Annotated in this window: 52 protein-coding genes and 2 pseudogenes; 34 read left to right on the forward strand and 20 right to left on the reverse strand. The window is 73.4% G+C overall.

The genetic code is table 11. The features are described 5' to 3' along the window. The 4 genes from ABZ354_RS11405 to ABZ354_RS11420 all read left to right on the forward strand — a co-directional run. Nucleotides 1-543: alpha-glucosidase C-terminal domain-containing protein (locus ABZ354_RS11405; RefSeq protein ID WP_358655410.1), on the forward strand; the 543-nt coding region annotated here is incomplete at its 5' end. Between the two features lie 38 nt (nt 544-581). Beyond that, a complete protein-coding gene (locus ABZ354_RS11410) occupies nt 582-2,012 on the forward strand; it encodes a maltokinase (protein WP_358655809.1) in 1,431 nt (476 codons plus the stop codon). A 3-nt stretch (nt 2,013-2,015) separates the two neighbouring features. After that, complete coding sequence (glgB, locus tag ABZ354_RS11415; RefSeq protein ID WP_358655412.1) at nt 2,016-4,223, forward strand: 1,4-alpha-glucan branching enzyme; 2,208 nt, start codon at nt 2,016-2,018, stop codon at nt 4,221-4,223. A 107-nt stretch (nt 4,224-4,330) separates the two neighbouring features. After that, nucleotides 4,331-5,419, forward strand: coding sequence for a glutamate--cysteine ligase (locus tag ABZ354_RS11420; RefSeq protein ID WP_358655414.1), 1,089 nt, complete (start codon nt 4,331-4,333; stop codon nt 5,417-5,419). Between the two features lie 197 nt (nt 5,420-5,616). On the opposite strand, the gene ABZ354_RS11425 is transcribed toward ABZ354_RS11420, so the two are convergent. After that, nucleotides 5,617-5,850 (reverse strand): DUF6480 family protein, encoded by a 234-nt coding sequence (locus ABZ354_RS11425; protein WP_358655416.1) that lies wholly within the window; start codon nt 5,848-5,850, stop codon nt 5,617-5,619. A gap of 152 nt (nt 5,851-6,002) precedes the next feature. On the opposite strand from ABZ354_RS11425, the gene ABZ354_RS11430 reads away from it, so the two are divergent. After that, a complete protein-coding gene (locus ABZ354_RS11430) occupies nt 6,003-7,916 on the forward strand; it encodes an AMP-dependent synthetase/ligase (RefSeq protein ID WP_358655811.1) in 1,914 nt (637 codons plus the stop codon). 117 nt (nt 7,917-8,033) lie between these two features. Continuing rightward, on the forward strand, nt 8,034-8,468 hold the full coding sequence (locus ABZ354_RS11435; RefSeq protein ID WP_358655418.1) for an ATP-binding protein: 435 nt from the start codon (nt 8,034-8,036) through the stop codon (nt 8,466-8,468). Between the two features lie 42 nt (nt 8,469-8,510). Here ABZ354_RS11435 and ABZ354_RS11440 read toward each other — a convergent pair whose 3' ends face one another. Beyond that, a complete protein-coding gene (locus tag ABZ354_RS11440) occupies nt 8,511-8,975 on the reverse strand; it encodes an ATP-binding protein (protein ID WP_358655420.1) in 465 nt (154 codons plus the stop codon). A 392-nt stretch (nt 8,976-9,367) separates the two neighbouring features. Here ABZ354_RS11440 and ABZ354_RS11445 point away from each other — a divergent pair, with 392 nt between their 5' ends. The 8 genes from ABZ354_RS11445 (at nt 9,368) to ABZ354_RS11480 (ending at nt 18,632) form a co-directional block, all read left to right on the forward strand. Further along, nucleotides 9,368-9,838, forward strand: coding sequence for an STAS domain-containing protein (locus tag ABZ354_RS11445; RefSeq protein ID WP_358655422.1), 471 nt, complete (start codon nt 9,368-9,370; stop codon nt 9,836-9,838). A 140-nt stretch (nt 9,839-9,978) separates the two neighbouring features. After that, on the forward strand, nt 9,979-10,887 hold the full coding sequence (locus ABZ354_RS11450; RefSeq protein WP_358655424.1) for an STAS domain-containing protein: 909 nt from the start codon (nt 9,979-9,981) through the stop codon (nt 10,885-10,887). Continuing rightward, nucleotides 10,884-11,294, forward strand: coding sequence for an STAS domain-containing protein (locus ABZ354_RS11455; RefSeq protein WP_358655426.1), 411 nt, complete (start codon nt 10,884-10,886; stop codon nt 11,292-11,294). The genes ABZ354_RS11450 and ABZ354_RS11455 overlap by 4 nt, the downstream gene beginning before the upstream one ends. Continuing rightward, nucleotides 11,294-11,734, forward strand: a complete 441-nt coding sequence (locus ABZ354_RS11460) for an anti-sigma regulatory factor (RefSeq protein ID WP_358655428.1) — start codon at nt 11,294-11,296, stop codon at nt 11,732-11,734. The genes ABZ354_RS11455 and ABZ354_RS11460 overlap by 1 nt, the downstream gene beginning before the upstream one ends. Then, complete coding sequence (locus ABZ354_RS11465) at nt 11,734-12,858, forward strand: ATP-binding SpoIIE family protein phosphatase (protein WP_358655430.1); 1,125 nt, start codon at nt 11,734-11,736, stop codon at nt 12,856-12,858. Before ABZ354_RS11460 ends, ABZ354_RS11465 begins: the two co-directional genes overlap by 1 nt. A gap of 17 nt (nt 12,859-12,875) precedes the next feature. Further along, nucleotides 12,876-14,636, forward strand: coding sequence for a SpoIIE family protein phosphatase (locus ABZ354_RS11470; protein ID WP_358655813.1), 1,761 nt, complete (start codon nt 12,876-12,878; stop codon nt 14,634-14,636). A 205-nt stretch (nt 14,637-14,841) separates the two neighbouring features. Next, nucleotides 14,842-16,218 (forward strand): NAD(P)/FAD-dependent oxidoreductase, encoded by a 1,377-nt coding sequence (locus ABZ354_RS11475; protein WP_358655432.1) that lies wholly within the window; start codon nt 14,842-14,844, stop codon nt 16,216-16,218. Nucleotides 16,219-16,361: 143 nt separating this feature from the next. Then, nucleotides 16,362-18,632 (forward strand): FUSC family protein, encoded by a 2,271-nt coding sequence (locus ABZ354_RS11480; RefSeq protein ID WP_358655434.1) that lies wholly within the window; start codon nt 16,362-16,364, stop codon nt 18,630-18,632. A 58-nt stretch (nt 18,633-18,690) separates the two neighbouring features. Here the strand turns inward: ABZ354_RS11480 and ABZ354_RS11485 are convergent, their stop codons facing one another. The 4 genes from ABZ354_RS11485 to ABZ354_RS11500 form a co-directional block, all read right to left on the reverse strand. After that, nucleotides 18,691-19,125: a hypothetical protein gene (locus tag ABZ354_RS11485; protein WP_358655436.1), complete on the reverse strand. Its 435-nt coding sequence runs from the start codon at nt 19,123-19,125 to the stop codon at nt 18,691-18,693. A 133-nt stretch (nt 19,126-19,258) separates the two neighbouring features. Next, a complete protein-coding gene (locus ABZ354_RS11490) occupies nt 19,259-20,104 on the reverse strand; it encodes a DUF1206 domain-containing protein (RefSeq protein WP_358655438.1) in 846 nt (281 codons plus the stop codon). 81 nt (nt 20,105-20,185) lie between these two features. Then, nucleotides 20,186-21,073, reverse strand: coding sequence for a SigB/SigF/SigG family RNA polymerase sigma factor (locus tag ABZ354_RS11495; RefSeq protein ID WP_358655440.1), 888 nt, complete (start codon nt 21,071-21,073; stop codon nt 20,186-20,188). Between the two features lie 171 nt (nt 21,074-21,244). Beyond that, nucleotides 21,245-21,688, reverse strand: coding sequence for an ATP-binding protein (locus ABZ354_RS11500; RefSeq protein ID WP_358655442.1), 444 nt, complete (start codon nt 21,686-21,688; stop codon nt 21,245-21,247). 243 nt (nt 21,689-21,931) lie between these two features. Between ABZ354_RS11500 and ABZ354_RS11505 the strand changes: the two genes are divergently transcribed. From ABZ354_RS11505 to ABZ354_RS11515, 3 genes and pseudogenes are all read left to right on the forward strand, one after another. Then, on the forward strand, nt 21,932-22,153 hold the full coding sequence (locus tag ABZ354_RS11505) for a hypothetical protein (protein ID WP_358655444.1): 222 nt from the start codon (nt 21,932-21,934) through the stop codon (nt 22,151-22,153). Between the two features lie 135 nt (nt 22,154-22,288). Next, nucleotides 22,289-22,497: pseudogene (locus tag ABZ354_RS11510) on the forward strand (ornithine decarboxylase); the annotation flags it as partial. Between the two features lie 302 nt (nt 22,498-22,799). Continuing rightward, on the forward strand, nt 22,800-23,255 hold the full coding sequence (locus ABZ354_RS11515) for a cyclic nucleotide-binding domain-containing protein (RefSeq protein ID WP_358655446.1): 456 nt from the start codon (nt 22,800-22,802) through the stop codon (nt 23,253-23,255). 57 nt (nt 23,256-23,312) lie between these two features. On the opposite strand, the gene ABZ354_RS11520 is transcribed toward ABZ354_RS11515, so the two are convergent. Further along, on the reverse strand, nt 23,313-24,611 hold the full coding sequence (locus ABZ354_RS11520; RefSeq protein ID WP_358655448.1) for an MFS transporter: 1,299 nt from the start codon (nt 24,609-24,611) through the stop codon (nt 23,313-23,315). Nucleotides 24,612-24,691: 80 nt separating this feature from the next. After that, the gene (locus tag ABZ354_RS11525; RefSeq protein WP_358655450.1) at nt 24,692-25,306 is read right to left on the reverse strand and encodes a LysE/ArgO family amino acid transporter; all 615 of its coding nucleotides are present in this window, start codon (nt 25,304-25,306) and stop codon (nt 24,692-24,694) included. A 69-nt stretch (nt 25,307-25,375) separates the two neighbouring features. Here ABZ354_RS11525 and ABZ354_RS11530 point away from each other — a divergent pair, with 69 nt between their 5' ends. Then, nucleotides 25,376-26,284: a LysR family transcriptional regulator ArgP gene (locus ABZ354_RS11530; RefSeq protein WP_358655815.1), complete on the forward strand. Its 909-nt coding sequence runs from the start codon at nt 25,376-25,378 to the stop codon at nt 26,282-26,284. Between the two features lie 64 nt (nt 26,285-26,348). On the opposite strand, the gene ABZ354_RS11535 is transcribed toward ABZ354_RS11530, so the two are convergent. Then, on the reverse strand, nt 26,349-27,068 hold the full coding sequence (locus ABZ354_RS11535; RefSeq protein ID WP_358655452.1) for a TetR/AcrR family transcriptional regulator C-terminal domain-containing protein: 720 nt from the start codon (nt 27,066-27,068) through the stop codon (nt 26,349-26,351). 140 nt (nt 27,069-27,208) lie between these two features. Here ABZ354_RS11535 and ABZ354_RS11540 point away from each other — a divergent pair, with 140 nt between their 5' ends. Both ABZ354_RS11540 and ABZ354_RS11545 read left to right on the forward strand, forming a co-directional pair. Continuing rightward, nucleotides 27,209-28,429, forward strand: coding sequence for a saccharopine dehydrogenase C-terminal domain-containing protein (locus ABZ354_RS11540; RefSeq protein ID WP_358655454.1), 1,221 nt, complete (start codon nt 27,209-27,211; stop codon nt 28,427-28,429). Nucleotides 28,430-28,694: 265 nt separating this feature from the next. Next, nucleotides 28,695-31,100, forward strand: coding sequence for an excinuclease ABC subunit UvrA (locus ABZ354_RS11545; RefSeq protein ID WP_358655456.1), 2,406 nt, complete (start codon nt 28,695-28,697; stop codon nt 31,098-31,100). A 41-nt stretch (nt 31,101-31,141) separates the two neighbouring features. On the opposite strand, the gene ABZ354_RS11550 is transcribed toward ABZ354_RS11545, so the two are convergent. Next, nucleotides 31,142-31,591, reverse strand: coding sequence for a DUF6098 family protein (locus ABZ354_RS11550; protein ID WP_358655458.1), 450 nt, complete (start codon nt 31,589-31,591; stop codon nt 31,142-31,144). 191 nt (nt 31,592-31,782) lie between these two features. On the opposite strand from ABZ354_RS11550, the gene ABZ354_RS11555 reads away from it, so the two are divergent. After that, on the forward strand, nt 31,783-32,133 hold the full coding sequence (locus ABZ354_RS11555; RefSeq protein ID WP_358655460.1) for a DUF488 family protein: 351 nt from the start codon (nt 31,783-31,785) through the stop codon (nt 32,131-32,133). 137 nt (nt 32,134-32,270) lie between these two features. Here the strand turns inward: ABZ354_RS11555 and ABZ354_RS11560 are convergent, their stop codons facing one another. Together ABZ354_RS11560 and ABZ354_RS11565 are read right to left on the reverse strand one after the other, a co-directional pair. Then, nucleotides 32,271-33,944: an FAD-binding dehydrogenase gene (locus ABZ354_RS11560; RefSeq protein ID WP_358655462.1), complete on the reverse strand. Its 1,674-nt coding sequence runs from the start codon at nt 33,942-33,944 to the stop codon at nt 32,271-32,273. A 48-nt stretch (nt 33,945-33,992) separates the two neighbouring features. Then, on the reverse strand, nt 33,993-34,652 hold the full coding sequence (locus ABZ354_RS11565; protein WP_358655464.1) for a TetR/AcrR family transcriptional regulator: 660 nt from the start codon (nt 34,650-34,652) through the stop codon (nt 33,993-33,995). A 138-nt stretch (nt 34,653-34,790) separates the two neighbouring features. Between ABZ354_RS11565 and ABZ354_RS11570 the strand changes: the two genes are divergently transcribed. The 3 genes from ABZ354_RS11570 to ABZ354_RS11580 all read left to right on the forward strand — a co-directional run bounded on the left by ABZ354_RS11570 (nt 34,791) and on the right by ABZ354_RS11580 (nt 37,573). Continuing rightward, on the forward strand, nt 34,791-35,417 hold the full coding sequence (locus tag ABZ354_RS11570) for an alpha-ketoglutarate-dependent dioxygenase AlkB (RefSeq protein WP_358655466.1): 627 nt from the start codon (nt 34,791-34,793) through the stop codon (nt 35,415-35,417). Between the two features lie 121 nt (nt 35,418-35,538). After that, complete coding sequence (locus tag ABZ354_RS11575; protein ID WP_358655468.1) at nt 35,539-36,300, forward strand: MBL fold metallo-hydrolase; 762 nt, start codon at nt 35,539-35,541, stop codon at nt 36,298-36,300. Nucleotides 36,301-36,337: 37 nt separating this feature from the next. Further along, complete coding sequence (locus tag ABZ354_RS11580) at nt 36,338-37,573, forward strand: DUF4032 domain-containing protein (protein WP_358655470.1); 1,236 nt, start codon at nt 36,338-36,340, stop codon at nt 37,571-37,573. A gap of 103 nt (nt 37,574-37,676) precedes the next feature. Here ABZ354_RS11580 and ABZ354_RS11585 read toward each other — a convergent pair whose 3' ends face one another. Together ABZ354_RS11585 and ABZ354_RS11590 are read right to left on the reverse strand one after the other, a co-directional pair. Beyond that, nucleotides 37,677-38,552 carry a universal stress protein gene (locus ABZ354_RS11585; RefSeq protein WP_358655472.1) on the reverse strand — a complete coding sequence of 292 codons (876 nt, stop codon included), beginning with the start codon at nt 38,550-38,552 and terminating at the stop codon, nt 37,677-37,679. Between the two features lie 182 nt (nt 38,553-38,734). Continuing rightward, entirely contained in the window at nt 38,735-40,012 is a 1,278-nt protein-coding gene (locus tag ABZ354_RS11590; protein WP_358655474.1) for an SGNH/GDSL hydrolase family protein, read from the reverse strand. Between the two features lie 270 nt (nt 40,013-40,282). On the opposite strand from ABZ354_RS11590, the gene ABZ354_RS11595 reads away from it, so the two are divergent. The 6 genes and pseudogenes from ABZ354_RS11595 to ABZ354_RS11620 all read left to right on the forward strand — a co-directional run bounded on the left by ABZ354_RS11595 (nt 40,283) and on the right by ABZ354_RS11620 (nt 46,725). After that, the gene (locus ABZ354_RS11595) at nt 40,283-40,960 is read left to right on the forward strand and encodes an AIM24 family protein (RefSeq protein WP_358655476.1); all 678 of its coding nucleotides are present in this window, start codon (nt 40,283-40,285) and stop codon (nt 40,958-40,960) included. 222 nt (nt 40,961-41,182) lie between these two features. Continuing rightward, a pseudogene (locus ABZ354_RS11600) lies at nt 41,183-42,202 on the forward strand (tetratricopeptide repeat protein); the annotation flags it as partial. A 458-nt stretch (nt 42,203-42,660) separates the two neighbouring features. Beyond that, on the forward strand, nt 42,661-43,728 hold the full coding sequence (locus ABZ354_RS11605; RefSeq protein ID WP_358655478.1) for a polyprenyl synthetase family protein: 1,068 nt from the start codon (nt 42,661-42,663) through the stop codon (nt 43,726-43,728). 96 nt (nt 43,729-43,824) lie between these two features. Further along, nucleotides 43,825-44,784 carry a threonine/serine dehydratase gene (locus ABZ354_RS11610; RefSeq protein WP_358655480.1) on the forward strand — a complete coding sequence of 320 codons (960 nt, stop codon included), beginning with the start codon at nt 43,825-43,827 and terminating at the stop codon, nt 44,782-44,784. 349 nt (nt 44,785-45,133) lie between these two features. Next, nucleotides 45,134-46,105 (forward strand): LLM class F420-dependent oxidoreductase, encoded by a 972-nt coding sequence (locus ABZ354_RS11615; protein WP_358655481.1) that lies wholly within the window; start codon nt 45,134-45,136, stop codon nt 46,103-46,105. A 194-nt stretch (nt 46,106-46,299) separates the two neighbouring features. Next, nucleotides 46,300-46,725: an SsgA family sporulation/cell division regulator gene (locus tag ABZ354_RS11620; protein WP_358655483.1), complete on the forward strand. Its 426-nt coding sequence runs from the start codon at nt 46,300-46,302 to the stop codon at nt 46,723-46,725. 71 nt (nt 46,726-46,796) lie between these two features. On the opposite strand, the gene ABZ354_RS11625 is transcribed toward ABZ354_RS11620, so the two are convergent. From ABZ354_RS11625 to ABZ354_RS11635, 3 genes are all read right to left on the reverse strand, one after another. After that, nucleotides 46,797-47,267 (reverse strand): DUF6328 family protein, encoded by a 471-nt coding sequence (locus tag ABZ354_RS11625; protein WP_358655817.1) that lies wholly within the window; start codon nt 47,265-47,267, stop codon nt 46,797-46,799. Between the two features lie 171 nt (nt 47,268-47,438). Continuing rightward, a complete protein-coding gene (locus ABZ354_RS11630; protein ID WP_358655485.1) occupies nt 47,439-48,422 on the reverse strand; it encodes an aldo/keto reductase in 984 nt (327 codons plus the stop codon). A gap of 12 nt (nt 48,423-48,434) precedes the next feature. Beyond that, nucleotides 48,435-49,724 carry an FAD-dependent monooxygenase gene (locus ABZ354_RS11635; protein WP_358655487.1) on the reverse strand — a complete coding sequence of 430 codons (1,290 nt, stop codon included), beginning with the start codon at nt 49,722-49,724 and terminating at the stop codon, nt 48,435-48,437. 189 nt (nt 49,725-49,913) lie between these two features. Between ABZ354_RS11635 and ABZ354_RS11640 the strand changes: the two genes are divergently transcribed. Further along, a complete protein-coding gene (locus ABZ354_RS11640; RefSeq protein WP_358655489.1) occupies nt 49,914-50,366 on the forward strand; it encodes an SRPBCC family protein in 453 nt (150 codons plus the stop codon). Nucleotides 50,367-50,411: 45 nt separating this feature from the next. On the opposite strand, the gene ABZ354_RS11645 is transcribed toward ABZ354_RS11640, so the two are convergent. Both ABZ354_RS11645 and ABZ354_RS11650 read right to left on the reverse strand, forming a co-directional pair. Continuing rightward, nucleotides 50,412-51,119 carry a ribonuclease H gene (locus tag ABZ354_RS11645; protein ID WP_358655491.1) on the reverse strand — a complete coding sequence of 236 codons (708 nt, stop codon included), beginning with the start codon at nt 51,117-51,119 and terminating at the stop codon, nt 50,412-50,414. A 202-nt stretch (nt 51,120-51,321) separates the two neighbouring features. Beyond that, on the reverse strand, nt 51,322-51,804 hold the full coding sequence (locus ABZ354_RS11650) for a VOC family protein (protein ID WP_358655493.1): 483 nt from the start codon (nt 51,802-51,804) through the stop codon (nt 51,322-51,324). A 556-nt stretch (nt 51,805-52,360) separates the two neighbouring features. Here ABZ354_RS11650 and ABZ354_RS11655 point away from each other — a divergent pair. Both ABZ354_RS11655 and ABZ354_RS11660 read left to right on the forward strand, forming a co-directional pair. Continuing rightward, nucleotides 52,361-53,014: an ATP-dependent Clp protease proteolytic subunit gene (locus tag ABZ354_RS11655; RefSeq protein WP_358655495.1), complete on the forward strand. Its 654-nt coding sequence runs from the start codon at nt 52,361-52,363 to the stop codon at nt 53,012-53,014. A gap of 2 nt (nt 53,015-53,016) precedes the next feature. Beyond that, nucleotides 53,017-53,619 (forward strand): ATP-dependent Clp protease proteolytic subunit, encoded by a 603-nt coding sequence (locus ABZ354_RS11660; RefSeq protein ID WP_358655497.1) that lies wholly within the window; start codon nt 53,017-53,019, stop codon nt 53,617-53,619. 213 nt (nt 53,620-53,832) lie between these two features. Here ABZ354_RS11660 and ABZ354_RS11665 read toward each other — a convergent pair whose 3' ends face one another. Further along, entirely contained in the window at nt 53,833-54,261 is a 429-nt protein-coding gene (locus ABZ354_RS11665; RefSeq protein WP_358655499.1) for a helix-turn-helix transcriptional regulator, read from the reverse strand. A gap of 194 nt (nt 54,262-54,455) precedes the next feature. On the opposite strand from ABZ354_RS11665, the gene ABZ354_RS11670 reads away from it, so the two are divergent. Next, nucleotides 54,456-55,343 (forward strand): RNA polymerase sigma factor SigF, encoded by an 888-nt coding sequence (locus ABZ354_RS11670; protein ID WP_358655501.1) that lies wholly within the window; start codon nt 54,456-54,458, stop codon nt 55,341-55,343. Nucleotides 55,344-55,372 lie beyond the last annotated feature (29 nt).

The following is a 55,372-nucleotide window of genomic DNA, read 5'->3' on the forward strand; positions in this document are numbered from 1 at the left end:
TACTACGGCGACGAGATCGGCATGGGCGACAACATCTGGCTCGGCGACCGCGACGCCGTGCGCACCCCCATGCAGTGGACCCCCGACCGCAACGCGGGCTTCTCCACGGCGGACCCCGGGCGGCTGTCCCTCCCGGCGATCATGGACCCGGTCTACGGCTACCAGGTCACCAACGTCGAGGCGTCGATGTCGTCGCCGTCGTCGCTGCTGCACTGGACGCGGCGGATGGTCGAGATCCGCAAGCAGAACCCCGCCTTCGGCCTCGGCACCTACACCGAGCTGCCGTCCTCCAATCCGGCGGTGCTGGCCTTCCTGCGCGAGTACGAGGACGACCTGGTGCTGTGCGTGCACAACTTCTCCCGGTTCGCGCAGCCCACCGAACTGGACCTGCGGGAATTCGACGGACGCCATCCGGTCGAGCTGTTCGGCGGTGTCCGCTTCCCGGCCGTCGGCGAACTGCCGTACCTGCTCACGCTCGGTGGCCACGGCTTCTACTGGTTCCGGCTCACCCGAGTCGCATCCCGCAACGGCCGTCGGCCGTGAGCACAGCGCCGACGAAAGGAGGCGTGACAGGCGTGACCATGCCGAAGACCGCATCCCTCCGCCCGAGCCGTACGCTCCTGGCGGAGCCCCTGGCGTCCCTCGCCGAGCCCTCGGCGTCCCTCACGGAGCCCATGGCGTCCCTCGCCGGGCTCCTGCGGGAGTGGCTGCCGCGGCAGCGCTGGTTCGCGGGCAAGGACCGGCCCGTCACGGAGCTGGGCCTGCTGTCGATGACCGAGCTGTTCCCGGGCTGCCTGCATCTGCTGGTCCACTCCGGGAACGGGGGCGTGCCCTGCCCCGGCGCCGCCCCGCCGCCCGGGGACTGCTACCAGCTGCTGCTCGGCGTGCGGGAACACCCCGCGCCGCGGTTGGCCCGTGCCCTGATCGGCCAGGTGCACGAAGGCCCGCTGGCCGGGCTGACGGTGTACGACGCGCTGCACGACCCACGAACGGCCCAGCTGCTGCTGGACCGGCTGCGGCATCCGGGCTCGGCGGGGCCGCTGCGCTTCGAGGCCGACCCGTCGCTGCCGGTGCCCGGCGGACTCGTGCCGCGGCTGCTGGACGCGGAGCAGTCCAACTCCTCGCTGGTGTACGGCGAGGAGTTCATCCTGAAGCTGTTCCGGCGCATCCAGCCCGGCGTCAACCCCGACCTGGAGGTGCCGGTCGCGCTGGCCCGGCAGGGCTGCAGCCGGGTCCCCACCCCGGTGGCGTGGGTGCGCACGACGCATCCGCAGGAGGCCACGCTCGGCGTGCTCCAGCCGTTCCTGCGGGACGCCTCCGACGGCTGGACGCTCGCCCTGAACGCGCTCGCCGCGGGCGACGACTTCACGGCCGAGGCCCATCAGCTGGGCCGGGCCACGGCCGAGGTGCATCTCGCGCTGGCGTCGGCCTTCCCGGTCGGCGGGTCCGGCGGGTCCGGCGGGTCCGGTCAGCCCGGTGACACCGGCCGGATGGCGGCGGGGATGACCGAGCGGCTCGCCGCCGCCGCGCACGCGGTGCCGGCGCTGCGGCCGTTCGCGCCGGGCCTGCGGACCGCGTTCGCCGCGCTGACCAGCTGCGATCCCGGGCCGCCCGCCCAGCGCATCCACGGCGACCTGCACCTGGGACAGGTGCTGCGGGCCGGCCGGGACTGGTTCGTCATCGACTTCGAGGGCGAGCCGTCCCGCCCGCTCGCGGAGCGCCGCAGCGCCCACTCCCCCGTGCGGGACATCGCGGGCATGCTGCGTTCCTTCGACTACGCCGCCCGGCAGCGCCGCCCCTGGCGCCCGGAGTGGGCGCGCCGCTGCCGCGAGGCGTACTGCGCCGGCTACGCGGCGAGCGCCGGCTGGGATCCGCGCAAGAAGCACGGACTGCTGCGCGCCTACGAGACCGACCGGGCCGTGTACGAGGTGCTGTACGAGGCCCGGCACCGCCCCGACTGGCTGCCCGTGCCGATGGCGGCGATCGAGCGCCTCGCCGTGAGAGGAGACTGACCTGTGGCTCCGCGTGACACCACGCTTCCCGAGCCGTCCAGCCCCGTTCCCTGTGGGACCGCGCCGCCGCTGGACGACACCGACCGGGGGCGCCTGCTGGCGGGCGCCCACCATGATCCGCACGGCCTGCTGGGCGCACACCCGGTGCCGGGCGGGGTCGTGTTCCGCGCCCTGAGGCCCTTCGCGCGGTCGGTGAGCGTGCTCGTCGGCGGCAGGCGCAGGACGCTCGCCTCGGACGGCGACGGCCTGTTCTCCGGGACGCTGCCGCTGGACGCGGTCCCCGAGTACACGCTGCTCGTGACGTACTCCGACGGGGAGCAGGAGACGCACGACCCGTACCGCTTCCTGCCCGCCCTCGGCGAGCTGGACCTGCATCTGATCCGGGAGGGCCGGCACGAGGAACTGTGGAAGGCGCTCGGCGCCGAGCCGATGACGCACCAGGGCGTGGCCGGCACCCGTTTCACGGTGTGGGCGCCCAACGCGCAGGGTGTGCGGGTCGCCGGGGACTTCACGTGCTGGGACGGCACCGCGTTCCCGATGCGCTCCCTCGGCGCGTCCGGGGTGTGGGAGCTGTTCCTGCCGGGCATCGGCGAAGGCGCGCGCTACAAGTTCGAGATCACCTCCCGCTACGGCAGCCGGTTCCTGAAGGCCGACCCGATGGCCCGGCGGGCGGAGGAGCCGCCCAACACGGCGTCGATCGTGACGGCCCCGCACTACCAGTGGAACGACGCCGAGTGGATGGCGCACCGCGGGGACACGCCCGTGCACGAGGCGCCGTTCTCCGTGTACGAGGTCCATCTCCCCTCCTGGCGTCCCGGCCTGACGTACCGCCGGCTGGCCGAGAAACTCCCGCAGTACGTGAAGGACCTCGGTTTCACGCACGTCGAGCTGATGCCGGTCGCGGAGCATCCCTACGGGCCGTCCTGGGGTTACCAGGTCACGTCCTACTACGCTCCGACAGCCCGCCTCGGCACGCCCGACGACTTCCGTCACCTGGTCGACGCGCTGCACCGGGCCGGCATCGGCGTGATCATGGACTGGGTGCCGGCGCACTTCCCCAAGGACGACTGGGCACTGGCCCGCTTCGACGGCGACCCGCTGTACGAGCCGGGCGACGCGCGGCGCGCCGAGCACCCGGACTGGGGGACGTACGAGTTCGACTTCGGGCGCACCGAGGTCCGCAACTTCCTCGTCGCGAACGCCGTGTACTGGTGCGAGGAGTTCCACATCGACGGGCTGCGCGTGGACGCGGTCGCCTCGATGCTGTACCTCGACTATTCGCGGGACTCGGGTCAGTGGGCGCCGAACGTGTACGGCGGCCGGGAGGACCTGGACGCGATGGCGTTCCTGCAGGAGATGAACGCCACCGTGTACCGGCGCGCGCCGGGCGTCGTCACCATCGCGGAGGAGTCCACCGCCTGGGGCGGGGTGACGCAGCCCACCGACAGCGGCGGCCTCGGCTTCGGGCTGAAGTGGAACATGGGCTGGATGCACGACTCCCTGGAGTACATGTCCAGGGAGCCGGTCCACCGCAAGTACCACCACCACGACATGACGTTCTCCATGGTGTACGCGTACAGCGAGAACTACATCCTGCCGATCTCCCACGACGAGGTCGTGCACGGCAAGCAGGCCCTCGTGTCGAAGATGCCCGGCGACTGGTGGCAGCGGCGCGCCAACCACCGCGCCTACCTCGGCTTCATGTGGGCGCACCCGGGCAAGAAGTTGCTGTTCATGGGGCAGGAGTTCGCGCAGGGCGCGGAGTGGTCCGAGAAGTGCGGCCCGGACTGGTGGCTGCTCGACGCGGAGTACCCGGCCGGGCCCGACCACCGCGGGGTGCGGGACCTGGTCCGCGACCTGAACACCCTCTACGGGCGGACGCCGGCGCTGTGGCAGCGCGACACCGACCCGGCCGGCTTCCGGTGGGTGGCCGTGGACGCGGCCGACGACAACGTGTACGCGTTCCTGCGGTACGACGCGGAGGGCGCGCCGCTGCTCGCGGTGTCGAACTTCTCCCCCGCCGTCCGGCAGGACTACGCGCTGTGGGTCGGTGACGATCATGTGGCCTGGCACGAGGTCCTCAACACCGACGCCGTCGCGTACGGCGGCAGCGGCGTCGTCGATTCCTGGCCGGTGAAACCCGAGGACGGTCGGCTGCGGCTGACGCTGCCGCCGCTGGCCACGGTGTGGCTCAGGCCGCTCCCGGTGTGATCCCGGGCTGCGACGCGAGGTGTCCGGCGGCTCTGCCTGGGCATCCGAGGTCGTACCGCGTACGACGTCCTCGTCGTCGCAGCCGGGCCACAGAAGGGGTGCATGCCGTGCGAACCGTCGGAGTGGAGGAGGAGCTCCTCCTGGTCGATCCCGGAACGGGCGAGCCGCGGGCGATGTCCGCGGCCGTCCTCGCCCTCGCGGAGCGGGACGATGCGGACCAGGACGTGTTCGAGAAGGAACTGCACGAGCAGATGCTCGAGTTCGCCACGACCCCCCAGTCGGACATGGCGGCGCTGCGGGAGGAGATCGGCCGGTGCCGCAAGGAGGCGGCCCGGCACGCGGGCGACCTCGGCTGTGCGGTCGCCGCGCTCGCCACGTCGCCGCTGCCGGTGACCCCGGCCGTGGGCATCCAGCCGCGCTACCGGTGGATGGCGGAGCAGTACGGCATCGCGACACGTGAGCAGCTCGTCCTGGGCTGCCACGTCCATGTGTCCGTCGAGTCCGACGACGAGGGTGTCGCGGTGCTCGACCGGCTCCGTCCGTGGCTGTCCGTGCTGTCGGCGATCAGCTCCAACTCGCCGTTCTGGCAGGGCAGCGACACCGGCTACAGCGGGTACCGCAGCCGGGTCTGGCAGCGCTGGCCGTCGGCGGGGCCGACGGAGGCGTTCGGCTCGGCGGAGCGGTATCACCGGCGGGTCGCGGACATGGTGGCCACCGGTGTCATCCTCGACGAGGGGATGATCTACTTCGACGCGCGGCTGTCCCAGCGGTACCCGACGGTGGAGATCCGGGTGTCCGACGTGTGTCTGCGGGCCGACACGGCCACGCTGATCGCGACGCTGGCCCGCGGCCTGGTGGAGACCGCCGCGCGGGAGTGGCGGGAGGGCAGGGAGCCGCTCGACCCGAGCGTGAGCCTGCTGCGGCTGGCCGCCTGGCAGGCGGCCAAGTCCGGCCTGTCGGGCGAACTGCTGCACCCGGTGACCATGCGGCGTGCGCCCGCGGCCACCGTGGTCCGCGCTCTGCTGGAGCACGTCGAGGACGCCCTCGGCGGGAGCGGCGACCTCGAACGGGCCCGTGAGGGCATCGCGGGGCTGCTGCGGTACGGCACCGGCGCGGACACGCAGCGCGAGACGATGCGGCGCACGGGCAGTCTCCGGGACGTCGTCACCGAGAGCGTGCGTCACACGCAGGAGTGACCGCACCCGCCGGGTGTACGGGCCCGGCGGGAGTGGTCGCGGCTCCCCGGGCGGGCCTGACGGGAGTGCTCGCGCCTTCCCCGGGCGGACCCGGCGGGACCAGCCGGGCCGCCGGGCCGGGCCCGCAGAAGCAGCCGCGCCTCCGCCGGGCCGGGCCCCGCGGAAGGGGCCGCCGGCTGCCCGCGGGCCCGACCCGCTCAGAAGATCAGGATCAGGGCGTACACGAGGAAGAACGCCGCCATCAGCACACACAGGGCGAGGATCACCGTCAGGGGTGCCGCGCCCCAGCCCTTGGTCGGGTTGTGGGTCTCGCGCGGGCCCGCCTCGGGCATGCTGCTCTCCGCCGGTGGTGTCTCCCCGGGCGGTACGCCGCCGCCCGGTTCCAGCCCGGTGGTGCGGTCGGGGTCGGGGTCGGGGTTGATGTATCTCATGGGGTCCGGGTCCCCCGATCACGCCGCGGTCACCAAACGCGCGTCACTTCCCGGTTCGTGACCCCCGGTCTTTTCTCCTCCGCTACATTCGACCAGCGCCGATGACGCTACTCATCGGCTCCGTCACGCCCCGTACACGTCAGGAGCAGCGCATGCGCGACATCGGCATGGCTCCGTACACGGCCGCTGCCCTGACCGGCGGGCTCGCCGACAGTGTCTTCACGACGGCCGCGCAGAATCCCACCCTTCCGGTGCTGGCGCGGCGGACCCACCCGGGATCCCCGGCATGGGACGAGGTGAGTGCCGTCGAGTTCCGCGACGAGGTGGTCGACCTGGCGCGCGGGCTGATCGCGACCGGGATCACGCCGGGGCAGCGCGTCGCGGTCATGGCGCACACCCGGTACGAGTGGACGGTGCTCAGCTACGCGCTGTGGACGGTCGGCGCGGAGGTCGTGCCGGTCTATCCGACGTCGTCGCGGGACCAGGTCGAGTGGATCCTGCGGGACGCGGCGTGCGTGGCCGTGGTGGTGGAGGACGAGCAGGGCGTGATGACGGTCGGCTCGGTGTGCGCGACGCTGCCGTTCCTGCGGCACGTGTGGCAGCTGGACGCCGGGGTGCTCGGAGAACTGACGGCGCGCGGCGCGTACGTCCCGGCCGCCGCGGTCGACTCGATGCGCCGGCTCGTGCCGCCGGACTCGACGGCGGTCATCGCGTACACCTCGGGGACGACCGGCCGCGCCATGGGGTGCGCGCTCAGCCACCGCGGTCTCGCGACTCCCTGCGACACGCTGCTGGAGGGCTGGGGACACACGGCGGCGGCGCCGGGCGAGCAGGCGTCGGTCCTCGCGTTCCTGCCGTTCTCCCACGTGTACGGGCTGATGATCCAGATCATGTGTGTGCGCGGCGGTGGGCTTCTGGCGCACGAGCCCGACCTGAGCGAGCCGGCGCTGATCGCGTCGCTGCAGTCGTTCCGGCCCACGTATCTGTACGCGGTGCCGTCGCTGTTCGAGAGGATCTACAAGACGTTCCTGCGCAGGTCCCGTGAGGCGGGGCGCGGGGCCGTCTTCGAGCGGGCCGCCGGCACGGCACGCGACTACGCCGCGGCCCGTGAGCGGCAGCGGCTGGGGCTGGGCCCCGGCCCGCGCTTCGACCTGCGGCTGCAGCACGCGCTGTACGACCGGCTGGTGTACCGCAGGCTGCGGGCCGCGCTGGGCGGGCGGGTGCTCCGCGCCACGTCGGGCGGGTCCCCGCTGAGCCGGGAGCTGTCGCTGTTCTTCGAGGGCATCGGCATCTGGGTGCACGACGGGTACGGCCTGACCGAGACGAGCGGCGGGATCACGATGCAGCCGCTGGGCCGGGAGAAGTCCGGCACCGTCGGGCAGGCCCTGCCGGACACGGAGATCCGGATCGCCGAGGACGGGGAGATCCTGGTGCGCGGGCCCTCGGTGTTCCAGGGCTACGTCAACGACCCGGAGGCGACCCGGGCGGCGTTGCGCGGCGGCTGGCTGGCCACCGGTGACCTCGGGCACCTCGACGGCGAGGGGTATCTCACGATCACCGGCCGCAAGAAGGACGTGGTCATCACCAGCGGCGGCAAGAGCGTGTCGCCGGCCACGCTGGAGGAGCGGCTGCGGATGCATCCGCTCGTCCACCAGGCGGTGGTGGTGGGCGACAGCCGGCCGTGCGTGGGGGCGCTGATCACGCTCGACCCGGAGTTCCTGGCGCACTGGCGGGGCACGCTGGCCTGGCAGGGCGACACGCCGGGCCGGGACGCGCGGGAGGAGAACGCGCTGGACGAGGAGATCGCGCGGGCCGTGGCCGCCGCCAACAGCGCGGTGTCGCCGTCGGAGTCGATCCGGGTGTTCCGGGTGCTGCCGAAGCCGTTCGAGGTGGCCGACGGGCTGCTGACGCCGTCGATGAAGTTGCGCCGCGACGAGGTCGTACGGCGCTACGCGCTGGAGATCGACGCGATGTACGGGGCCCGGTCCCGGTCCGGCCGGCGCCCCCCGGCGCGGGAGCCCGTGACGTGGGACGACCCGGACGCCGCGGACAACGTGTTCCGCTGACGCGGCCGGCCGCGCGGAGCGGGCCGGGCGCGTAGGACCCGGCCAGTTGGGAACTAGCCAACCAAGGACGCAGAGAAGAAAGGCCGACATGCGCTGACGTCGGGCCGGAAGGGCGACATGGCTATCGAGCCGCGTGGAGACAGGACACTGGCTGCCGAGGAGATCCCGAACCGCACCGCGAGCTTCGCGGGCGCACTGCACAACGTCACGGGTGCGCGCCTGGTCGCGGAGGAGTTCCTGGACGAGCTGTCGAGGGTTTCACCGCCGTCGGCTCCGGAGCACTGGGACGACATCCTGCTGGTGGTGACGGAGCTGGCGGCCAATGCGGTGCAGTACGCGCCGGGCCCGTTCGAGCTGCGGATGCGCCGGACCTTCGACGGTGTGCACGTCGTACTGCACGACACGAACACCACGCCGCCCGCGCCGCGTCCGTTCCATCCGAGCCGGGGCGGTGGCGGTATCGGCTGGCATCTGATCCACACGCTGTGCGACCAGGTCAGTGTGGTGCCCGGCGCCCGCGGCAAGGACATACACGTCTTCCTGCCCTGGTGACCGCGGGCCGGGCCCGGGGCCCCCTCCCGGGGCCGGGGCCGGTCAGCCGCCTGACCCGGTGCGTACCGGGACGAGCACGGTGACGGTCTTGCCGCCCCCGGGGCGGCGGTCGACGCCGATCTCCCGCGCGAGGCGGATGATCAGGGGCCAGCCGTAGCCGCTGCCGAGCTGCCCCGGCGGCAGGGAGCCCGGACCGTAGGCGACCGGGGGGACGATGTCGCTGCGGTCGTGCACGGCGATCCGTACGCCGTCCTCGACGACCCGGGCGTCGAAGCCCGCCAGTCCGCCGCCGTGCCGTATCGCGTTGGTGACCAGCTCGGACACGACGAGGAGCAGGTCGATGACGTCCTCGTCGCGTGCCGCGCCCGCCCCGGCGTCCCCCGCGCGGCGCAGTACCGATTCCGCGTACGCGCGTGCCGTGGCGGCACTGGTCACGTCGTCCGGTGTGAGCGCGCGGGACGGCGAGCCGCCGTGCGCGGTGGGAAGGGTCTCTTCGGTCAGCTCCATGCGTGTGGTGTCCCCGTCATTCGGTCGTTCCGTTCCGCGGCCCCGCCGCACGCGTCCGCCGGGTCCCCGTCCTCGACGGTGCAGGTGCCCGGCACGGATGTCCGGGTTTCTGTTCGTGGCCACGGCGCCTCCACTCCTCACGGCCCGTGGCGCGGTCCGGACCGGCGGGCGGTCGCACCCGCCGGGCGGCTCCACCGCAGCGGATACCCCGGTCGGGCCGCCGCATGTCCCGTGGCCGCCCGCCTGCATGTCCCGTCGATTCAGGGGTAAGCGCGGGGGCGCGGTGCCGTTGCCGGTGAAAGACGCGGTCGTTGACCTGTCCGGAGGCGGCGCCGCGTCGCGGACGCTCACAGGGTGGCCCGCCCCGGCCGTCGGATTTGTTGGAGGTACACGTGCCCATTGCCCAGAACCCTCTGTCCGTCGAGGTCGTCCTGCCGCGGGAGGACGTCGCGCTGTTCAGGGTGCAGGGGTACCTGGACGTCGACACCTCGGCTGATTTCCAGCACCATCTGGCGAACCAGCTGCATCACGGCCGACGGCACTTCCTGCTCGATCTGTCGTCCGTGCCGTTCATGGACTCGTCCGGCATGAACATCATCCTGCGCGTGTACCAGGAGGTGCGGGAGATGCCGGGGAGCGTCCACGTCATCTCCCCCGCCCCGGCCGTGCGCCGGATCCTGGACCTGACGGGCGTGAGCATCACGGTCCCGGTGTCGGACAGCGTCGAGGAGGCGCTGGACCGGGTCGGCCGGGGGCCGGCGGTCACGGACGCCGCCCTGGAGACCTCGGCGGCCGCGGAGGATTCCGCGGCTTCGCAGGGTGCGGACGGTGGCCCGGAAACGCAGGCGCCCGGGGCCGTCTGACGCACCGTCCGGCGACCTCGGCGCAGGTCGCGCCGGGGTCGTTCCGTAAGAGGCCGGACGCCGGTCGGGGATGTCGTCCGGCAGAAGTGGCGTTGCCCGCGCTGAGGGGTGACGCGGACGAACCATGGAGGAGTGAGTACGTGCCGGAGCACGCAGCGGCCGCGGTGGAGGGAACGCCCGCACCGCCGGCGCGGGAGGTCGGGGACTTCCTGCGCCGCCGCCGTGAACAGATCGCCCAGCGCTGGGCGGACGAGCCCCTTTTCCGCACCGTGTTCACCGTCTCGCGGGACGAAGCGGTGGAAGCGGGCAGAGCCGTGGTCGACGCGCTGGCCCAGGTGGCCGACGCGGAGCGGGTGGAGGACCCGGACGCCGCCGGATTCACCATGATCCGCGAGCAGCTGGCGCGGATGGGAGCGGCCCGTTCCCGGGCGGGCCTGACCACGGCTCAGGTGTCGACCGAGCTGGACAGCCTGCGGCCCCCCGTCGAGACCCTCCTGGCCGGCGACCTCCCGGACGCGCCGGCCGGTCACGTGCGGGCGTGCACGACCGCGCTGACCGTGCTGCTGGGCACGCTGCGGGTGGTGGTCATGCAGACGGCGCTCAGCGAGGGGCAGGCCCTCATCGACCGGCAGCGGCTGCAGCTGCTGGAGGTGGCCACGCCCGTCATCAAGCTGTGGGACGGCATCGTGGCGGTGCCCCTGATCGGGACGCTGGACAGTGCCCGCAGCCAGGTGGTGATGGAGACGCTGCTGGAGTCGGTGGTCGAGCAGCACGCCCGGTTCGCGATCCTCGACATCACCGGCGTGCCCACGGTCGACTCGCTGGTGGCGCAGCATCTGATGAAGACGGTCGCCGCGGCCCGGCTGATGGGCGCGGAGTGCGTCGTCTCCGGGATCCGTCCCGCCATCGCGCAGACCATCGTGCACCTCGGTCTCGACCTGGGTTCGGTGGTGACCCGGGCGGGTCTCGCGGACGCGCTGGCGTACGCCCTGCACAAGCTCGGCGCGGACATCGTGAGCCCCTCGTCCAACGGTGTGGGTCTCCCGTGAGTGAAGCGCTTCCCGGGCCCGTCACGGGACATGTGCCGGTCCTGCGACTCGGCGACGTTCTGCTGGTCACGATCCAGGGGGACCTGTACGACGGCACGGCACAACAGCTCCAGCAGGACATCGCGGAGGCCGTCGCGAGCAGCCGGGTGTCCGGCGTGCTGCTCGAGCTGTCGGGGGTGGAGATCATAGATTCCTTCCTCGCCCGGGTGCTCGCGGAGATCGCGGCGCAGGCCGGACTGCTCGCCGCGCAGACGGTGGTGGCCGGTATGCGTCCGGCGGTCGCGATCACGCTGGTGGAACTCGGTCTGACCCTGCCGGGGCTGCGGACCGCGCTCGACATCGAGGCGGGTCTGGAACTGCTGCGGTCGGCGCCCGCCGCCGACGGCAGACGCCGGGAGAGCCGGTGATGCGGACGGACGCGGGCATGGAGGCCCGCCTGCCGATCCGCTCGGACCTGGACCTGGGGTGGGTGCGCCAGCACGTGCGGCAGGCCGCGGCGGATCTCGGCTTCGGGCTGGTGGCCCAGACGAAGCTCGTCACCGCGGCGAGCGAGCTGGCGCGCAACACGCTGGTGCACGGCGGCGGGGGCCACATGGACGTGGAGCACGTCGTCCACGGCGGCGTGAACGGGCTGCGGTTGACGTTCGTCGACGAGGGCCCCGGCATCCCCGATCCGGAGCTGGCGCTCAGCGACGGCTACACCTCGGGCGACGGGCTCGGCATGGGGCTGGGCGGGGCGCGGCGCCTGGTGCACGAGTTCGTACTGGACAGCACGCCCGGGGCGGGTACGTCGGTGCGGGTGACGTCGTGGGCGGGGCAGCCGCCGCGCCCACGTGAGGAGGTGTGATGCCACGCGTGTGGGACGTGCCGGTGCGTGACTCGACGCGGGTGCGGGACGCGAGGGTGGCCGCCGAACAGGCCGCCGCGCTGGCCGGGCTCGACGAGGGGCGCACCGCCTCCGCCGCACTGGTCGCGACCGAGCTGGCGACGAACCTCCTCAAGCACGCGGAGGACGGTCAGGTGCTGGTGGACGTGGTGGCGCCGCCGGACCTGCCTGCCGGGCGGGGCGCGCCCCGAGTCGTGCAGATCGTGGCGATCGACCACGGCCCGGGCATCGCCGACGTGGCCCGGGCGCGGCGCGACGGGTTCTCCACGGCCGGTTCCCTGGGCGCCGGACTCGGCACGTGCCTCCGGGTCGCCGACGACTTCGGCCTGCACAGCACGCCCGGCCGGGGCACGGTGGCCCTGGCCCGCGTCGGCCCCGCCGTCAGGGACGTACGGTCCGCGTACGACGCGCCGCGCGGGGCGCGGGACGGCCGGACGGGCGCCGTCACCGACGCACGGCCGTCGTCCGGCCCGCCCGGCGGGGTGCGGGCCGGTGGGGTGAACGTGCCGTTGGGGGCGGCCGAGTACTCGGGCGACGCCTGGGCGTGGGTGCGGTCGGGGGACCTGCTGACGCTGATGCTGGCGGACGGACTGGGTCACGGCCCGGAGGCCGCCCGTGCCTCGACGGCGGCGGTGGCGGCGCTCCGGGAGGCGGCCGGTCTGCCGCCGGGCGAGGTGCTGCGCCGGCTGGACGCGGCGCTGTCCGGGACGCGGGGCGCGGCCGTCGCGGTGGCCCGGGTCGACACCCGGACCGGGCGGCTGCGGTTCGCCGGCGTCGGGAACGTGGGGGCACGGCTGTGCGAGGACGGCACGTGGCGGCATCTGACGTCCCGGCCCGGCATCATCGGCGTCCACCGGCACGCCACCCTGCGCGAGGAGGAGACCGGCTGGGGGCCCGGCCGGCTGCTGATCATGCACACCGACGGTCTGCCCAGCCGCTGGACACCGCCGTCGGACGCCCGGCTGTGGGAGGCGGACCCGGCGGTGACGGCCGCCGTGACCATCCGGGACGCCGGCAGCCGCGCCCGGCCGGTGCGGGACGACACGGCGGTGGCCGTACTGAGCGCGGGACCGGTCGCCACATGAGCCAGATGACCCGTACCTTGATCCACACGTGGGAGATCTCCTCCGTCACCGACGCCGCCGAGGCGCGCGTCGCGACCGCCCGGCTTGCCGCCGCGTACGGCGTGCCCGCCCTGGAACGCGCCCGGCTGACGGCTTCGCTCAGCGCGCACCTGCGCCAGTGCCTCATCAAGGGCGGCACCTGGCGGCTCGACGCGGAGGCGCCGGCGGCCGGGCCCGGCATGCTGCACGTGGTGGTGACGTCGTCGCGGGAGTCGTCCGCCGACGCGGAGACACCGTGGAGTACGGCGGTCGCGTGCCCGGGGACAGTGCCGGCCGAGGCGCCGCTCGGCGCCGTCGCCCGCCCGTGGGCGGCGGTGACCGCTGCTTCGGACGGCGCGGTGAGCGGCCTCGCCGAGGCGTTGCTCGGTGCCGACGAGGACACGGCGCTGGTGCTGCGCGGTCTCTCCGAGCAGGAGGAGCTGGTCGCCTTCCACCGGGAGGAGCTGCATCAGACCAACCAGGGCGTGCTGGCGCTGCACGCGGAGCTGGACGCGGCCGGGCGGGCGCAGCGGGAGGCGTTCGCGGCGGAACGCGCGGCACGCCGGGAGGCGGAGGCCGCCCGGCGCAGGCTGACGTTCCTCGCGGACGCCAGCGCCGCGTTGACGGCCTCGCTCAACCACGACGAGATCGTGCGGCTGCTGCCCACCCTGCTGGTGCCGGAGTACGCCCGCACCGTGGACGTGTGGCTGTTCGACCACGACCACGGCACCGACCGGCAGGGCCCCGCGGTGCCGCACCCCGCGGCGGCCGTACGCGCGGCGCGCACCGGGCGCCCGCAGTACGCCGCCGGGGATCCGGGCGGTCTGCCCGGCGTGGACGACCGGCCGCCCTCGGCGCTCGATCCGGAACGGCCGCTGCTGTGCATTCCGCTGGTGACCCGGCGGGCGCCGCTGGGCGTGCTGACCCTGTCGCCGCCGGGGGCGCGCTGGGACCCGGACGACGCCGTGATGCTGATCGAGCTGACGCGGCGTGCCAGCGTCGCCCTCGACAACGCCCGGCGGTTCGAGCACAACCGGGACATCGCCGAGACGTTGCAGCGCGCCCTGCTCACGGACCTGCCCGAGACGCCCGGCCTGGGCCTCGCGGCCCGCTATCTGCCGGCCACCCGCGGGCTGAACATCGGCGGCGACTGGTACGACGCGTTCCGGCAGCGCGACGGGAGCCTGATCACGATCGTCGGGGACGTGACCGGGCACGGCCTGCACGCGGCCGTCATGATGAGCCAGCTGCGCACCGCGCTGCGCGCCTACGCCGTGGACGGCGGCAGCCCGGGACGGCTGCTGACGCGGCTGCACCAGTTCCTGCACCACCTCCAGCCCGACCTGTACGCCACGGCTGTCATCGCGCGGTTCCACCCGGACGACCCGACCCTGACGTGGGCCGCCGCCGGTCATCCCCCGCCGGTCCTGCGGACCCCGGACGGGCGGGTGCGCACCCTGGACGCCCGGCCGGGTGCCATGCTCGGCATCCCGCTGCGTCAGGAGATCGCCGACCACACGGTGCGCCTGTCGCCCGGCTCGACCCTCGCCCTCTACACCGACGGTCTGGTCGAGCGGCGCGCGCACGGCATAGACCCGGGCATCGAACGGCTCGCGGCGGCGTTCGGCGGGTTCGGGACCGAGGAACTGGACGCGGACCTGAACGGTTCGGCGGACCGGATCCTGCGGCCGCTGCTGAGCGATTCCGAGCGGGACGACGACGTGTGCCTGCTGCTGTGTCACTTCCGCGGTACGCGGTGACGGCCGTACGGCCCTCCCGCCTCCCGTCCTGACGGGCCGGCGCGCGGCGCGCACGGCGGTGACCGGCGGTTTCGTCTGCCTGCCCCGCCCGGCTGGCGGACCGGCCGCGGACACGGTGGGATCGATGAGGTGCGAGGCAGCGATCCGGGGGCACGCGGAAGGCGTTCGTTCCAGACCACCCGGAGCCGTAGAGAGGGATGAGACCGTGACACGACCCAGGATCCTGGTGGTCGGCGCCGGCTTCGCCGGAGTGGAGTGCGTCCGCCGTCTGGAGCGCAGGCTCGCTCCCGACGAGGCCGACGTCACCCTGGTGACGCCGTTCGCCTACCAGCTCTACCTGCCCCTGCTCCCCCAGGTCGCCTCCGGCGTGCTGACGCCCCAGTCGATCGCCGTGTCCCTGCGCCGCAGCAAGAAGTACCGCACCCGGATCATCCCGGGCGGCGCGATCGGCGTGGACCTCGCGTCGAAGGTCTGCGTGGTGCGCACCATCACCGACCAGATCGTCAACGAGCGGTACGACCACATCGTGCTGGCGCCGGGCAGCGTCACCCGCACCTTCGACATCCCGGGCCTGACGGACAACGCGTACGGCATGAAGACGCTCGCGGAGGCCGCCTACGTCCGCGACCACGTGATCTCCCAGCTCGACCTCGCCGATGCCAGCCAGAACCCGGCCGAGCGGGCCTCCAGGCTGCAGTTCGTGGTGGTCGGCGGCGGCTACGCGGGCACCGAGACCGCCGCCTGCCTGCAGCGCCTCACGCACTCCGCGATGCGCCGCTATCCGCGCCTGGACCCGCGTCTGATCAGGTGGCACCTCATCGACGTCGCGCCGAAGCTCATGCCGGAGCTGGGCGACAAGCTCGGCCGCAGCGCCCAGGAGGTCCTGCGCGGGCGCGGTATCGAGATCTCCCTCGGCGTCTCCATCGAGAAGGCGGGGCCGGAGGAGGTCACGTTCACCGACGGCCGGGTCGTGCCGACGCGCACCCTGATCTGGACGGCCGGTGTGGTCGCCAGCCCGCTCATCGCCACGCTCGGCGCGGAGACGGTCCGCGGGCGGCTCGCCGTCAACGCCGAGCTGAACCTGCCCGGCCACCACGGGGTGTTCGCGCTCGGCGACGCCGCCGCCGTGCCCGACCTGGCCAGGGGCGAGGACGCCGTCTGCCCGCCCACCGCTCAGCACGCCGCCCGGCAGGGCAAGCTCGTCGCCGACAACGTCATCGCGACGCTGCGGAACAAGCCGTTGCAGCCGTACGTGCACAAGGACCTGGGGCTGGTCGTCGACCTCGGCGGCCGGGACGCCGTGTCCAAGCCGCTCGGTGTCGAACTGCGCGGCACGGCCGCCCAGGCCGTGGCGCGCGGTTACCACTGGTCGGCGCTGCGCACCAACGTCGCCAAGACGCGCGTGATGACCAACTGGCTGCTCAACGCGGTCGCGGGCGACGACTTCGTCCGCACCGGGTTCCAGGCCCGCAAGCCGGCCAAGCTGAAGGACTTCGAGTACACCGACTCGTACCTGACACCGGCAGAGGTACGGGCGCAGGTCGAGGCGGCAGGCAGCCGCAGCCCGGACAGCCGGGCGTGAGACGTCGGGGACGGTGGCCCGCCCGCGGCCGTCGGGGGCAACCCGCCTCCGGCCCGGCGGGCCGGCACGGGTGCGATGGTGGGGCGGGACGGCAGCCGGTCGCCGGAGCGGGTCCGGCGTGACGTGGGGGAAGGTGCGGCGGCGTGAGGGCAGCGGGACGACGGTCGGCGCGGGCACGGCTGGGGGATCGTCTGGCGGCGTCGGACCCCGGCCTGCTGCGGCTGACGGCCGGGCTGCGCACGGTGGGCGCCGTCGCGCTCACACTGGCCGTGCTCGCCCCGCTGAACGCCGGCGTCACCCGGCTGGTGGCCGGTGCCATGGCGGCGATGGTCGCCACGTTCTCCATCCGGGAGAAGCAGCGCCCCCGGCAGGCCGTCACCCTCGCGCTCGGGCTGCCCGTCGCGCTGGCCTCGGTGTCGCTGGGCGCGCTGCTGCACCCGTATGTCCTCGCCGGTGACGCCTTCTTCGTCGCGCTGATCTTCGTGGCCGTGTACGGCCGCAGGTTCGGCGACCGGGGCACGGCGCTGGGGCTCGTGGGTTTCCAGACGTACTTCCTGTCCCTGTTCGTCGGCGCCGAGGCGTCGGGACTGCCGGGGCTGTACGCCGTCATCTGCGTCGCGTTCGCGAGCAGTGCCGCGATGCGGTTCGCGATCGTGCCGCAGACCCCGGCGGGCGTCCTGGAGCGGTTGCGGCAGGCGTTCCGGGCCCGGCTCGCGCAGTTGGTGTCCGCGCAGCTCGACCTGCTCGACGCCGGCCCCGACGACATCGACAAGGCGCTCGAGGCCGTACGCGACGGCACAGCGCGGTTGCACGAGTCGGCCCTGATGATCCAGTCGCGACTGGAGGAGGGCACGCCGGACGAGTCCGTGGCGCGCCTGGTGCAGCGCCGCGTCGCGGACGCCGAGATCGCGGCCGAGCGGCTCGGACTGCAGTTGCTGACCGCGCGCAGCGCCGAGCGGACGGACACGCTCACCCTGCACCTGCCGGGCGCGCCCGCCCCCGAGGCGGGGAGGCTGCCGGTGGGGGACGAGGCGATCGACACCGTACGGCGGGATCTTCGCGCGCTGCGGCTGCTCGTGGTGCGGCCGCCCGCCGAGCGCACGGGCGAGTACACGGGCACGGCGCTCGCGCAGCTGCGCAACCGGCTGCTCGGCTACCGCGAGGAGGAGAACCTTCCCGTGGCGGCGCCGGCCGTGCAGGACGTGTTCCGGGGCATCGGCGAGGCCGCCCGCGCGGTGCTGGGGCTGCGGATCGCCTTCGAGGGGCCGCAGGACGAGTCGCAGGACTCCCCGGCCACGGCCCGCTCCCGTGAGGAGTTCGACGCGGAGGACGCCGCGATCGACGCGGGGGACGTGGTGGACGGGGCGGCCGGGGAGCAGACGCCCGGCGGTCTCGACCGGCCCACGACGCGGGCGGCGGTGCAGGTCGCGGTGGGGTCGGCGCTGGCCATCGTGGGCGGCGAGTTCCTGTCCAGCCACCGCTGGTACTGGGCGGTGCTCACCTGCTGGATCGTGTTCCTGAACACCGCCTCGACCGGCGAGATCCTGGTGAAGGGCTACCGGCGGCTGCTGGGCACGGTGTTCGGCGTGGTGGCCGGCATCGCGCTGGCCGGGCTGGTCGGACCGCACACGTGGCTCGCCTTCGGGCTCGTCCTGGTGCTGATCTTCGCGATGTTCTACTCGGCGCCGCTGTCGTACACGCTGATGTCGTTCTTCGTGACGGCGATGCTGGGGCTGCTGTACACCCTGCTGCACACCTACAGCCTGTCGGTGCTGCTGCTGCGGGTGGCGGAGACGGCGCTGGGCGCGGCGTGCGGGGTGTTCGCTGCGGTGTTCGTGCTGCCGGTGCGGACCGACCGGCGTACCAACGAGTTGCTCGGCACCGTGCTGGCACGGCTCGTCGACGTCACCGAGGACGCCGTGGACCAGCTCAGTGGCGGGCCCGCGACCGACCTGCTCGACAAGGCGCGGGAGCTGGACCAGGCACTGTCCGACCTGCGGGGCGCCACGTTGCCGCTCACGCATCCGGTCACACCGCTGCGGGCCCGGCGCAGCACCGCCGAGTACGTGGTGGCGCTGCTGGAGACCTGCGCGTACCACGCGCGTTCGCTGGCCGCGACGGCCGAGCTGCTGCCCACGCATCCGTCGATCGCGGCGGACCCCCGGCTGCGCGGGGCGGTACGGCGGACCGTGCGCAACATCGAGGCGATCGCCGCGCGGGTGGCGGACGAGCACGCCGACGTGGAAGTGGTGTCGGGGCAGAGCGTGGCGGCGCTGCTGGAGCCCGGCCGGGCGGGCGCGGAGCGGTACGGTCGCGTCACCGGCCGTGTGCTGCGGCATCTGGAGCGCCTGGACGAGGCCGTCGCGGGGCTGGCCCGGCCGCTGCGGGTGCCGGTGGCGCAGCCGCGGCGGTGAGCGTCGGGGCGGGCGGGGCGCCGCGGGTGCGACGCCTCGGCCGCGTTCGCCGCTCCGGTCAGAAGTCGGTGGGCAGCCCGCTGGCCTCGGCGATGCCGCGCAGTTCCTCGGTCTGACGGTGCCGTTCGCGGATGTGTTCGGCGATCTCGCCGAGCCGCTCGGGGTCCGCGGCGGTGTCCGCGTCGGTGACGACCCGGACCGGGCCGGTGTCGTCCACGGTGATCTCGACGACCTCGTTGTCCAGGCGTCCGGTGACGGCGGTGGCGATGACCAGCGCGGCCTCGTCCCGCACCTCCTGGGGCAGTTCCTCGCTGTCGTCGCCGTCGAGCGCGAAGTCGAGGGTGGACAGCTCCTGGCGGTCGATGGCCCGCAGCACGGGTTCGACCACCCGCAGCAGCAGCTGGTAGTCCTCGGTGTCCATTCTGATGCGCAGGAGATCGAGGTACATCTCCACGGGGCGTCCGCCCTCCGGGGGGATCTCGGATTCGCTCATGTCCGTACGGGTTCCCCGCCGTGCGCCGCTCAGACGCGGCGCGGCGCAGACTCTGCGTGTGCCCGGCTCCCGGGCCGGGGCCCGGCTGCCGGTGCGCGGACTCCGCCCGTGCTGGTCCGTGCCCGGTCCGTGCTCAGACCCTGCGCCAGCGGGCCATGGCGAAGGAGAAGAACCCGAACAGCACGAGGCCGGTCGCCACGCAGGCCAGCAGCCAGGGCCCGAGCGGGGTGCCGGAGAAGGAGCGGAGCGTGTCGTCCAGGCCCTTGGCCCGGTCGGGCTCGTACGCGGCGGCGGCCCGTACGGCGAAGCCTCCCGCCACCGCGAACACCAGGCCGCGTGTCACGCCGCCCCCGACGCCCGCCACGTCGACCAGTCGCCGGGCCCGCGCGGACATGTCGTGGTGGCGCAGCTTGTCGCGGTAGCGGCGCCGGACCGCCGTCGTGGCCATCCACACCCCGGCCACGACGACCGCGGTCCCGGCGGCGGCCGTCAGCCACTGACCGGCGGGCAGCTCGAGGACCCTGGCCGTGGCGTCCCGGGACTGCCGGTCGCTCGAGTCTCCGCCGCCGGAGGGGTGGGCGCCGTCGCTCGCGAAGGCGAGCACGGAGTAGGCGACGAAGGAGTAGAAGACGAACCGGGCGGTGGCGAGCAGACGTTTGCGGGGCTTGCGTCCGTCGGGGCCGGCCTCGCCGGACACCGCCTCGGACAGCCGCCACAGGGCCATGCCGACGAGCCCGGCGCCCAGCGCCCACAACAGGACGGCGCCGAACGGCTGGTCGGCGACCGCGGCGAGCGCGCCGCCCCGGTCCGCCTGGCGCCGCGTCCCGCCGAAGGCGACCTGCAGCGCGAGCACACCCACCAGGAGGTAGATGACGCCGCGCGCGGCGAGTCCCGCCCGCGCGGCGCCTTCCGCGACCGATCCCGTGGCCCGTTTCTCCCGGCCGGGCAGGCAGCCGCCCACCGTCATACCCGTCTTCATCCGCACCTCCGGGGATGCGGATGCCCCGGCGCGGGCACGTCACACCCCGGCCGGCCCGCAGGCCGGTGCCGGCACGGGGATTCAGGGCGCGGTCGGCCGGTCGGCGCCCAGCACCTCGTCGCGGACCTGGGCGCAGCTGCGGCTGATGAGCCGGGAGACGTGCATCTGGGAGATTCCGAGCCGGTCGGCGATGCGGCTCTGGGTCATGTCCTCGAAGAACCGCATGTAGAGGATGGCCCGCTCCCGCTCGGGCAGCCTGCGCAGGCCCTCCTTGGCGGACTCCCGGTCCACGACGACGTCGTAGGACGCGTCCGTCGCGCCGAGGGTGTCGGAGAGGCTGTAGCCGTCGTCGCCGGCCGACAGTTCGGCGTCCAGCGACAGGGTGCTGAAGCTTTCGAGGGCCTCGAGTCCGGCGCCGACCTCCTCCTCGGTCAGGCCGGTGTGCGCGGCGATGTCCGCGACGGAGGGCTCGGGGCTGCCGGGGTTCTGGGTGAGTTCGCGGCGTGCGACGCGGACCTTGTTGCGCAGTTCCTGGACGCGGCGGGGTACCCGCAGGGCCCACATGCGGTCCCGGAAGTGCCGTTTGACCTCGCCGGTGATGGTCGGCACGGCGTAGCTCTCGAAGGCGCCGCGCGAGGGGTCGAAGCGGTCGACGGCTTTCACCAGGCCGAGGGCGGCGACCTGCCGCAGGTCTTCTATGGACTCGCCGCGGTCGCGGAACCGGCCGGCGATGCGGTGGGCCATGGGCAGCCAGGCGGTGACGAGTTCGTCGCGGATCGCGTCGCGCCGGGGGCCGTCTTCCGCGGTGGCCAGCCTGGCGAAGAGTTCGGCCGTGTCGGGCGCGTCGTCGTGCCGGCGGCGGGTGGGCGGCGGGGAGGGCTCGGCGGGCGGAGTCGTGGGCGGGCCGGCAGGGAGTGCGGTCGTGAGGGTGTCCGTGCCGGGACGGCTGGTCGGCGTATCCATCAGCATGCGGAATCGCTCCTGAACGGTCGTTTCAGGGACTACCGCGGGACGGTGGCTGTCCGGCTCACGTGGAGGGCCCGGAGCAGTACCGATCCCGCTGGCGCGCCTCCGGTCCGAAGCACGAGTCTGCATTTGCCCTGTGACAAGAAAGGCAAACACCACATAGAGGAATAATAATCAGAAAAGCGGCAGCACGGCGGTGATGCGCTTGCCGCCCGAGGGGAGGCAGGAGACGTGGACGTCGCAGGCGAGCCGGCACACGATGGGCCAGCCGTGTCCGCCCGGGCGGCGGCGTCCCTGCCGGTCGGCCGGGGGCACCACCACCGGCGGTTCGGCGCTGCGGTCGCTGACCGAGACGCGGACGTCGTGGCCGACGACGTCGACGCGGAAGTCGGTGATGCCGCCGCCGTGCAGCAACGCGTTGGTGGTCAGCTCCGAGGCGACGAGCAACGCGTCCGACAGGGCGTCGGCGTCGCAGGGGCGGTGGGCGTCACGGCAGCGTTCGGTGACCGCGCGTTCCACGGCCCGGCGGGCCTCGGCGGGCTTGCAGGGCCCGGGGCGCACAGCCGTACGCATGCCCCGTGCCCGGGCGACAGGTTCCGTGGTGTGCTCCTCGCACATCTCTGAACTCCCTGGTCGGTGGATGAGAAGCCGGAGTCGGCGTCGGTGACGTGCGCGGCCCGCGTACGCGAATCCCGTGCACCGGTCCCCTCGTGGGCGCGGCCTCGGCGCCATGGCCTCGGCGGCCGGTCCGTGCGCATCCACGGGCCTCTCCTTCCGGCTGACCTGTGCGCGGACTGTCAAACATCGGCCCTCGCCCGGCACTGCGGCGGTCGTTCGGCCGTCCGGGGGTACCTGAACGGCATGACCGATGTGGTGGACTCGGACGAATTGCTGCGGCGCATCCAGCGCGCGAGGGCCTGCGCGGCGGCCGAGCGGCGATCCTGGCGGACCAAACGCGGCGAACTGGGCCGCACCGACCCGGCAGCGGCCCACGACGCGGCCGTACGCGAACTGACCTATGAGGCCGTGCTGCGGGTACTGGACGAGATCCTGTCCCCGGGCAGGCACCCGGAGCCGGGCTGAGACGACCGGGGCGCGCGCGCCGGCATGCCGAGGGTGGTACGGCGGCGCGGCGTCGGCCGGCGGCGTGCCGCGGTGCGCCGCACCGCACCGCACCGCACCGGCGGGGCGATTGCCGTGGGCCGCGCCGGGCACCCGCTTGGCACCAGTCCCAGGCCCTGCGGCGCGGCGGCGGACCCGGGGGCGATCGCCGGGGTGCGCCACCGCCGTCCGGTGCCGCCGGTGTCGTGGACGAGGCGTGGGGAGCGCCTCTGCCCTGCCACCCGGACCTGCCGTCGTGGGCGACGGACGCGGGCGCCGGCATCTGCGTCACCGGTATCCCCAAGACGGGCAGCGGCCTGGAGCAGGAGCGCGGGGGCGCGGTTCCGAGTGAGACGGGTCACGTGGGCCCGTTGCCTGTTGCGTGCCGCACCCCTCAGTGGTTTATCGTTCACACACAAGTGGCGACGGGGTCGACGGTCCGTCCCCCGTACGTCACCGTTTACGGCCCTGGCTGGACTCCCCCGTTCCAGTCAGGGCATTTTTTTCGCTGTCTTCCGTCCGCTTCTCGAAAAGTCCCGTACGCCGAGGTGCCCGGGGCGTCCGCAGCGGCTGAAATGGGACGTAGGGAAAGCACCCGGACCGAACCGCCGGTGAGGAGCCCCGCCTCATGACCAAAGCGATCAAACTGCTCACCGCCCTGCCGGCGCCGCAGCGGCAGCATCTGATGACGCTCGCGAGAGAGGTCTCCTTTCCCGAGGACGCCCGGATCTTCGAGGCGGGCGGCCGGGCCGACCGCTTCTGGGTGATCCGGTCGGGCGCCGTCAGCCTGGACCAGGACGTGAACTCCCCGCAGCGGGTGACCGTCGCGAGCCTCGGCGCGGGCGACCTGCTCGGCTGGTCCTGGCTGTTCCCGCCGTACGAGTGGGACTTCGGCGCGGAGGCGTTCAGCCCGGTGCGCGCCTACGAGTTCGAGGCGTCGACGGTCCTCGCGGCGTGCGAGGAGGACCCGCCGCTCGGGCTGACGCTGATGCGGGGCGTGGCGGAAATCCTCGCGTACCGCCTGGAGATGACCCGGGGCAGGCTCATGGAGCAGTACGCGATACACCGGGGCGGAGTGCTCTGAGTCCCGGACCCCGACGCCGGAGGACGCCGGGGCCCACGCCGTGTGACACCTGCGGGGTCAGACCCTGTAGCGCCGCAGGGCGGGTGCCGCCGCGGCCAGCGCCAGCATCACGACCACCACCAGAGCGCCCCCGCCCACGACGGCCGCGCGCGGCCCGAAGGCCGAGCCGGCGGTGCCGTGCAGCACGTCGGCCAGGCGCGGTCCGCCCGCGACGACGACCGTGAACACGCCCTGCATACGGCCGCGCATCTCGTCCGTCGCGGCGGACAGCAGGATCGACCCGCGGAAGACCATCGACACCATGTCGGCCGTCCCGGCGACGGCCAGGAACGCGACCGCGAGCCACAGACTGCCGCTCAGCCCGGCCCCGGCGACGGCCGCGCCCCAGACGACGACCGCCCCGATCACCATCCACCCGTGCCGGCGTGCCCGCGAGAACGTGCCGGAGAACAGTCCGCCGGCCACCGCGCCGAGGGGGATCGCCGCGAACAGCAGACCGAGGGCGAGTTCCTCGCCGTAGGGGGCGTAGGTGTGGGCGGCCAGTTCGGGGAACAGGGCGCGGGGCATGCCGAAGACCATCGCCACGATGTCGGCGAGGAAGGACAGCAGCAGCACCTTGTGCCGGGCGATGTAGCGGAAGCCCGCGACGACCTCGCGCAGTCCCGCGCGGCGTTTCGCGTTCGCCACGAGCGGCGGCAGCGGGGGCAGGCGGTACACCGCCCACAGCGTGACGCACAGGGCGACCGCGTCGATGAGGTACAGCTCGGCCAGGCCGACCACGGGGATCAGGGCGCCGGCGAGCAGCGGGCCGACGATCTGGCCGGTCTGCATCACGGTCGAGCCGAGCGCGCTGGCGGCGGGGAGCTGTCCCTCGGGCACGAGGCGGGCGACGGACGCGCTGCGCGCCGGTGCGTTGAGGCCCCAGAACGCCTGCTGGAGCGCGAGCAGGACCATGAGTACGCCGACCGACTCCAGTGCGGTGACGGCCTGGATCCAGAACAGCAGCAACGTGGCGGCGATCCCGGTGTTGGTGATCAGCAGCAGTCTGCGGCGGTCCACGCTGTCGGCGACGGCGCCGCCCCACAGCGCGAACACGACCAGCGGCAGCAGCCCGGCGAGGCTCGCGGCCCCGACCCAGGCCGAGGAGCCGGTGATGTCGTAGATCTGCTTGGGTACGGCGACGGCGGTGAGCTGGCTGCCCACGGCGGTGACGGCGGTCGAGGACCACAGTCTGCGGTAGGCGGGCACGCGCAGGGGGCGGGTGTCCATGGCCCAGCGGCGCCATCTCCGGCGGGGCGTCGGCGCCGCCCGCCCGGTGTCCGGCCGCGGTGCGGCGCTGCTCTCGCTGGTGTCCACGTACGTCGTCCTGGTTGCTCGTTACATCTTTCTGGCGGGGTTCACTATGGCACCCTCCGCGGCGTGGCTCGCACGCCGTGTCAGCCTCCGGTGATGAGGTTCGCGCCGAGGGTGATCATGGTGAGCGCGACCAGACCGTCCAGGACCCGCCAGGCGGCGGGGCGGGCCAGGAAGCGGCCCAGCAGCCGGGCCCCGAAGCCCAGCGCCACGAACCAGCACAGGCTGGCCAGTACGGCGCCCAGCCCGAACGTCCAGCGCGACGAACCGCGGTCGGCTGCGACGGACCCGAGCAGGAAGACCGTGTCGAGGTAGACGTGCGGGTTCAGCCAGGTCATCGCCAGGCACGTCAGCACCGCCCGGCGACGGGACCCCGCCCCCTCTCCGTCCGCCGTGAGTCCCTCGGCGGGGCGGAACACCCGGCGGGCGGCCAGGACGCCGTAGCAGAGCAGGAAGGCGCCGCCGATCCGTCCGACCGCCGTCAGCGCACCCGGCCACGCCACCACGACCGCCCCGACCCCGGCGACGCCGAGGGTGATGAGGACGGCGTCGGACAGGGCGCAGATGGAGACGACGGCGAGGACCGCGTCGCGGCGGACGCCCTGGCGCAGGACGAAGGCGTTCTGGGCGCCGATGGCGACGATGAGGGAGAGGCCGGTGCCGAATCCTGCGGCGGCGGCGGTCAGGGCGGGACTCATGGCGTGAACGCTAGGGAAAGGATCACCCGGCGTACAGCTAAAGATTCTTACGTATCATAAGCCGATGTGATGATGACCATGGGTGAGCTTCCGCTGGACCAGGTGCGGACGCTGCTGGCGGTGGTGGACGAGGGCACCTTCGACGCGGCTGCCGCCGCGCTGCACGTGACGCCGTCGGCGGTGAGCCAGCGCGTGAAGGCCCTGGAGCAGCGCACCGGCCGGGTCCTGTTGCTGCGGACCAAGCCGGTGCGGCCGACGGAGTCGGGACGGGTGGTCGTGCGGCTGGCCCGGCAGTTGACCCGGCTGGAGCGCGACGCGTACGCCGAGCTGGGGCTGAGCGGCGCCGGGGCCGGGGAGCCGACGCGGGTGTCCGTGGCGGTGAACGCGGACTCGCTGGCGACGTGGTTCCTCGCCGCGCTCACACGGGTGCCGGAGGAGCCCGCGCTCACCTTCGAGCTGCGCCGCGAGGACGAGGACCACACGGCGGCGCTGCTGCGGGAGGGGCTCGTCATGGCGGCGGTGACGTCGTCGCGCGACGCGGTGCCGGGCTGCTCGGTGCGAGCCCTCGGCCGGATGCGGTACCTGCCGGTGGCGAACCCGGAGTTCGCCGCGCGGCGGCTGCGGGGCGCGGCCCTGGTGGAGGCGCTGGCAGCGGCTCCCGTGGTGGCCTTCGACCGGCGGGACGACTTCCAGGACGGCTTCGTGCGCAGGCTCGGCGGGCCGGGCGCCGCCGGGGGGAGGCGGCACTTCGTGCCCACGTCGGAGGGGTTCGTGGAGGCCGTCGCGGCCGGGCTCGGCTGGGGCATGGTGCCCGAGGCGCAGGCGGAGCCGCTGCTGCGCGTCGGCCGCCTGGCCGAACTGGCGCCGGACAGCTGGGTCGACGTACCGCTGTACTGGCAGCAGTGGAAGCTCGACTCCCCGGCGCTGGCGGCGGTCGCGGAGGCGGTGGTGTCGGCGGCGGCCGAGGCACTGCGGTGACACGGCTGGACCGCGACGGCGACCGCGGGGCGTCTGTCCGCGGGGCGTCGCCCCGGCCGTCCCCTCAGCGGTCCCCCTCGCCTCCCACCCTCTCCAGCCGCGCCGCCGCGCTCTCCAGCAGCATCTCCAGGGCCGTCGGATAGGCGCTGGTGACCATGCGGGTGGCGAGCAGCGGGGCGGCCTCCGCGATGCGGGGGTGGGTCGTCGCGGGCAGCCGGGCGTACGTCGACAGCCACATGTCCTCGTCGGCGCGCAGCGCGTCCGGCGGCAGGGCGAGCGAGGCGGCGTCGAGAGCGGCGAAGGCCAGGGTCTGGTCGACGAAGGCGTGGTAGACGCGCACGGTCTCGGACAGCGGGAACCCGGCGGTGCGCAGCACGTCGAGGATCGCCTCGTCGGCCGCCAGCTCGTGGGCGCGGCCCGTGACCCGGCTCGCCGTCAGCAGCGCGGCCTGGGGGTGCGCGACATACGCGGCGTGGATGCGCAGCCCGGCGGTCCGCAGGTCCGCCCGCCACTCCCCCGTACGCTCCCAGCCGCGCAGGGCCTGCCCGATGAGGGCGTCGCCGATGGCGCGGGTCAGGTCGTCCATGCCGCGGAAGTACCGGTAGAGGGTGCTGGGGTCGCAGTCGAGGGCCAGACCGAGCCGGCGGGCGGTCAGACCGCCGCTGCCGTGTTCGCGCAGCATCCGGAGCGCGCTCTCCACGATGAGCGCCTCGGACAGCACGGTGCCGCTCCTGGTGGGCCGGCGCCGCCGGCGTTTCTCCTCGGGCACCACGCGTTTCGCCATGTCCACCTGCCTGTCCGTCCGCCGCCGCGCTTACGCCAACACCATTGACCTTAGACGACGGCCCGGCGCAGCATCTCCGTCCGGGGCCCCACCTCGTTCGTCGTCTCTTTCCCGTTCCTGGACCCTGAGGGAGCTCTGTCATGCGTGTACTGCTCGTGGGAGCCGGTGGTGTGGGCACCGCCGTCACCCGGATCGCGGCCCGCCGTCCGTTCTTCGACCTGATGGTGGTGGCCGACTACGACCCGGCGCGCGCCGGGGCCGCCGTGTCGGCGCTCGGTGACGAGGGGGCCCGGTTCCGCGCCGAGCGGGTGGACGCCGGGGACGAGGCGGCGGTGGCGGAGCTGCTGCGCCGGCACTCCTGCGACGTGCTGTTCAACGCGACCGACCCGCGGTTCGTGATGCCCCTGTTCCGGGCCGCGCGGGCGGCGGGCGCCACGTACCTCGACATGGCGATGTCGCTGTCGCGGCCGCACCCGGAGCGCCCGTACGAGGAGTGCGGGGTGAAGCTGGGCGAGGAGCAGTTCGCGGCGGCGGACGACTGGGAGAAGGCGGGCGCCCTGGCGCTGGTGGGCATGGGCGTGGAGCCGGGCCTGTCCGACGTGTTCGCCCGGTACGCGGCCGACGAGCTGTTCGACGACATCGAGGAGATCGGCGTCCGGGACGGCGCGAACCTCACCGTCGACGGGTACGACTTCGCGCCGTCCTTCAGCATCTGGACCACGATCGAGGAGTGCCTCAACCCGCCCGTCGTGTACGAGGCGGACCGCGGCTGGTTCACGACGGAGCCGTTCAGTGAGCCCGAGGTGTTCGACTTCCCTGCCGGCATCGGCCCGGTGGAGTGCGTGAACGTGGAGCACGAGGAGGTGCTGCTCGTGCCGCGCTGGGTGGGCGCGCGCCGGGTCACCTTCAAGTACGGCCTGGGCGAGGAGTTCGTGAACACGCTCCGGACGCTGCACCTGCTCGGCCTCGACCGCACCGAGCCGGTGACCGTGCCGGGCCCGGCCGGACCGGTGGCGGTGTCGCCGCGGGACGTCGTCGCCGCCTGCCTGCCCGACCCGGCCACGCTGGGCGAGCGGATGCGGGGCAAGACGTGTGCGGGCACCTGGGTGCGGGGCGTGAAGGACGGCGCGCCGCGCGAGGTGTACCTGTACCACGTGGTCGACAACGAGTGGTCGATGAAGGAGTACGGCTGTCAGGCCGTGGTGTGGCAGACCGCGGTGAACCCGGTCGTCGCACTCGAACTCCTCGCCGGCGGCGCCTGGTCGGGCGCCGGGGTGCTCGGCCCGGAGGCCTTCCCGCCCCGCCCGTTCCTGGACCTGCTGACCGAGTACGGCTCCCCGTGGGGTCTGCGGGAGCAGTGACGGGCGGCGGCGGGGTCGGAGTCCGGGCGGCCGTCCCGGAAGGGCAGCGGGCCGGCGCGGGAGGTCGGCCGGCCGGCGCGGGAGGGTGCTGGAGGGCGGTGGGAGCCGGTCAGTATTCGAGAAGCGCCGGACGCCCGGCGCCCTCTAGCGTTGCGGCAGACGAACCCTCGGTCGCCTGGTTGGATCGGGTGCCCGGCCGGACCGGGCCGAGGGGATGCCGACGGGGCCGCGCAGGAACCCCGCGCGAGGGATGGAGACGCAGAACATGAGCACGTCCAAGAGGTCGGACACCCCGGCGGAAACCCGGGCGGGCGCGCCGCACGCCGCCGACCGGCACGACATGATCCGCGTGCACGGGGCGCGTGTGAACAACCTCAAGGACCTCAGCATCGAGATCCCGAAGCGCCGGCTGACGGTGTTCACCGGCGTCTCCGGTTCGGGCAAGAGCTCGCTGGTGTTCGACACGATCGCGGCGGAGTCGCAGCGGCTGATCAACGAGACGTACAGCGCGTTCCTTCAGGGTTTCATGCCGACGCTGGCGCGGCCCGAGGTCGACGTCCTCGACGGGCTGACGACCGCGATCAGCGTGGACCAGCAGCGGATGGGCGGTGACCCGCGCTCCACGGTGGGCACCGTCACCGACGCGAACGCGATGCTGCGGATCCTGTTCAGCCGGCTGGCCGAGCCGCACATCGGCCCGCCCAGCGCGTACTCCTTCAACACGGCCTCGGTGAAGGCGAGCGGCGCGATCACCGTGCAGCGCGGCGACAGGACCAGGGCGGAGAAGGCGACCTTCGAGCGCACCGGCGGCATGTGCACCCGCTGCGAGGGCCGCGGCAAGGTCTCCGACATCGACCTGACGCAGCTCTACGACGACTCGAAGTCGCTGTCGGAGGGCGCGTTCACCATCCCCGGCTGGAAGTCGGACAGCCAGTGGACGGTGCAGATGTACGCGCAGTCCGGCTTCGTGGACCCGGACAAGCCGATCCGCCGGTACACGGAGAAGGAGATGCACGCCTTCCTCTACGGCGAGCCGACCAAGATCAAGGTCAATGGCATCAACCTCACCTACGAGGGGCTGATCCCGAAGATCCAGAAGTCGTTCCTGTCGAAGGACAAGGAGGCGATGCAGCCGCACATCCGGGCGTTCGTGGAGCGGGCCGTCACCTTCGCCACCTGCCCCGAGTGCGACGGCACGCGGCTGAGCGAGGGCGCCCGCTCCTCGAGGATCGGCAAGGTCTCGATCGCCGACGCGTGCGCGAGGGAGATCCGTGACCTGGCCGCGTGGGTGCGGGACCTGGACGAGCCGTCGGTGGCGCCGCTGCTGACCGCGCTGCGGCAGACCCTCGACTCGTTCGTGGAGATCGGCCTCGGCTACCTCTCGCTGGACCGTCCCGTCGGCACGCTGTCGGGCGGTGAGGCGCAGCGCGTGAAGATGATCCGCCACCTCGGCTCCTCGCTGACCGACGTGACGTACGTCTTCGACGAGCCGACGATCGGTCTGCATCCGCACGACATCCAGCGGATGAACGACCTGCTCCTGCGGTTGCGCGACAAGGGCAACACGGTGCTCGTCGTGGAGCACAAGCCGGAGGCCATCGCCATCGCCGACCACGTCGTGGACCTGGGGCCCGGCGCCGGCACGGCGGGCGGCACGGTCTGCTTCGAGGGCACGCTGGAAGGGCTGCGGGCGAGCGACACCGTCACCGGCCGCCACCTGGACGACCGTGCCGCGCTCAAGGAGTCGGTGCGCGAGCCCGCGGGCACGCTGGCGATCCGCGGGGCGACGACGAACAACCTGCGCGACGTGGACGTGGACATCCCGCTCGGCGTGCTCTGCGTCGTCACCGGTGTCGCGGGCTCGGGGAAGAGTTCGCTCATCCACGGCTCCGTCCCGGCGCCGGAGGGGGTGGTGTCGGTGGACCAGTCGCCGATCCGCGGCTCGCGGCGCTCCAACCCGGCGACGTACACCGGTCTGCTCGAGCCGATCCGCAAGGCGTTCGCCAAGGCCAACGGCGTGAAGCCGGCGCTGTTCAGCGCGAACTCCGAGGGTGCCTGCCCGGCCTGCAACGGCGCGGGCGTCGTCTACGTCGACCTCGGCATGATGGCCGGTGTCGACACGCCGTGCGAGGACTGCGAGGGCAAGCGGTTCCAGCCCTCGGTGCTGGAGTACCGCTTCGGCGGGCGCGACATCAGCGAGGTGCTCTCCATGTCGGTGACGGAGGCCGAGGCGTTCTTCCGCGGCGGCGAGGCCGCGACCCCGGCCGCGCACCGCGTCCTGCAGCGCATGGCGGACGTCGGTCTCGGCTACCTCACCCTCGGCCAGCCGCTCACCACGCTCTCCGGCGGCGAGCGGCAGCGCCTGAAGCTCGCCACGCACATGGGCGACAAGGGCGGCGTGTACGTCCTGGACGAGCCGACGACGGGTCTGCACCTCGCCGACGTCGAGCAATTGCTCGGCCTGCTCGACCGGCTCGTCGACTCCGGCAAGTCGGTCGTCGTGATCGAGCACCACCAGGCGGTCATGGCGCACGCCGACTGGATCATCGACCTCGGTCCGGGGGCCGGCCACGACGGCGGCCGGATCGTCTTCGAGGGCACCCCGGCCGACCTGGTCGCCGCCCGCTCCACCCTGACCGGGGAACACCTGGCGGCGTACGTGGGCGCCTGACCGGACCCGGCCGCCGTGCCCCTGCCCCGGGGGTACGGCGGTCAGCGTCCGCTGCGACGCAGGGGCCCCCAGGGACGCTCCTGCCGTTCCACCACGCCCCGCGCCTCCTCGATCACGTCGCCGTCGATCCAGCACATCGGGCGGGCCTCGGTGACCAGCGGCTCGTTGTCGGGCCCGCGGCCGTTCTCCCGCCCGGTCAGCACCCACGGCCGCGCGCCGCGGCCCTTCTCGTGCGGCAGGTGGGCGTAGTCGTGCAGCCGTCGGGCCACCCACACCCGCACGGGCCGGCCCTCCCACCAGTCCTCGACGTCCAGCGGGTTGGCGGACAGCCCGGGCATGGGCACACCGGTCAGGTCGTCGGTACTGGACGCGTCGGCAAGATCCGCCCCGGGGCCGCGCGACCACCGGACGTACAGCCCCCGGTGCCGCTCGACCAGCCCGGTGAGCTCGGCGAGGGTACGCACGACCGGCAGACCGTCCGATGCGTTCATGTCGCGTCCTCCCTCGCCGGCGCCACCCCCCGGGATCCTGATGAGCCAGGCGATCGGGGTACCCGCGGGAAGCGTGGGCAACCGGGGACGGCGGGGACGGCTCCGCCGGTCGGGTCACGGAGGACCGTGTCACCCGTGAGGCGGCGGTGACCCCGCGGCGCCCCCCGCCGCCGTCCCGAAGGAGGTCCGACATGAGTGTGCGTGTGCGCCGCGTCTACGAGGCTCCCGAAACCGCCGACGGCGTCCGCGTGCTGGCCGACCGGCTGTGGCCGCGTGGGCTGGCGAAGGACGCGGCCCGGGTGGACGAGTGGCCGAAGGCGGTGACGCCGTCGACGGAGCTGCGCCGCTGGTACCACGCGGGCGAGGGCTCCTACGAGGAGTTCGCCGACCGGTACGAGGCCGAGCTCGCCGCACCCGGGGCCGCCGACGCCCTCGAACGTGTGCGCGATCTGGTCCGCGAGGGCACCGTGACGCTGCTGACCGCGGCGAAGGAGCCGGAGCGCAGTCACGCGGCGGTGCTGGCCCGGCTCCTCACCGGGTGAACCGCGGCGGAGACCCGGGAGGGGCCAGGGGGTCACGCGGTCCCCCGCGCCGTCGCGGGGCAGCCGCGCCGCGTCACGCGGTCCCCCGCGCCGTCGCAGGGCAGCCGCGCCGCGTCACGCGGTCCCCCGCACCCGCGTCACGCGGTCTGCCGTGCGGCTGACCTGCCCGCCGCCCGGCCGGAGAACAGGCAGCCGCCGAGAAAGGTGCCCTCCAGCGCGTTGTAGCCGTGTACGCCGCCTCCGCCGAACCCGGCGACCTCGCCGGCCGCGTACAGGCCCTCGATCGGCGTGCCGTCGGCGGCGAGCGCGCGGGAGTCGAGGTCGGTCTGGATGCCGCCGAGGGTCTTACGGGTGAGGATGTTCAGCTTCACACCGATCAGCGGGCCCGCGGCCGGGTCGAGGATGCGGTGCGGGGCGGCGACCCGGCCGAGGCGGTCGCCGATGTAGCGGCGGGCGTTGTGGATGCCCTGGACCTGGGCGTCCTTGCTGTAGGCGTGGGCGATCTGAAGGTCGCGGGCCTCTATCTGGCGGCGCAGGCCCGCCGGGTCGAGGAGGGGCGTGCCGGTCAGCCCGTTCATCTTCTCCACGAGCTCTTCCAGGGTGGGCGCGGTGACGAAGTCGGCGCCGTTGCGCAGGAACGCGTCGACGGGCGCGGGCGCCCCCTTCCCGAGGAGGCGTTCGCGCAGGAAGGCGCCGCGGTCCTTGGCGGTGATGTCGGGGTTCTGCTCGGAGCCCGACAGCGCGAACTCCTTCTCGATGATCTTCCGCGTGAGGACGAACCAGGAGTGGCTGTGTCCCGCGAGGCCCTCGGCGGTGCGCAGATGCCTCAGGGTGTTCAGCGTGTCGTATCCGGGCAGGCACGGCTCGGGCAGCCGGCGGCCGAGCGCGTCGAACCACATGGACGACGGTCCGGGCAGGATGCGGATGCCGTGACCGGGCCAGATCGGGTCCCAGTTCCGCAGGCCCTCGGTGTAGTGCCACATGCGGTCGCGGTTGACCAGGCGTGCCCCGGCCGCCGCGCTGATGTCGAGCATGCGTCCGTCGACGTACGCGGGGACCCCGGTCACCATCTCGGCGGGCGGGGTGCCCAGACGCTCGGGCCAGTGGGCGCGCACGATGTCGTGGTCCGCCCCGATGCCGCCGCTGGTGACGATCACGGCCTGGGCGGTGAGGCCGAAGCCGGCGATCCGGTCACGGTTCGAGGCGACTCCGCGGGGTGAGGTGTCCTCCGCCAGGACGGTGCCGCGCACGCCGCGTGCGGCACCGTCCTCCACGACCAGTTCGTCCACGCGGTGGCGGTGGTGGAAGGTGAGCAGCCCGTCGCGCTCGGCCTGCCGGGCGTACTGGACGAACGGTTCCACGACGCCCGTACCGGTGCCCCACGCGACGTGGAAGCGCGGTACGGAGTTGCCGTGGCCGTGCGCCGTCAGGTCGCCGCGCTCGGCCCAGCCGACCGTGGGCAGGAAGGTGATGCCGTGCCCGGCCAGCCAGGACTGCTTCTCGCCGGCCGCGAACTCGACGTACGCGCGTGCCCAGCGCACCGCCCAGGAGTCCTCGTCGTCGACCCGGTCGAAGCCGGCACTGCCCTGCCAGTCGTTCCAGGCGAGGTCGAAGGAGTCCTTGATGCCGAGGCGGCGCTGCTGGGGCGAGTTCACGAGGAACAGCCCGCCGAAGGACCAGAAGGCCTGACCGCCGAGGTTGGCGGCGTTCTCCTGTTCCACGAGCGCGACCCTGCGGCCCCGGCTGGTCAGCTCGTGGGCCGCGACCAGCCCGGCGAGTCCCGCTCCGACGACGATGACGTCGGCGTCCATGGCGACGTTCCCTTCATTTCGGGCCCTTCGTCCAGTGAGGGCCGTCTGTCATCCGGAGGTGCCGCCGCCGTCGGTCAGCAGGGCGGTGAGCAGTTGCCTCAGCCAGGCGCGGGCGCGCTCGACGTCCTTGTCCAGCAGCAGTTGGACGGTCACACCGTCGTAGGCGGCGACGACCGCGTGGGCGGCGCCGTCCGCGTCGCCCAGAACGGCGGGCAGGTCCATGGGTCCCGGTCCGGCGGCCGTCCGGGCGAGCCGGCCGGCTATCGCCCGCCGCAGCCGCTCGCGGTGTTCGAGCAGGGTCCGCGCGACGTCCGGGTCCCGGGCGGCGTGCACCAGGAAGTCCGTCTTCACCAGCAGCCAGTCCACGTCGAGCAGAAGCGCTTCGGTGACCCGGTCGACGGACGCCGGTACGCCGGGGTCCGCGCCGTCCACGGCGAGCGCGCGGGCGACCTGCTCCGCGATGAGGTCCGCGCGCTGCCGGTAGAGGGCGAAGAACAGCTCGTCGAGGGTGGTGAAGTTCGAGTAGAAGGCGCCGCGGCTGTATCCGGCGGCCTCGCAGACCTCCTCGATGGAGACCCGGCCGAAGCCCTTGGCGGAGAACACGGCGAACGCCGCGTCGAGCAGCCTGGCCCGCGTCCGCACCCGGCGCTTCGTCACCCGCCCGGTCTCACGCCCGGCCGCGGGCCCGGTGGTGCCCTCCACCGCCATGCCGGACCTCCGCTCAGCCCTTCCGGATCTCTGTTCGATACGTGAATGTATCCGATACGCCTGCGCATCGAACAGGCCCGCGAGCGATCCGCCGATCCCCAAGGGAACACATATTCGATTACGAGGTACTCTGGCCGTATGTCCACCCATCTCCAGGGCTCGCTCTTCGACCAGGCGGACGAGCTGCGGCTCGGCGGTCTCGGCGGGATCCGCCGCACCGAGCTGGGGTCCGGCGCCTGGATCGACGTACTGCCCGGCTGGCTCGGCGGGTCCGACGCGCTGTTCGGGCAGCTCGCCGCCGAGGTGCCGTGGCGGGCCGAGCGGCGCCAGATGTACGACCAGGTCGTGGACGTCCCCCGGCTGCTCGCGTTCTACGGCGCCGACGACCCGCTGCCGCACCCGGTGCTGACCGAGGCCCGCCGGGCGCTGACCGCCCACTACGCCGCCGAGCTCGGCGAACCGTTCACCACGGCGGGGCTGTGCTTCTACCGCGACGGCCGGGACAGCGTGGCCTGGCACGGTGACCGGATCGGCCGGGGCGCGCGGCAGGACACGATGGTCGCGATCGTGTCCGTGGGCGCGCCCCGCGACCTGCTGCTGCGCCCGCTGGGCGGCGGCCGCACCGTGCGCCGGCCGCTGGGGCACGGCGACCTGATCGTGATGGGCGGCTCCTGCCAGCGGACCTGGGAGCACTGCGTACCGAAGTCCGCGCGGGCCGCCGGGCCGCGCATCAGCATCCAGTTCCGGCCACACGGCGTGCGCTGACGTCCCCGTCCGCGCCCCGTACCCGATTCCGGCTGCGCCGGGAGGCGCCGTGGTCCTCGTCCGCCCGCCGGTCTGCTTTCCTGTTGCCCGTCGACCAGGTCATCGAAGCGACGGGACGGTCATGCGGGCGGATGTGCGACACATGGCGGACGGCACCTACCTGGTGCACGGCAGCGACACCAACTGGGTGATCCTCACGGACGGGGACGCGGTGACGCTGGTCGACACCGGCTACCCGCGCGACCGGCAGCTGCTGCTGGATTCCCTGGCGGCGGTCGGCAGTGCGCCGGAGGCCGTCGCGGCCGTGCTCGTCACACACGCGCACAACGACCACCTGGGCTCCGCCGAGTACCTGGCCGCCCGGTACGGCACGCCGGTCCTGCTGCACGAGGCCGAAGTACCGCACGCCCGCGGGGATTTCCTGCACCAGGTGTCCGTCGGGCAGGTGCTGCGCAACGGCCGGCGGCCCGGTGTGCTGCCCTGGGCGGTGCGCGCGCTGCGGGCGGGCGGCACGTCCCGCCGTCCGGTGACCGCGCCGCTGCCGTTCCCGTCCGCCGCTCCCCTCGACCTGCCCGGCCGGCCCGTGCCCGTGCACACGCCCGGCCACACCGACGGGCACTGCGCCCTCCACCTGCCCGGCAGCGGCGTGCTGATCTCCGGGGACGCCCTGGTCAGCGCTCACCCCACCTCACGGATCGAGGGGCCGCAGCTGCTGCCCGACATGTTCCACCACCAACGGGACCGTGCCGCCGCCTCGCTGGGCGTGCTCGCCGCGCTGGACGCCGACCTGCTGCTGCCCGGCCACGGACCCGCACTGCGCGGGCCGGTACGGAGCGCCGCGAAGCGGGCGCGCGAGCTGGCGGAAAGGCTCCCTCCGGGGTGAGGTGACGTTCACCGGCCGATACGAGGACACTCGACCCATGGCTCTGCAGATCAGTGCGACCAACCCCGAGCACCCGGCGCTCCTGCTGGAACTGCCGTGGCACCTGCCCCTCGAAGCGTGGCCGGACGAGTACCTGGTACCGCTGCCGCGCGGCATCTCCCGCCACGTCGTGCGCTATTCCCGCGCCGGCGACGAGGTCATCGCCGTGAAGGAACTCGCCCAGCGGCCCGCCCTGCGCGAGTACGAGCTGCTGCGCGACCTGGACCGCATCGGCATCCCGGCCGTGGACCCGCTGGCCGTCGTCACCGGCCGCACCGACGGCGACGGCGAGCCGCTGGAGCCGGTGCTGATCACCCGGCACCTGGGCGGCTCGATGCCGTACCGGTCGATGTTCGAGACGACGCTGCGTCCGGCCACCATGCACCGGCTCATGGACGCCCTGGCCGTCCTGCTGGTGCGGCTGCACCTGGCCGGTTTCGCGTGGGGTGACTGCTCGCTGTCCAACACGCTGTTCCGGCGCGACGCCGGCGCCTACGCCGCCTACCTCGTCGACGCCGAGACGGGCGAGCTGCAGCCGCGGCTCAGCCCCGGTCAGCGCGAGTACGACCTCGACCTGGCGCGCGTCAACATCAGCGGTGAACTCCTCGACCTGGAGGCGTCCGGGGCGCTGCACCCGTCGGTCGACCCCATCGAGTTCGGCACGGAGATCTGCGGCCGCTACCGGGACCTGTGGCAGGAACTGACCCGCACCTCGGTGTACCCGGCGGGCAAATACCACTACATAGAGCGCCGGATACGCCGCCTGAACGACCTCGGTTTCGACGTGGCCGAGATGCAGATCGAGCACTCCGCGGGCCGCGACACCGTGACCTTCGTGCCCAAGGTCGTGGACGCGGGCCACCACCAGCGCCAGCTGCTGCGCCTGACCGGCCTCGACGCCGAGGAGAACCAGGCCAGGCGGCTGCTGAACGACCTGGAGAGCTGGATGGCCACCCAGGACGACTACGCCCCGGGCGACCCGCTGGCCGCCCGCCCCGAGGTGCTGGCGCACCGGTGGGTGCGGGACGTGTTCCGGCCCACGGTGCGTGCCGTGCCCCTGGAGCTGCGCGGCGCGATGGACCCGGCCGAGATCTACCACGAGCTGCTGGAACACCGCTGGTATCTGTCCGAGCGGGCGCAGCAGGACATCGGCCTGGACACGGCCGTGGCGGACTACGTCAAGAAGGTGCTGCCCAAGGCGCGCGAGACACTCCAGCCGGCCGTGCCGGACTGACGGAACGGCGGGGCGACGGGGACGACGGGGCACCCCGCTGTCCCGTCGGCCCCGCCGTTTCGCCGTCCCGACAGCCCCGCAGTGCCAACCGTCCCGCGGCTGCTCAAGCGGCGTGCGGGACGACCGCCACCGGGCACTCCGCGTGATGCAGCATCCCGTACGCGACGGAGCCGATCCTGGCGCCGACGGCGCTGCGGTGCGCGCGGCGGCCGACGACCGTCAGCTGCGCGGTGCCCACCACCGACAGCAGCACCTGGCCCGCGCTGCCCATCTCCAGGTGCTCCACGACGGGGACGGCCGGGAAGCGTTCCCGCCACGGCCGCACCGCCTCGGCCAGCGCCGACTCCTCGTACGGCACGAGCCCGCCGGCCTCGTCCAGGATCTTCATCGAGCCCGGGCTGTAGGCGAACAGCGGCGGCAGGTTCCAGGCCCGTACGACGCGCACGGTGACGCTACGGGCGGCGGCCGTCTCGAACGCGAACCGCAGGGCGGGGGCGCTGTCGTCCGGCTCGCCCTGCTGGCCCACGACGATCTCCCGGCCCGCGGCCTCGTCGCTCGGCCGGTCGCCTGATCGTACCAGCACCACGGGCCGGGTGGCCCCGGCGACGACCTGCCGGCCGACGGAGCCGAGCAGGAACCCGACGACCCTGCCGTGGCCGCGCGAGCCGATCACCAGCATCTCGGTGTCCGCCGCGGCCCCGGCCAGCGTGTCGGCGGGTACGCCCTCCGGCGCCGCGGTGCTCACGTCCAGGTCCGGGTGGCGTGCGGCGACGGTCCGGGCGGCCTCCTCGGCGAGGCCGAGCGCGCCCCGCTCCTGGCTGTCGCGGTCGACGGAGCCGATCGTGTCGTACTGCTGGAACCGCCAGGCGTGCACGACGCGCAGCGCCAGGCCGCGGCGGACCGCCTCGCGCGCGGCCCAGCCCAGCGCCGCGACCGACTCGTCCGTTCCGTCGACCCCCGCCGTGATCGCGCCCGTCATGCCGCTACCTCCCGATATGTCACCGGCGTGCTCCGGCCAGTCTTCCCCGACCTGCCGCCATGTCCCCGGAGGACCGGGCGGGGTCACCGGCGGAAGTCCGGCGACGAAAGCCGGTTGCCGCCGGCGCCGTGCCGGCGGATGGCGGCCGGACGAAACCGGTCGCGAGGACGTCTCCGGCCCTCTCAGCCCGCGCCGGGGCGCCGCCCGCAGGAGAGGGACTCGAGGGGAACGGCGTCTGCCAGGGCGTGCATGCCCCGGTCGTTGACGTGGAGGTGGTCACCGCTGTTGTAGGCGGGCCTGAGGTGCCACGGGCGGCGGGGGTCGCGCAGGGCGTGATCGGCGTCGGCGACCGCGTCGAACAGTCCGCCCCGGCGGATCGCGCGGTTGACGTCCTGGCGTACGGCCTCGGCCGCCGGGGTCCACTCCGTCCAGCCCTTGAACGGGGCGAGGGTGGCGCCCACGACGCACTTCCCGGCCGCGTGTGCGCGCGTGACGATCTCCCGGTAGCCGGCGAGGAGCTCGGGCGCCGTGACGCCGGGGCGGTACTTGATGTCGTTGATGCCCTGGAAGAGGAACACGGTGCGCACGCCCGGCTGGGACAGTACGTCGCGCCCCAGCCGGTTCAGGGTGCCGGGTCCTGCACCGTCCGAGAGGACCTTGCCGCCGGCGATGCCCTCGTTGGCGACGCCCCGCACCGCCGAGTGGGCCCGGCGCAGCCGTTCGGCGAGGAGGTCCGGCCAGCGGCGGTTGGTGTCGGTCGTGGAGCGCCAGCCGTCGGTGAGGGAGTCGCCGAGGACGGCCACGGCACCGGTGCGCGGTGTGGGGCGTACGGACACCGCGTCGAGGTGGAACCAGGAGTACGTCGTCCGCCCCCAGTGGGCCCCGCTCTCCTCGGCGCCGTGGTCGCCCCGGGTCACGTAGGAGGTCTGCATGGCCAGCCAGTGGCCGGTCGCCGGACCGCCCGCGTCCGGCGAGTGGAAGCTGACGGCGAGGTCGGCCGCGGCGGGCACGGCGAGGCGTGCCGGGTCGCTCAGGGCACTTCCGCCGGCCGGCACCGTGACGGACCGTTCGCCGTCGAAGGTGAGGCGCCGGTTGGTGCCGCGGGCCAGCTCGGGGCCGCGCTCGCGGAGTCCCGCGTACACGCTGTCGAAGGTCACCGGCCGCCGGCCGTGGGCGTTGGAGAGCCTGACGCGCGGCGCGGTTCCGCCGACGCTGGTGTGCACGACGAGCCGGTATCCGCGTCCGGGCACGCCCTCCCCGAGTTGCTGGGCGCCCGCCGCCCACGTGACCACGTCCCGGGGGTGGGCGGAGCCCTTGGTGAGGCCGTGGGCCGGGGCGCACTGGACGGTGGCGGCCAGCAGCAGCACACCGCCCGTCGCCCGGCATCCTCGTACGATCCGTGCCGCCCGTACGCCCGGAGTGCCCGGGCGGGTGGGTGCGGCCGCCGCTCGGTCGGTCATCCGTGCCTCTCCCGCTTTCTCTCGTGGCCGACCTCACGTGGTCGACCTCTCCTGACTCTCCTGTCTCTCCTGTCTCTTCTTGTCCAATTTCCGCTGTCGATTCCTCGGGGTCGGCAGCCGGTACTGCTCGCGGGACGATGTCACAGACCGGTGGCGGGCCGTCGAGGGGGCGCGGGCCTACGGGACCGGCGACCCGGGGCTGAGGGGCCGACGGCCGTCCGCCCGGCCGAAGGCGTGACGGAACGGGGTCGTCCGGGACACGATGCCTGCATGAAAGGTGACCTCTTTTCCAGCGAGCACATGGTCCGGCCGGCCTCGGCGCCCGGCATGAGCGTGGAGAACGGCAAGTGCATCAGGTACGTGGTGAACGGGGAGATGCTCGCCAGGCAGGGCGCGATGGTCGCCCACCGCGGCGCTCTGCAGTTCGAGCGCAAAAGTCAGGGCGTGGGCGGCATGCTCAAGCGTGCCGTCACCGGCGAGGGGCTGCCGCTGATGGCGGTCCGCGGGCAGGGCGAGGCCTGGTTCGCGCACGAGGCGCAGAACTGCTTCGTCGTCGATGTCGAGCCGGGCGACGAGTTCACCGTCAACGGCCGCAACGTCCTGTGCTTCGACGCGTCGTTGTCGTACCGGATCTCGACGGTGAAGGGCGCCGGCATCACCGGGGGCGGCCTGTTCAACAGCGTGTTCAGCGGGCACGGCAGGCTGGGCCTGATGTGCGACGGCGACCCGCTGGTGTTCCCGGTGTCGGCGCAGTACCCGGTGTACGTCGACACGGACGCGGTGGTCGGCTGGACGACGGGGCTCCAGACGTCGCTGCACCGGTCGCAGTCCATAGGGTCGATGCTGCGCGGCGGTTCCGGGGAGGCGGTGCAACTGATGCTGTCCGGCGAGGGACACGTGGTGGTACGGCCGAGCGAGGCCACCCCGCAGAAACCGCAGCAGCACTGAACATCCCGGGGCGCGGCAACCGGGTCCCGGTGGCCCTGGCACCTGGCTCTCGGTGCCGGGGCCCCGGCACGTGATCTGCGCCTCACAGGCAACCCGGTCCGCCACCGTGACGTCTTGACCGACAACAGGCGACGCCCTGGTCCCCGTCGGGGGCCGGGGCGGGTTTTCGACGCGCTATACACACCGTGTATACACAGCGCGTATATGGACCGAAAGGCATCGATGTACGGCAAGGCATTCGCTCCCGAGTACCAGGGCGCCCTCACCTCCCTGTCCGTGAACTCCTCCCTGACCGACGTACTGGCCGCGGGGACCGAGCAGTTGAGGGCCGCGGAACGGGCCGGGCGGCACGACGAGGCGGCACGCGCCGGGCTCGCGGTGGCCGAGGCGTACCGCCGGCTGGGCCGGATCGAGGAGGCGGACCGGGCATGGAAGGCGAGCTACCGGGCGGCCCGCACGGCCGGGGACGTCGCCGCGATGGCGTGGGCGATGTGGAGCGGCGGCACACTCGCCCGGCAGCGCGGCGCGTTCGCGCTGGCCAGACGGCTGCTGGGGCTCGCGGCCGAGCTCGGGGAGCGCGGCGGCGACGTCGTGGTGCGCGGCTACTCGCTGGCGGGCCTGGCGGAAACCGGGCGCATCCAGGGTGACTACGAGGCCGTGGGCCGCCTGCACGAGCAGTTGCTCGCGGAGGCCAGGCGTCGCGGGGAGGCCCGGCACACGGTGTGGGCGCTGGAGGGCATCGCGCAGATCCACCGCAACACCGGCGCGTACGACAGCGCGTACGCGTTGTTCGAGGAGGCGGCCCGGATCGCGGTGCGGGCGGACGACCGGCGCGGTCACGCGTGGGCGTTGCGCGGGCTGGCCGACGTGGTGTCCGTGCGGGACGGCGACACCGGGCGTGCGCTGGAGCTGCTGTCCGAGGCGGAGGAGACGTGCCGGGCGATGCGGCTGTCGAGCGCGCTGGCCTACAACCACAAGATGCGGGGCAATGTGCTGTACCGGGCCGGCCGGTACGCCGAAGCGCGTGACCTGTACGGGCGCGCGCTGGAGGAGTTCCGCGCGATGAGCGAGCCGCGCGGCGAGGCCCTGTCCCGCCTCGGCCTGGCCAAGTCCCGCGCCCATCTCGGCCATGACCGGACGGAGACCGCCACGGAACTGGCGGATCTGGCCCGCACGTTGGAGCGGATAGGTCTGCGCCACGCGCGGGAGATGGTGACGCGGGCGCAGGAGGAGTTCGGCCTGGCCGATGCGCCGGCGGCCGGGGACACCGACAGCCCGGCCCCGGACCCGGCCGCCGAGAACCACGACACCCCGGCACCGGCACCGGCCGACGGGGACGCCGCCGGACGGGATCCCGCCACGGCGGTCGTGGAGCCCCGGCACGACCGCCCCGGGGATACCGGATCCCTCCCCCGGGAGCCGAACCGCGCGCACCCCGCGCCCGTCGGACCGGGCCCCGTCGGCGGGCAGTCCTACGCCGGTGCCGTGGCCTCTGCGGCAGACGCTCCGGCCTCTGCGGCAGGCGCTGCGACGTCTTCGGCCGCCGACGCCTCGGCTTCTTCCGCCGGCGCCGCGGCCCCGGCCCCCGCGGCCGCCGCGGAACCGTCCCCCGTTCCCGCCAGGGCCGCGGAACCGTCCCCCGTTCCCGCCGGGGCCGGGGAACCGGGCACCGTCGGCACGAGCGTCGCCGAGGCCGGCCGGTGAGCGCTCGCAGCGCCGTCGCGTCGCCCTCCCCGGTGCCGGTGGCCGCCCCTCGTCTCCTGTCCCGCTGCCGCGGACTCGTACGGCCCGCGCTGGAGGAGGCCGTGAGACGTCTGCACCCGTGGGTCGGGGAGATGGCCGCGTACTCCTTCGGCTGGTGCGAGGTCGGTGGGGCGCCCGTCGACGCGCCCGGCGGCAAGGGGGTACGGCAGGCGCTCTCCGTACTGGGGGCCGAGGCCGCGGGCGCACCGGCGCGGGCCGGGGTCCCGGCCGCCGTCGCCGTGGAACTGGTGCACGCGTTCTCGCTGCTGCACGACGACATCATGGACGGCGACACGGACCGGCGGCACCGCCCGGCCGTGTGGCGGGCCTACGGCACCGGCCCCGCCGTTCTCGCGGGCGACGCGCTGTTCGCGCTGGCCGTGGAGACGCTCGCCGCGACGCAGGCCGGTCCGCACGGCCTGCGGCTGCTGTCGGCGGCCCTGGGCGACCTGGTGCGCGGGCAGGCGGCGGACCTGTTGTTCGCCACGCGGCCCTGGACGGGGCCGGAGCGGGTGCGTCCCGAGGAGTACCGGAAGACGGCCGAGCACAAGACGGGCGCGCTGCTGGGCTGCGCGGTGGGGCTCGGTGCGGTCCTCGGAGGCGCGCCGCCCGCGACGGTGGCCGCCCTCGACCGGGCCGGGCGGCATCTCGGCGTGGCCTTCCAGCTCGTCGACGACGTCCTCGGCATCTGGGGCGATCCGGCCGTCACCGGCAAGCCCGTGCACGGCGATCTGCGGGAGCGGAAGAAGACGTTCCCGGTGCTGCTGGCGCTCGGCGCCCCCGGCGCGGCGCCGCGCCGCATCACCGCGCTGCTGGAGGCGGGCGCCGGGTCCGAGGACGCGGGCCCTCGCTTCGAGGAGGCGGCCCGGCTGATCGAGGAGGCGGGCGGCCGGGCCGCGGCCCTGGCCGAGGCGCGCCGCCGGTCCGACGCCGTGGAGGCCGCGCTCGACGGGGTGCCGCTGCCGGCGGGCCCCGCGGCCGAGCTGCGGGAACTGCTGGACTACCTGGTCGGGCGCGACCTGTGAGCGCCCCCCGCCGGAGTTGACCAGGGCCGTGCCACGGGTCAGGGTTCGAAGCGGCGCGCGCGACCGCTCCGCGCCGGAAAGGTGAAGGTGACTGTCTTGATCGGTATGTCCGACGTCGTGGCCGCGGCGGAGCAGATCTCCGGGTACATCGTCCGCACCCCGACCGTGCCGAGTCCCGGCCTGTCGGCGCTGCTCGGCGTCCCTGTCACGGCGAAGCTGGAGCTGCTCCAGCGGACCGGTTCGTTCAAGTCGCGGGGCGCGACGGCGAAGCTGCTGTCGCTGAGCGAGGCGGAGCGGGCCGCCGGTGTCGTGGCGGTCAGCGGCGGCAACCACGGCATCGCCGTCGCGGAGATGTCCGCCGCGCTGGAGGTGAAGGCCACGGTGGTCATGCCGCGTACGGCGCCCGCGCGGGCCGTGCGGATCGCCGAGTCCGCGGGCGCGTCGGTGCGGCTGACCGACGGTATGGACAGCGCGTTCGCGCTCGTGACGCGGCTGCGCGACGAGGGCCTGACACTGGTCCACCCGTTCGACGACCCGGTGGTGATCGCGGGCCAGGGCACGGTCGGGATGGAATTCGCCGAGGACGCCGGGGAGCTGACCGACGTCCTGGTGAGCATCGGGGGCGGCGGCCTGATCGCCGGAGTCGCGGCGGCGCTGCACGACCTTCGGCCGGACGTGCGGATCTGGGGCGTGGAGACCGAGGGCGCCGAGGCGATGTCGCGGGCGTTGGCGGCGGGCGGTCCGCTTCCGGTCGAGCTGTCGTCCGTCGTGTCGACGCTCAGCGCGCCGTCGGTCTCGCGACTGACGTACGACCATGTGGCCGCGCTGGTCCGCGAGGTGCTGGTGGTGCCGGACCGGGAGGCCGTGCGGGGGTCGCTGGATCTGGCCGAGCACGCCAAGGTGTGGACCGAGCCGGCCGCCGGCTGTCTGCTGCCCGCCGCGCGGCAGGTGGTGGAGCGGGTCGGTGACGGGGCACGGATCGGGCTGGTGGTGTGCGGCGGGAACGTATCCACCGCCGACATGGCCGCCTGGGCGGAGCGCTTCGACCTCCGCTGAGGACCGCCGCGCCGTGGGAAGACGCGTCGGCTTCCGGCTCGAGGGCGGCAGGGCGGGACGCGTGGTTCCGAGGCGTGCGTTCCGTCCGCCGCCCGCTCCCCGTCCGCCGCCCGCTCCCCGTCCGCCGCCAGGTCCTGCGCCGCGGACCCTCCAGCGCCTCGGACCCTCCAGCACCGCGGGCCCTCCGGCCGCCGCCGACCCTCTGGAGCCGCAGACCCTCTGTAGCCGCGGGCCTTCCGGCGCCGCGGGCTTTCCTGCCTCGGCACGCTGAACGGCGAGCGACCAGGGCGGCCGAGCGACCGGGGCGGCATGCCGTTTCCCGCACCCCCGAGCCGGGGACTCGCGACCTATGGTGCAAATCGGATACACGATGATGACCGAGCAGGCCGGTCCCCGCGAGCTCGTCGACCATGTGGTGCGGGCCGAGGAGGTGGGCTTCGACTTCTCCGTGACCTCGGACCACTACTTCCCGTGGCTACGCTCCCAGGGGCACTCGCCGTACGCGTGGAGCGTGCTGGGCGCGGCGGCGCACGCCACGTCCCGCATCCCGCTGATGTCGTACGTGACGTGCCCGACGATGCGCTACCACCCCGCGGTCGTGGCGCAGAAGGCCGCGACGGTGCAGTTGCTCTCGGAGGGGCGGTTCCGGCTGGGGCTCGGTTCGGGCGAGAACCTCAACGAGCACGTGGTCGGCGGCGGCTGGCCGTCCGTGGACGTACGGCACGAGATGCTCGAGGAGGCCGTCGGGATCATCCGCGCCCTGTTCGAGGGCGGGCACGTCAATCACCGCGGCACGCACTTCGACGTGGAGTCGGCCCGGCTGTGGGACCTGCCGGACCGGCCGCCGCCCCTCGGCATCGCCGTGTCCGGGGGACGCTCCTGCACGCTCGCGGGCCGGCTCGCGGACCTGGTGATCGCGACCGAGCCGGAGCCGGAGCTCCTCGAGGCGTTCGACCGGGCCGGAGGCGGGGGCAAGCCGCGTATCGGCCAGCTGCCGGTGTGCTACGACCCCGACCGCGACACGGCCGTCCGGCGCGCGCACTCCCAGTTCCGCTGGTTCGGCAGCGGCTGGAAGGTCAACTCCGAGCTGCCGCACCCGGATTCCTTCGAGGCGGCCACCCGGTTCGTCACGGAGGACGACGTCGCCTCCGCCATCCCGTGCGGCGCCGACCCGGAGGCCTTCGTGGCGGCGGTGCGCCCGTACGCGGACGCCGGGTTCACCGAGATCGCCCTCGTGCAGATCGGCGGCGAGTCGCAGCCGGCGTTCCTGGACTGGTCGGAGAAGACACTGCTGCCGGCGCTGCGGGACGCGTTCGCCTGACGGACGGCGGACCGCACGACCTGGACGACACCGGCCCGGCGCACCCCGGACGTGACGGGACCGGCCGCCCGGAGACCGGCAGCCGGCGTCGGACGGCCCGAGGGCGGCGCCCGGGGAAATTCCTCGGGCGAGGCGCGATTTCGCTTTCAGCGGGTACTGGGTTGGTCCAGTCCGTATTCCGGGGAGGGCCCGCTATGAACTCCTTCGTGCACAAGACCCTGGTGGCTCAGCTCCAGGCGGGCGACACGGACCGTTTTCCGGTGCTCGCCCATCTGACCTACGACGCCGCCGACCCGTTCGCCGTGACCGCCGTGTTCAGCCACGACGGCCGGGTGCTCGCCGACTGGCGGCTGGACCGGGACATGCTGCGCGAGGGACTGCGCCGGCCGGTCGGGGAGGGCGACGTACGGCTGCGTCCCGTCTCGCGCGGCGTGTGGAAGGAGCTGCGCATGGAACTGCTCGGCGACACCCGCTCCGACGGCAGCCGGCAGCACGCCCTGGTGTTCTGGTGGGCCCCGGCGCTCTCGGCGTTCCTGCACCGCACCCACGGGATCGTCCCGCCGGGGCGGGAGAGGGTACGGATCGACGACTTCCTCGCGGACCTGCTCGCGGGCAGCTGAAAGGGACGGGCGGGAAAGCAGCCAGAGGGGCGCGGCCGGTGCGGTGACCGGCCGCGCCCCTGGCGCGGGTATCAGCGGGTCGTGTACCGGTGGCGGGTCCACAGCGGCAGGACGAACCAGCACAGCAGGTACCACGCCACCACGCCCGTCACGAGCCAGGGCACCGCGCCGTCGTGGGTGGCGACGCGCAGGATCAGCAGCAGCGAGGCCGCAGTCGTGGCCAGCAGCAGCACAAGACCGACGAACGTCAGCCGCGAGGCCCAGGCGACAGCCTGCGGTTTCACACGCCGCCCCGAGACCAGCCGGTGCAGGGACACGGGCCCGATGAGCGCCCCGGTGGCCGCCGCTCCCAGCACGACGGTGACGATGTAGATCGTCCGGTCGGTGTGCTCCAGCGTCGCGTACTTCGGGGTGAACACCACGGTGAGCAGGAAGCCGAACAGGATCTGCACGCCCATCTGGGCCACGCGGACCTCCTGGATGAGCTCCTGCCACATGCGGTCCGCCCGCTCCTCCTCCGTCTCGTCGCGTCCTCTGCGCATAACCCCGCCCGCGTGCGCGTCCGTCACATTGCCTCCCGGGTCCGGCGACTGGGTCGTTGTTCGTCCCCGGGTTCCCCGTGGGCGCGAGAACGTGTCCTGTCGACGGCCGGTGGCTTCCCCGGTCCGGCGGAAGCGGCACGACCCGCGGTGGCGCGGTCCTGCGGACGCCGTCTACCAGCGGCTCTCCACCTGGTCCTTGATCCGCCGTTCGTACAGGCCGCCGATCGCGGTGAGTGTCTCCCGCGACAGCGCCGGGAGCCCCGCGGCGGCGGCATTGGCGCGGGCCTGCTCGGGCGAGCGGGCGCCGGGGATGACGGTGGTCACGCCGGGCTGCCCGATGATCCACCGCAGCGCCAGCTGGGCCGGGGTGCAGCCCTCGGGTGCGAGGGCGGCGAACTCGGCGGCGGCCTCGACACCCGTCTCGTAGTCGACGCCGGAGAACGTCTCGCCCTGGTCGAAGGCCTCTCCGCGCCGGTTGTACGTGCGGTGGTCGTTCGAGGCGAAGACGGTGTCCCTGGTGTACTTGCCGGACAGCAGGCCCGAGGCGAGCGGCACGCGCGCGATGATGCCGACGCCCGCCTCGCGCGCGGCCGGGAGCACCTCGCGCAGCGGCTTCATGCGGAACGGGTTGAGGATGATCTGCACACTGGCCACGTGCGGCCGGGCGATGGCGGTCAGTGCCTCGGCGCAGGTCTCGACGCTGACGCCGTAGGCGGCGACGCGCTCCTCCTCGACCAGGGTGTCGAGGGCGTCGAACACCTCGTCCGTGGAGTACACGGCGGTGGGCGGGCAGTGCAGTTGTACGAGGTCGATGCGGTCGACACCGAGGTTGCGCCGCGAACGGTCGTTCCAGGCGCGGAAGTTGTCGAGGACGTAGTTCTCGGGGACCTGGTCGACGCGGCGGCCCATCTTGGTGGCGACCATGACGTGCAGATCGGGCCTGCCGCTCAGGAACGCGGCGATGGTCTGCTCGCTGCGGCCGTCGCCGTAGACGTCGGCGGTGTCGAAGAAGGTGACGCCGGACTCGGCCGCGGCCTCCAGTACCGCCAGGGCCTCCTTGTCGTCGACGTCTCCCCAGTCGGCTCCCAGCTGCCAGGTGCCGAGTCCGACGACGGAGGCGTGCTGACCCGACCTGTCGAATGTGCGCTCGTCCATGCCGTCAGTCTGTCACCCGGTGCGCGAGGGCGTGGAACCGCTCCCGCCGACGCGGCCGGGCGCGCCCTCGCCCGGGTGAAGCGCCCCCGATCCGTCGCGGACGGCGGGGGTCCGGGCGTGCACGGTGCGGGCGATCCTCGGCCCGAGCCAGCGCTTGAGGCGGCGCAGTGCCTCCACCTGCCCGGTCGCGCGGTCGAGGCGGTAGTACAGCTGGGGTGGTACGTGCGGCAGGAGGGGCGAGTGGCGCTGGCCGAGCAGCGCGAACATGCGCTCCGGGGGCAGGCCGATGTACCGCGTGAGGTTCTCGTACCACTGGGCGCTGTAACGGGCGGCGCTCTGGACGGGCAGCAGGGCCTGGATGCGCTGTCGTTCGTAGGCGGCGAGGGCCTGCGGCAGCGTGGCGTGGTCGCGGAGCGCGCCGGCGAGGGAGAGGGCGTCCTCCAGGGCGAGGGTGGTGCCGGCCCCGATGGAGTAGTGCGTGGTGTGGGCGGCGTCGCCGATCAGGACGAGGTTGCCGCGGTGCCAGGTGCGGTTGGTGAGGGTGCGGAAGTTCAGCCACCGGGCGCGGATGTCGCCGGAGCGGGCGATGAGGGGGTGGCCGTCGAGGACGTCGGCGAAGAGCTGCTCCAGCAGGGCCAGTCCGTCGGCCTCGGGGGCGCGGTCGAGGCCGAGGCCGCTCCAGGTCTCGGGGGCGCATTCGACGACGCAGGTGCTGCGGTCGGGTCCGTAGCCGTAGCCGTAGCACCAGATCCAGCCGTGCTCGGTCTCGGTGAAGGCGAAGGTGAAGGCGTCGAAGACCTTGCTGGTGCCGAGCCAGATGTAGCGGTTGCGGCCGACGGTGATCCGGGTGCCGAAGTGGCCGGCGTGGCGGGTGCGCAGCGCGCTGTGCACCCCGTCCGCGGCGACCACGAGGTCGGCGTCGGCGGGCAGGTCTTCGGGGCCGGTGTCCCGCTCGTGCTCCAGGCGGACGCCGAGTGCGCGGGCGCGCGCGGCGAGGAGTCCGAGGAGCCGGTGGCGTCCGATGCCGAAGCCCTCGTCCCCGGGGTGACGGGTAATCAGGTCGCGTACGTGGGCGACGCCTTCGCTCCAGCGGACGGACGCCTCGGCGAGCGCGCGGGCCGAGGCGGGGTCGTGGGCGCCGAGTCTGTCGAGCAGTCCACGCCAGTACGTGACGCCCCAGCCGTAGGTGGAGCCCTCCGGGTCGCGTTCGTGGACGGTGATGTCGTGGGACGGGTCCTGCCGTTTGAGCAGGATGGCCAGGTACAGCCCGGCGGGCCCGCCGCCGACACAGACGACCTTCACGCATACCCCTAAATATCCCTCAATACAGCCATATTGAGCGCAGGTTAACACCGGGAGAGGTCACCGGCCGTCAGCCGTCCACGGCGATTCGGGCGGCGGGTCACGGGTACCCGCGCCGGACGCGTTCGCAGGACGTCCGGAACAGGACGTGCGGACCACGCAGGACACCGATGAAGGAGGAGACGCGCTGTGTCGCAGGTCGAGGAATCCATCGAGGTCGGCGTGCCGGTGCACACCGCCTACAACCAGTGGACCCAGTTCGAGACGTTCCCCGAGTTCATGGGAGGCGTCGAACGCATCGAGCAGCGCTCGGACACGCTGACGCACTGGGTGACGAACGTGAACGGCGTCCACCGGGAGTTCGACGCGGAGATCACGGAGCAGATCCCGGACGAGAGGGTCGCCTGGACCACGGTCTCCGGGGAGGCGAAGCAGGCGGGGGTGGTCACCTTCCACCGCCTCGACGACGGCCGCACGAAGGTGATGCTGCAGATGGCCTTCCAGCCCGAGAACGCCACCGACAAGGTCGGCGACAAGCTCGGTTTCGTGAAGCGGCAGACCAAGGGCGACCTGGCGCGCTTCAAGCAGTTCATCGAGCAGCGCGGCCAGGAGTCCGGTGGCTGGCGCGGCGCGGTCGTCTGACCGTCCCCGGCCGGTCTGCCCCGCTCGGTGAGGTGGGCCGGCCGGTCAGGCGTCCGCGGTCCGGCACTCCGGGTGACCCCAGCCCTGTGCGTTCTTCGCGATGGGCTCGCCGGCCGCGTAGCCCCGGCCGCACAGGCAGCGGCCGGGGAACTTCGCCTTGATCGTGCGCGAGGAGCTCGCGCCCGTACGCGCGGAGCTTCCGCCGCGCGCCGCGGCCGGCCGGCTGCGCGGACTCTTCGCCGGGACGTCCGGGGCGGGCGGCGGCTCCGGGGAGCCGAGGGCGCTGCCCGCGGCTTCCTGGCTGCTCGCCGCCCGGCTCGCGGCGCGGTCGGCGAAGTCGTTGAGCCGGTCGCCGTCGACCTGGTGGGCGGGAACGTAGCGGAACTCGACCGAGCGCCCGCCGAGCAGTTCGTCGATACGGACGACGAGGTCCTGGTTGGCGACCGGCTTGCCGGCGGACGTCTTCCAGCCGTTGCGCTTCCAGCCGGGCAGCCAGGTGGTGACGGCCTTCATGGCGTACTGGGAGTCCATCCGGACCTCCAGCGGCACGGCCGGGTCGACCGCCGCGAGCAGCCGCTCCAGGGCGGTGAGTTCCGCGACGTTGTTGGTGGCCCGGCCGAGCGGTCCCGCCTCCCAGCGGTCCGGGGTCTCGGAACTGTCGGTGACGACCCAGGCCCAGCCCGCCGGACCCGGATTTCCCTTCGAAGCCCCGTCGCACGCGGCCACCACACGTTCACGCATGATCCCGATCATGCCATGCGCGGGCAGGCCCTCCGGCCCTCGGCCGGTCACCCTTTCGGCGCACACCGGCCGTCTTCGGCATCCCGCCCCCCGGTCGTCGTGCCGTCGAAGACCGGGAAGCCCGCGCCCCGCAGGCCGTGCGGGCGGCGAACCACCCGAACGGCCTGGTCGTCGGCCCGGAGCGATCGGCGCCACACGCCCGTGCTCCCCCGCCCTACTCCCCCGCGTACGCCCTCTCGAGCTCCGCGATGTCGAGCTTGCCCATCGACATCATCGCCCCGGTGGCGCGGGACGCCTTCTGCGGGTCGGGGTCGCCGATCATCTCCATCAGCCGGGTCGGCACGACCTGCCAGGACAGGCCGTACTTGTCCTTCAGCCAGCCGCACGGGCCGGGCGTACCGCCGTCCTCGGTGAGCCTGCTCCAGTAGAAGTCCACCTCCTTCTGGTCCGGACACAGGATCTGGAAGGAGACGGCCTCGTTGAAGGTGAATTCCGGGCCGCCGTTCAGCGCGACGAACCTCTGGCCGTTGGCCGTGAATTCCACGGTCAGCACGGAGCCCGCCGGGCGCGGGGCGCCCTCTCCGTAGTGGGTGGTGCTGCCGATGCCGGAGTTCTTGAACAGGGACACGTAGTAGTGCGCGGCTTCCTCGGCCTGGTCGTCGAACCAGAGACACGTGGTGAATCCGTCGGTGGTCATGTCTGCCTCCCAGAGGGCGTGACGTGGAGCACGGTCGTCATCTGTGTCGACCGGTGCGCGGCGCGGAACTCATCGACCGGCCGCAGGACAATTCAGGTGTATCAACCACCCACCGCACCGGCATCACGGCCAGGACCTCGCCGCGGGCAACAGGCGCCGTCCGTCCTCCGTCCGGCCGTCCCGCGGCGCGACCAGGGCGGCCTGTACGACGGCTCGACCGGACCGGCGGGAGCCGCCCGAGGTGGCGATCGACCGTGCGGCGGCGGAGTGCGACCGGGGTGGTGACTGCGCCGCGCCGGAGGAACCCGGCCTGCCGACCGGCGGCGTACGGGCGCTCTTCCGGAGGTGCGGTGCGCCGCCCGAGCGAGTACGGACCGGGTGCGCGCGGGGGCCGCTCCGCCGCCGCTCTGCTGTCGGCGAATCTGCCGCGGGCCGAGAAACCCCCGGCCGGGGCCGCATCGGGCCGAAAGTGGAGAACGTGGAGAACGCGACGCCGGGCACGGCGCCGCGAGCACCCTCCACACCTCTCCACTCCCCGACGCGACAAGGAGCGCCGATGTCTCCATTCACGGCCGGTACGGTGCCGGCCCCGCTGCCCCGGGCGGAGGAGGGCGACACCCCTCCGACCCGGTTCGACGACCACCTGGCGGCCCAGTTGCTCGCGCAGCGCATCGTGCTGCTGGGCACGCAGGTGGACGAGGTGTCCGCCAACCGGGTCTGCGCCCAGCTGCTGATCCTGTCGGCGGAGGACCCGCGCACGGACATCGCCCTGTACATCAACAGCCCGGGCGGCTCGGTGCACGCGGGCCTGGCGATCTACGACACGATGCGGCTCATCCCGAACGACGTCTCCACGCTCGCCATGGGATTCGCCGCCAGCATGGGGCAGTTCCTGCTGAGCGTGGGCGCGCCCGGCAAGCGGTACGTCCTGCCGCACGCGCGGATCATGATGCACCAGCCGTCCGCGGGCATCGGCGGCACCACGGCCGACGTGGAGATCCAGGCGGAGAACCTGGAGTTCACCAAGCGGACCATCGAGCGGATCACCGCCGAGCACACCGGGCAGAGCCCGGAGACCATCTCCCGGGACGGCGACCGGGACCGCTGGTTCACGGCCGAGCAGGCCAGGGAGTACGGCATGGTGGACCGGGTCGTGGAGTCCTTCACGGACGTCCGTCCGGCCGCCTCACGACGCAGGATGGGGCTGTAGCCATGGGGACGTACACGATCCCGAACGTCGTCGAGCGCACCCCGCAGGGCGAGCGGTCCTACGACGTGTTCAGCCGGCTGCTGGCGGAGCGGATCATCTTCCTCGGCACCGAGATCGACGACGGCGTCGCCAACGTCGTCATCGCGCAGCTCCTCCACCTGGAGTCGTCGGCACCGGAGAGCGAGATCGCGATCTACATCAACTCCCCCGGCGGCTCGTTCACGTCACTCATGGCGATCTACGACACGATGACGTTCGTACGGGCGCCGATCTCGACGTTCTGCGTGGGGCAGGCGGCGTCCACGGCGGCCGTGCTGCTGGCCGGCGGGGACCCTGGGCGGCGGTTCGTGCTGGAGCACGCACGCGTGCTGCTCGGACAGCCCGCCAGCGGGGGCCGGCAGGGCACGGTGTCCGACCTCGCGCTGCAGGCCAAGGAGTTGGTGCGGATACGCTCCCAGGTGGAGGAGGTGCTGTCGCGGCACACGGACCACGACATGGCGACGCTGCGCGCGGACATGGACCGCGACAAGGTGTTCACCGCCCAGGAGGCGGTGGCGTACGGGCTGGCCGACGAGGTCTTGAGCCGGCGCCTGCTGCCCGCCTGAGAAGGACGAGACGGCGCCCGCCGGCCGTCAGGGAGGACGGAGCCGTCGCCTGGTGACCGTCAGAGGAGACGGAGCCGACGACCCTGCCCGCCGTCAGAGGAGACGGAGCCGGCGCCCATTGACCGGCTGGGGTGGGGGTCGGCGCCGACGATCCTCTGAGGATGCGGGGGCCGACGCCCGACGAGCCGTTCGAGGCGCCGGCCGGGTGGGTCGTCAGGCGGCCAGGCAGAGTCCGCCGTGGCGCGGGGCGGACAGGGATCGGCCACCGGCCGTGTGCCGTGCGGTGGTCCGGGCGAGTTCGCCGTGCGCCCGCTCCAGCAGGTCGCCGAGGCCCAGGCCGAGGGCGCGGGCGGCGGCCGCGAGGACCTCCGACGAGGCTTCCTTGCGGCCCCGCTCCACCTCCGACAGGTACGGCATGGAGATACGGGCGGCGTCGGCGACGTCCTTCAGCGTGCGTTCCTGGGCGAGGCGTTCCTGGCGCAGGACGTCGCCCACCAGGTCGCGCCAGAGGGGTTCCTTCGGGGCGGGGGCCGAGGGCCTGGGGCGCGGCGGGGCGGGTGACCTCTGCTCGGGCGACCGCGGCTCGGAGGAGGCCGGGCGCAGCGGGATGACGCGGGCGTGGTTCGTCGCTTGGTTGCTCACCCCTCAAGCGTAGAAGTCCTGGTATCCGGGGGACATGGACGTGCGTTCCGCCCTGGGTGAAGCACGGCGCACGGCGCATGTCCCCCTGGTCGCTGCGGAATCGGGGGGCATGTGGCCGCGAAGCCGGGGTACCCGGGCTGGTGGGAACCACCCGGGGCCGACGTCGTCGCCGAGCATTTTCGTAGGGAGAGGCAATGGACACCGCCGTGATCCGGCCGCAGGTACGAGGCGCGGGCAAGGGCGCCGGAACCAGGACGGAAGACGGCGGGCTGCCGGGAATCGAGGACCCGAGGGCCGTGGCGCCGCGTGACGCGCGGGAGTTGTCCCGTCTGTTCTTCCGTCGGCTGGCGGAGGTCGAGGAGGGCACGTACGAGTACCAGTACGCGCGCAACACGCTGATCGAGATGAACATGTCCCTGGTGCGGTTCGCCGCGGGCCGGTTCCGGGGCCGCGGCTACGACATGGAGGACATCGTCCAGACCGGCATGATCGGTCTGATCAAGGCGATCGACCGGTTCGAGCTGGCGCGCGAGGTGGAGTTCACGTCGTTCGCGCTGCCGTACATCGTCGGCGAGATCAAGCGTTTCTTCCGTGACACCACCTGGGCCGTGCACGTGCCGCGCCGGCTGCAGGAACTGCGCGTCGAGCTGGCCAAGGCCCGGGAGGAACTCGCCAGTCGGCTGGACCGCGAACCGACGGTCGCCGAACTGGCCACGCTGCTCAGCATCTCCGAGAACGAGGTCGTGGAGGCGCAGATCGCCGCCAACGGCTACAACTCCTCGTCGCTGGACGCCGCGCTGACCGGCGACGGACCGGAGACCGGCGAGGCCGTCCTCGCCGACTTCATCGGTGTGGAGGAGGACGGGCTGCGGCTCGTGGAGGACGTCCACTCGCTGGCGCCGCTGATGGCCGAGCTCGGCGAACGGGACCGGCAGATCATCCACCTGCGGTTCGTGGAGGAGGCCACCCAGGCGGAGATCGGCGAACGGCTCGGCTGCTCGCAGATGCACGTGTCGCGGCTGATCAAGCGGCTGATCACCCGGCTGCGCGAGGGCCTGCTGGGCGAACTGGGCTGCGCCTGAGGAGCCGCGTCGGGCGGGCCGCCGTCGGC

It is taken from the genome of Streptomyces sp. NPDC005925 (genome assembly GCF_040638805.1).
GTDB lineage: Bacteria > Actinomycetota > Actinomycetes > Streptomycetales > Streptomycetaceae > Streptomyces.

Bases quoted from the DNA above. Each gene is read 5' to 3' on its own strand.
- ABZ354_RS11410 (WP_358655809.1), top strand. From the start codon at position 582: ATGCCGAAGACCGCATCCCTCCGCCCGAGCCGTACGCTCCTGGCGGAG.
- ABZ354_RS11425 (WP_358655416.1), bottom strand. From the start codon at position 5,850: ATGAGATACATCAACCCCGACCCCGACCCCGACCGCACCACCGGGCTG.
- ABZ354_RS11430 (WP_358655811.1), top strand. From the start codon at position 6,003: ATGCGCGACATCGGCATGGCTCCGTACACGGCCGCTGCCCTGACCGGC.
- ABZ354_RS11435 (WP_358655418.1), top strand. From the start codon at position 8,034: ATGGCTATCGAGCCGCGTGGAGACAGGACACTGGCTGCCGAGGAGATC.
- ABZ354_RS11440 (WP_358655420.1), bottom strand. From the start codon at position 8,975: ATGGAGCTGACCGAAGAGACCCTTCCCACCGCGCACGGCGGCTCGCCG.
- ABZ354_RS11460 (WP_358655428.1), top strand. From the start codon at position 11,294: ATGCGGACGGACGCGGGCATGGAGGCCCGCCTGCCGATCCGCTCGGAC.
- ABZ354_RS11465 (WP_358655430.1), top strand. From the start codon at position 11,734: ATGCCACGCGTGTGGGACGTGCCGGTGCGTGACTCGACGCGGGTGCGG.
- ABZ354_RS11485 (WP_358655436.1), bottom strand. From the start codon at position 19,125: ATGAGCGAATCCGAGATCCCCCCGGAGGGCGGACGCCCCGTGGAGATG.
- ABZ354_RS11490 (WP_358655438.1), bottom strand. From the start codon at position 20,104: ATGAAGACGGGTATGACGGTGGGCGGCTGCCTGCCCGGCCGGGAGAAA.
- ABZ354_RS11495 (WP_358655440.1), bottom strand. From the start codon at position 21,073: ATGCTGATGGATACGCCGACCAGCCGTCCCGGCACGGACACCCTCACG.
- ABZ354_RS11500 (WP_358655442.1), bottom strand. From the start codon at position 21,688: ATGTGCGAGGAGCACACCACGGAACCTGTCGCCCGGGCACGGGGCATG.
- ABZ354_RS11505 (WP_358655444.1), top strand. From the start codon at position 21,932: ATGACCGATGTGGTGGACTCGGACGAATTGCTGCGGCGCATCCAGCGC.
- ABZ354_RS11515 (WP_358655446.1), top strand. From the start codon at position 22,800: ATGACCAAAGCGATCAAACTGCTCACCGCCCTGCCGGCGCCGCAGCGG.
- ABZ354_RS11525 (WP_358655450.1), bottom strand. From the start codon at position 25,306: ATGAGTCCCGCCCTGACCGCCGCCGCCGCAGGATTCGGCACCGGCCTC.
- ABZ354_RS11530 (WP_358655815.1), top strand. From the start codon at position 25,376: ATGATGACCATGGGTGAGCTTCCGCTGGACCAGGTGCGGACGCTGCTG.
- ABZ354_RS11535 (WP_358655452.1), bottom strand. From the start codon at position 27,068: ATGGCGAAACGCGTGGTGCCCGAGGAGAAACGCCGGCGGCGCCGGCCC.
- ABZ354_RS11540 (WP_358655454.1), top strand. From the start codon at position 27,209: ATGCGTGTACTGCTCGTGGGAGCCGGTGGTGTGGGCACCGCCGTCACC.
- ABZ354_RS11545 (WP_358655456.1), top strand. From the start codon at position 28,695: ATGAGCACGTCCAAGAGGTCGGACACCCCGGCGGAAACCCGGGCGGGC.
- ABZ354_RS11550 (WP_358655458.1), bottom strand. From the start codon at position 31,591: ATGAACGCATCGGACGGTCTGCCGGTCGTGCGTACCCTCGCCGAGCTC.
- ABZ354_RS11555 (WP_358655460.1), top strand. From the start codon at position 31,783: ATGAGTGTGCGTGTGCGCCGCGTCTACGAGGCTCCCGAAACCGCCGAC.
- ABZ354_RS11560 (WP_358655462.1), bottom strand. From the start codon at position 33,944: ATGGACGCCGACGTCATCGTCGTCGGAGCGGGACTCGCCGGGCTGGTC.
- ABZ354_RS11565 (WP_358655464.1), bottom strand. From the start codon at position 34,652: ATGGCGGTGGAGGGCACCACCGGGCCCGCGGCCGGGCGTGAGACCGGG.
- ABZ354_RS11570 (WP_358655466.1), top strand. From the start codon at position 34,791: ATGTCCACCCATCTCCAGGGCTCGCTCTTCGACCAGGCGGACGAGCTG.
- ABZ354_RS11575 (WP_358655468.1), top strand. From the start codon at position 35,539: ATGCGGGCGGATGTGCGACACATGGCGGACGGCACCTACCTGGTGCAC.
- ABZ354_RS11580 (WP_358655470.1), top strand. From the start codon at position 36,338: ATGGCTCTGCAGATCAGTGCGACCAACCCCGAGCACCCGGCGCTCCTG.
- ABZ354_RS11585 (WP_358655472.1), bottom strand. From the start codon at position 38,552: ATGACGGGCGCGATCACGGCGGGGGTCGACGGAACGGACGAGTCGGTC.
- ABZ354_RS11590 (WP_358655474.1), bottom strand. From the start codon at position 40,012: ATGACCGACCGAGCGGCGGCCGCACCCACCCGCCCGGGCACTCCGGGC.
- ABZ354_RS11595 (WP_358655476.1), top strand. From the start codon at position 40,283: ATGAAAGGTGACCTCTTTTCCAGCGAGCACATGGTCCGGCCGGCCTCG.
- ABZ354_RS11615 (WP_358655481.1), top strand. From the start codon at position 45,134: ATGGTGCAAATCGGATACACGATGATGACCGAGCAGGCCGGTCCCCGC.
- ABZ354_RS11620 (WP_358655483.1), top strand. From the start codon at position 46,300: ATGAACTCCTTCGTGCACAAGACCCTGGTGGCTCAGCTCCAGGCGGGC.
- ABZ354_RS11625 (WP_358655817.1), bottom strand. From the start codon at position 47,267: ATGCGCAGAGGACGCGACGAGACGGAGGAGGAGCGGGCGGACCGCATG.
- ABZ354_RS11630 (WP_358655485.1), bottom strand. From the start codon at position 48,422: ATGGACGAGCGCACATTCGACAGGTCGGGTCAGCACGCCTCCGTCGTC.
- ABZ354_RS11645 (WP_358655491.1), bottom strand. From the start codon at position 51,119: ATGATCGGGATCATGCGTGAACGTGTGGTGGCCGCGTGCGACGGGGCT.
- ABZ354_RS11650 (WP_358655493.1), bottom strand. From the start codon at position 51,804: ATGACCACCGACGGATTCACCACGTGTCTCTGGTTCGACGACCAGGCC.
- ABZ354_RS11655 (WP_358655495.1), top strand. From the start codon at position 52,361: ATGTCTCCATTCACGGCCGGTACGGTGCCGGCCCCGCTGCCCCGGGCG.
- ABZ354_RS11660 (WP_358655497.1), top strand. From the start codon at position 53,017: ATGGGGACGTACACGATCCCGAACGTCGTCGAGCGCACCCCGCAGGGC.
- ABZ354_RS11670 (WP_358655501.1), top strand. From the start codon at position 54,456: ATGGACACCGCCGTGATCCGGCCGCAGGTACGAGGCGCGGGCAAGGGC.